The organism is Parafrankia soli, assembly GCF_001854695.1.
Classification (GTDB): Bacteria; Actinomycetota; Actinomycetes; order Frankiales; family Frankiaceae; genus Parafrankia; species Parafrankia soli.
This window is the reverse complement of sequence record NZ_MAXA01000249.1, coordinates 1-50,299: the sequence shown is the minus strand read 5'-3', so window position 1 is coordinate 50,299 and position 50,299 is coordinate 1. Positions and strand designations below refer to the sequence as shown.

The window sequence follows — 50,299 nt, the reverse complement described above, 5'->3', positions numbered from 1 at the left end:
CGCAAGCTCACGCCGCTGGAGACCGAGGAACTGGCCCGGCTGCACCGTGAGATCGCCACGACCGAGGACGAGGCCCGCCGCAGGAGCCTCGACCGGCGGTTCTTCCAGATCATCGCCACCGCCGGAAAGTCACCGCGGCTCGACACGATCCTGGAGTTCCTCGGCGGCGTGCTCCAGGGCAGCTTCTACTACGACTCCCCGGCCTGGGTGGACAACGAGGCCCGGTACCGCGAGCTGTTGCTGGCCGAGATCCGGGCGGGCGACGTCGCGACGGCGGCGCGGACGAGCGAGGAGCACGTGCGCTCCTGCGCCGCCGTGACCATAGAGCACCTGCGGACCCGCGGCTACTGGACGGCCCCCCCGGACGCGCCCTGAAGCCAGGCTGTGTCGTGGCATGACGCGGTACGGCGTGACGTGGCTGTGTGGTGTCCGGTCTTCGGCGCCGGGCGGGGAATGTCAGGGAAGGTGCCAGTCGACGGGTTGGGCGCCTTGTTCGAGGAGGTGGTTGTTGGCGCGGCTGAACGGTCGGGAGCCGAAGAAGCCGCGGTCCGCGGAGCGGGGCGACGGGTGGGCGGACTCGATTGTCGGGGTGGGGGAGAGGAAGGGGCGCAGGCTGCGTGCGTCGGCGCCCCAGAGGATCGCGACCAGCGGGGTGCCGCGGGCGGCCAGGGCGCGGATCGCCTGCTCGGTGACTTCCTCCCAGCCCTTGCCTCGGTGTGCGCCGGGCTGGCGCGGTGCCGTGGTGAGCACCCTGTTCAGCAGCAGTACCCCTTGGCGGGTCCACGGTGTGAGGTCGCCGTTCGTGGGCCTGGGCACGTTGAGATCCGCGCACAGCTCCTGGAAGATGTTCTCCAGGCTGCCCGGGAGCCGGCGTACCTCKGGCGCGACCGCGAAGCTGTACCCGATGGCCATGCCCGGGGTCGGGTAGGGATCCTGGCCGACGATGAGTACGCGGACGTCGTCGAAGGGTTGCTGGAAGGCTCGCAGCACGTGCTGGCCCGCCGGTAGGTAGCTGCGTCCCGCCGCGATCTCCGCGCGCAGGAAGTCACCCATGGCGGCGATGCGATCGGCCATGGGCTCGAGGGCCTTCGCCCAGCCCGGCTCGAGGATGTCCCGCAGGGGTTGTGCCGGCATGGCTGATCACCCTACCGGGGGTTCTGTGAACAGCCGCGGGGCCTGCCGTCGGCCCACAGGGATACGGGGAAGTCCTGACGCTGGTAGCCGGCTGCAGGTCGTCGACGATACGAACGAGCCGATCAACGTGAGCCGAGTCAGACATCAGAGCCCTGCTGGAATGATGTGGACATGCGTCCCAGCTCTGGCTCACGGTGGTCGATCGGCTCGCAGGATTCCGTCCTGTGCCTGTGGTCGCAGGGGTCGGTGCTCTCCATCGGCTCGGTCGGTTCCGTGCTGTCGATCGGGTCGATCGGGTCGGCCGCGTCCATCCTCAGCGTGGGGTCCTTCGCCAGTGTCGGCTCGGCGCTGAGTGCCGCCTCTCGCTGGTCGCTGCTGTCCTGGCGAGCCCGTCGAGCCTCGATGTCCGCCCGCTGACCAGTGGTCGGCACACCGGTAGCGGCCGCCGCGGGGAAGCGACCCCGGTAGGCGAACACTGACCGGTGGGCGACCAGATCCACCTGACGTGATCGACGGGCCGGGCGCGGCCTACGCGCTCGCGAAGCGGGCCAATGTGCTGCGCGTGCAGGCGGCCGCCGGGGCGTGGGGTGAGCGCGGCGGACGGATCAACCCGATCAGCCCTGGTGTCGTCAGGGTGTGGGTGCCCCTGGATGGTTCACGAACCACAGGTTCTCCTCGACGAGCCGCTCGCTTTTCCATCCCTGTGGGGTGCGCACCATGTCGTGGTGGTAGTAGCCGCCGCAGTAGCTCAGCTCGGTCATCCCCGGCAGCAGCATCGGGTTGTAGAACATCGCCCGGACCTTCGCCCTGTCGCCGTCGAGGTCGATCTCCACGTTGCTGATGAAGTGCTGCGTCCACGGCACCTTGCCCAGCCCCGCCTCGAGCCAGGCGGCGACCTCGTCACGCGAGCCGACCGCCGACGTCACCGAGCTGTAGTCGAGGAACGCGTCAGGGGTGAACAGCGTCCGGAAAAGATCCCAGTCCTTCGAGTCGCAGCTTCGGGCGTACCGGGTAAGAACCTCGTTGATCTCGATCTTGTCGGATAACGTCTGCAGGTCCATCAGGGACTTCCTCTCACTGCCGGCTTTCACTGGCGAACTGTTCACGAGACGTGCAGCGACACCCGCACCGCGTCACGGCCGGGGACACGGCGATCCAGCAGCGCGAAGGCGTCTTCGAAGCGATCGAGCGGGAAGGTCTCGCCGGCCAGCGCAGTGGTCGGCACCTGGCCGTCGTTGATGAGAGCGACCGCGCGGGCCGCGTCGAGTCCAGCCCCGGGACCGATGGTGATCCCCCGGAACAGGATCGAGTTGCTGTCCAGACCGTTCACCGGCTCGTCCTTGTCGCCGTGGCACAAGCCCGTCGCCTCCACCCGCAGCACCGCGCCACCCGGCTGAGAATCGGGCACCGGCAGGTCGCGTTCCTCCCAGGTCCGGTCACCGTTGAAAACAATCGCACGACCCATGCCTGCGCTCCCTTGCTCCGGAGCCGAAACTCGCCGGTGTTCTCGGCGGCACGAGGCGTGGGACACCCGGGCCGCCTCCGCCGTGACCTCGCGGTGGCACCAGGACCCTACGCCTGGAACGGCACTCAGTACCACCCTGGACATCAAGCGCCAGCTGCGGTTCGGGGTACCGTGGCAGTGCGGGGTGCCGGGTTCGACTCGATGGCCACGTCCGCGCTCCCGGTGAGCGAGGGGTCGTCATCTGGGGCCGGGCCAGTCAGGATCGGATCACGAGTCGCGTCGCGGCCCGTCCGCCGTCGCCTGAGTCGGAGTTCGCCGGGTTCCGGTTCCCGACTGAGATGATCGTGCCGGCAGCAACGACGGGCTCGCCGTGACGTGCAGATGGCGCGCCGACTCGACCTCGATGTACTCCGCCATGTCCATCCGCTCGGCAGACAGCACGTTGGCCTTCATCATCCGCAGCGGGAACGGATGGTGGCCCGCGAGCTCGTCGGCCAGCGCGAGCACCTCGTCGTGCAGCGTGTCGGCCGGGAACAGTCGGGTGACGAGGCCGAAGGCGAGCGCGTCCTGCGCCGTCACCTTCTCCGGAAAGAACAGCAGCTCGCGAGCACGGGCCGCGCCGACGAGCCGCGCAAGCGACCAGACGAGACCCATGTCCCCGGACACACCGACTTTCAGGAAACCGGTCGCGAACCTGGCGCGTTCGGACGCGAACCGGAAGTCGCACGCGCACGCCCATCCCATCGCCGCGCCCGCGCAGCCACCGTCGATCGCGGCGATCGTCAGCTGCGGCATCGTGTGCAGCAACGTCGACGCGTGGTACACGGCGCCGAGCCGTTCCAGCGTCACCGGTTCCGACGAGTGGCCGCTGGTGAGATCAGCGCCGACCGAGAAGTCGTTGCCCGCGCCACGCAGCACAACGACGCGTGCATCACTGGCGGGCACGGGGGACAGCGCTTCATAGAGCTCTTCGCACATCTGAACGGTCACGCCGTTGCGGCGTTCGGGCCGGTGCAGCGTCACGATCGACACCGCGCCCCGCTGCTCCAGCAGCACGGATGGTTCCACGATGACCGCCTTCGTGTGATCGAGGCTGGATATGCCGTTCCCACCGGTACGTGACGACCTGCGCCGAGTCAGAAGGCTCCGGGGCGGACGGTGCGCATGACGTCGTCGAGGACCTTGTCGAGGGGCGCCTGGCCATCGGTTGCCCTCCAGGCCCTGTTCGCTGCCTCCAGACATGCCAGCGCGGCACCGATGATCGCYTCGGGGCGCGCGTCGATACCGGCCTCGGTGGAAGTGGGGCCAAGACGGTCGGCGATGTGGGGGATGAGGGGGTCGTGCCACCGGCACTGCTTTTCCAGGTTGCGGGCCCGCAGCTCGGGACTACCATCGATCATGAGTCGCAGGCCGAGGGTGCCCTGTGGATCGCCTGCGTGGTAGTCGAGGAGAACGTCGAAGGCCCGGCGCAGTGCCGTCCAGGCATCCTCATCCGCGGGCCGTTTCGCCAGGGCGTCGACGAGTAGTCGGCCGAGGGTGCTCAGGTGGCCGAGTACGACGTCTTCCTTCGAAGTGAAGTAGCGGAAGAAGGTGCTGCGGGACATTCCGGCGGCGGCCGCGATCTCATCGATCGTCGTCGCTTCGTAACCCTTGCGGGCGAACAGATCCATCGCCACGGACATCAGTTCGGCCCGCACGGCCCGCCGGGTGCGTTCGCGGAGCCCCAGCTCTCCAGACGCCTCAGCCATCACTTTTGCACTGTACCCCGCACCATAACTGCTTGGCGATGTCAAAATCGGTACTGAGTGCAGTTTTTGGCGCAGAGTCCGACGGGCGGCCCGGGACATACGCCGAGCCGGCACGCTCGGGTGAGGTGTTCGCCCCTGGCGGTGGCCTGGGCAACCGTTCCGAGCTCGCTCGGCCCGGTCGCCGGCACGGCGGTGAACGGTGGCGGTCAGGCGCCGCGCTGGAGCGAATCGACGATCTTCGTCAGGTCCTGGATGAGCCCGCGGGCGGTCTCGACGTCGATTCCGTAGCGCTGGAAGACCCGCAGAGGAACGTCCGCTGGTGTCGGGATGTCCGCGGCTCGATCGGGCACCGGGCCACGGTGACCGTGCTGGGCGCTTCACTCGCCGCTTCGCGCGCTGATCAGCTCCTCGCCGAGGCGGTTGCGGATGTGTTGACGATGTCCGATCCGCGGGCGAGGCCCGGCTCACCGACGACACCTGTACCGGCGATGTCGTACCCGCCTGCGATGTCCGGCCTGCTGAGGATGTCGTTGCGCAGCCGGGCGAGCGTGCGCGCCATCGCCTTCGGAGTGCTGGTGGTGCGGCCGCTCAGCCGCTCGAACACCATGACGGGCGCCGCGCCGGAGAGCTCGAACGTCTGGCGGAGCCGGGTGCCGGCAGCGGTCGGGGTCAGCTCGAAGCGCCACAGCGTACTGTCCGGCCTGGTGCCGGTACGCACGGTGCGGTAGGCGAAGGCCACGCCGGGCTCGGCGGTGACGATCTCGCACTCCCGGCTCCAGCGGGCGCCCCGGAAACGGTTCCAGCCGCGGAAGCGGGCGCCCGGCAGCGGCGCGGCCGCGCCGTCGAGCCACGCGCAGCGGTAGCACTCCGGGCTGTGGCGCGCCATCCGGATGACGTCCGCGATCGCCTCGTACACCTGCTCCGGGGTGGCCTCGATGACGATCTCGGCCTGTCCTCGTAGGGTGACCGGTCCTGGGCTCGCGGCGGTGACGCCGTAGGCGGCGCGGACACGGCGGTGGTAGCCACGGCGGGTGAGGGCGAGCAGCACTGGGAACACCGGCCCGAGCTGGGCGGCGGTCTCGGCCATCCGGGTCGGGTCGGCCGCGTCGAGCCACGGCAGTGCGAAGCCGAGCCGGATCTTGCTCCCGCGCTGCATCCGCTTCTCCATGGCGGCCAGTTCGTCGTCCGGTACCCGCTCGCGCAGGATCGGCACGACGACGGACTCCTCGACGGCAAGGTGCTCGTCCATCAGGGTGAACAGTGCAGTCGCGGCCGCGGCGAACTCGGCGGCGGCACCGGCCGAGCCCTCAGCCGGGCCCCCAGCTGTGGCCCGGTCGGAGGTGTCGTCCGACGCGCCGGTGGTGGCGGTCGCTGCCAGCCGGGCGAGTGCCGTGCGGACCCGTTCCATCAGCGGGTCCAGTACGTCGTGGTCACCGGCGAGCCCGTCCAGGACGTCGAGCCCGTCCACGCGGTCGAAGGGGTCGGCGAACCGTCGCAGCAGCGGCCACAGGTGCGTGTCCTCGCCGACATGGTGGTGATGGATCACGTTGACGACCTCGTCGAGGTGCGTCCGCAGCGCGGTGAGCTGGGCCGGTCCGGCGTAGCGGCGGCCGGCGGCCAGCTGCGCGGCGAAGTCGGCCAGGCGGCGCGTCTCCGCGCGGATGCCCTCGTGAATCAGCAGGTAGGCGGTGGCGCTGGCCATCGGAGGTGCTCCCTTCCCTATGATCGATGCAGCGTGACAGTATTGGACCCAGTAGGGCTGGAGTTAAATTGGTCGGCAAGGCGACCCGCGCCTACCACTCGCCGCTGCGGGCCGCCCAGGCCCAGGCCACCCGCGCGGCGATCCTGGACGCCGCGGTCGTGCTCTTCGGCGAGCGCGGCTACGCCGGGACCACGATGCGCGCCATCGCGGCTGAGGCCGGCGTCGCGGTCGAGTCGGTCTACGCACTGGCGGGCAAGGCACGCCTGCTGGAGCTGGCGTTGGAACGCGCGGTGACCGGGGGAGGGGACGCCGACCGCGTGGACCTTCCCCTCGCCGAGCAGACCGGCTTCCGGGCGGCGCTGGACGCGCCCGACCAGCGTGAACAACTACGCCTGTTCGGACTGATGAGTATCGGCCCAGCCCGCCGTGTGGCGGCGATCAGCCGGGCGTTCATGCAGGCCAGCGTGGTCGACGAGGCTCTCGGGAAGCGTTGGCGGGAGCAGGAGGAACGGCGCTGCGCCGACATGCGGACGTTCGTCGCCGCGGTGGCGGCCCGGGGGCCGCTGCGGCCCGGGCTGACCGTCGACACCGCCGCCCGCGACGTCTGGTCGACTCTCAACTGGTACACCACCTGGCTCCTGCTGGAGGAACGCCGCCTCGACGACCGTGCCTTCGCCCACTGGGTCGAGCACACCCTCGCGTCGCTGCTCCTGCCCGGCTGACGCGGCCTGCCCGGCCACTTCTCCGACAGCGCCGGGATGACACCGCGGGACTGATCCCGTTTCCGGGGAGGGCTGGTCACCCCACGGCCGCCGGCCGTGGGCCAGCGGCTCGTTGCTTCGCCCATGATTGCGGGCAGGCTAGGGAAGTGAACTGTTTGTGGCGTGGCACGGGGGTGCGGGCATGGTGGCCAGACAGATGACCCCAGGCCGGGATCCTCCGATGGCAGCGGCGTCACAAGTGGTGCTGCACGCGACGGATCAGACCCGGATCAGCCGGCTGGTGCTGCCGAGCGGTTGTGTGATCCGGAAGGAGCCGCTGGGCCCGGACGCGCAGCGCCGGGTGCGCCATGAGGTCGAAATCCTCGAACGGCTGGCGGGAGTCGAGGGCGTCGTGCACCTGGCCGCCGGGGCGGCGCAGCGCGCGGGATCGATCCTGCTGGCCGATGTCGGCGGCACGGCGCTGTCCCGGCGGGAGACCCCGCTGGAGCCGGTCGAGCTGATCGATCTTGCCGTGTCGCTGGCGCACGCGGTCGCGGGGATGCACCACCGGGGGGTGGTGCACCGGGACCTCTGCCCGGCGAACATCGTGGTGAGCGAGGACAGCGGGGCGCCGTACCTGATCGACTTCGCGCTCGCCACGACCTTCTCGGTGGTCCAGCCGGAGTTCGCCCATCACGGGGCCGCGGTCGGGACCGTGCCGTACCTGGCACCGGAGCAGACCGGACGGACCGGTCGTCCGGTCGACCAGCGGGCCGACCTGTACGCGCTGGGAGCCAGCCTGTACGAGCTGGCCACCGGCGCGCCGCCGTTCGGCACGGAGGACCCGATCAGGATGATTCATGATCATCTAGCTCGGGTTCCGGACCCGCCAGGGGCGGTCGAGCCGTCCGTGCCCCCCGCACTGTCCGAGATCATCATGCATCTGCTGGAGAAGGAGCCTGATGATCGCTACCAGACCGCCGAGGGGCTGGCGCATGACCTCGCGCCGGTGCGCCGCGGCGTGGTGGCGGTGCGCCCCGGCGAGCACGATCTCCCGACACAGCCACTGGCGCCCTCCCGGCTGTGCGGGCGGGACCGGGACATCGACCAGCTCGACGCGGCGTTCGCCGAGGCCGTCACCGGGAGAATCCCGCGGGGTCCTCGTCGCGGGCGCGCCGGGTGTGGGCAAGACATCCCTGGTCAACGCGCTGCGGCCGATCGCGGCTGGCGTCGACGGCTGGTTCGTCGCGGGCAAGTTCGACCAGTACCGCCGCGACCGGGAGTATGACGGAGTCCGACAGGGGCTGCGGGCGTTGGGCCGGCTGTTGCTGGCCGAGCCCGAGGACTACCTGGCCGAGGTGCGGGAGCGGATGCTGCAGGGCCTGGGCCCCAACGCCGGCCTGGTGACGGCCACCGTGCCGGAGCTGGCGGCGCTGCTGAAGGTTTCGCCGGAGCCGGGCGATCCGATGACCGCCCAGGCGCGGCTGTCGCGCACACCGGTCGAGGTGCTGCGCGCGGTGGTCTCCCCGGCGCGGCCGGTGGTGTTCTTCGTCGACGATCTGCAGTGGGCCGGGCGCACTCCCCTGGGCTTCGTCGATCTGGTCTTCACCGGCGAGGAGCAGATCGCCGGGCTGTTGCTGGTCGCCGCCTACCGCGAGGGTGACGTCGACGCCGCGCATCCGCTGGCCCCGATGCTGGCCCGCTGGTCTGACCAGACGGACGGCCCGCACCAGCTGCGCCTGGGCAGCCTGTCGCCCGTGGGACAGGCGGCCATGGTCGCCGACATGCTTCATCTGGCTCCGGAGCCCGCCGCCCGGCTGGCGCGGGCGATCACGCCCTCCACCGGCGGCAATCCGTACGACGTCGTGGAGCTGCTCAACTCGCTGCGGCGCGAGGGCGTCCTGACACCGGGCGCGGGAGGCTGGCGATGGGACGGGAAGGTGCTGCGCCGCCGGCTCGACCGGGTGGAGGTGACCGCGCTCCTGGCCGCCCGGATGTCCGCGCTGCCGTCCGAGAGCGCCGAGCTGCTGGCGGTGATGGCGAGCCTGGCGGGCCAGGTAGATCTTGATCTTCTCGCGGCCGCGACAGGCCTGCCGCAGGGCGAGGTCGAGCGGCGGCTCGCGCCCGCCTTCAGCGACGGCCTGCTGGTGCTGCAGTGCGACGGGCGACCCGGTGTCCGGTTCAACCACGACCGGACGCGCGAGACCGTGTTGGAGGGCAGCCCGGCGGGGGAGCAGCGCGCACGCCGGCTGCGGCTGGCGCGGCGGCTGGCCGACCGGCCGGAGTTCTTCGCCGTGGCTGCCGAGCAGTACCTGCACGTCGTGGACATGGTGCGCAGCACCGGCGAACGGCGCAGCGTGGTCGCGCTCTTTCGTCGCGCCACCGAAGAAGCGAGAGTACTGAGTAACTATCCGCTGGTGGAGAGGTTGCTGAGCGCAGCGGTCAGGCTTGTCGACCCGACCGACACCGACATGTTGATCGCCGTCCACACCGACCGGCATGCCGCTCTGTACTGCCTCGGCCGGCTGGACGACGCGGACGACACCTACCGGACCATCGACCGGTTGTGCACCCGGCCGACCCAGCTCACGTCCGCCACGATGGTTCAGGTCAACAGTCTCACCAACCGGGGCCGCGCCGGCGAGGCGATGCGGCTCGGCCTCGGCCAGCTGCGGCGTCTCGGCATGTCGGTTCCGGAGGAGAACGCGCTCGACGAGGAGATCGACCGCGGACTCGACGAACTTCGTCGGTGGATCGACACCACCGGCGAGTCCGATGATCTGCGCAAGCCGGAGATCGCCGACCAGTCCCGCCTGCGCACCATCAGGCTCGTCAACCGGGTCATGGTCGCGGCGTTCTTCTGCGACCACACGGTGATGGCCTGGCTGGCCATCAGAACTCTGCAGATGTGGGGACACTACGGCCCGGATCGTACCCTGGTGGGCCCGGCCAGCCACATCCCGATCGTGACCATCGTGCGCAGGGGTGACTACCACACCGGGCCACGCATCCTGCGACGGATCCTCGCGGTCGCGCGGGCTCGCGACTATGAGCCCGACGTGTGGCAGGCGCTCTTCATCTACGTGATCACCTGTGGCCACTGGTTCACGCCTCTGGAGGACAACCTCCCCGACGGCCGTCGCGCACTGGAGGGCCTTCTACGGGGCGGCGACCTGCAGAACGCGTGCTGGACCCACTACGCACTGGTGTGCGACCTGTTGGACTGCGCTCCGTCGCTCGACGTCTTCGCCACGGCGGTCGAGGAGGCGCTCGCCTTCGCTCTGCGCACCGGAACGGGCACGCCGAAGGAACCTTCCGGTCCTACCGCCGGATGGTGCGGATGCTACGGGAACCCGTCGAGCCGGCCGGTGGCGACGCGGCCGAGCCGAGCCTGCTGCCGGCGGACCCGTTCTCCCTCGCCAACCAGCATGTGGCCCGGGCTCTGGCCGCGACGGTTCTCGACCAACCGGCCGATGCGGCGCGGCATGCCGCGGCCGTGATGCCCTGTGGGGCCGAGATCGGGACGAGCTATCCCATGGCGGTGGCGCGGGTGCTGCTCGCGATGGCGCTGGCGGCACGGGCGCGGGCCGCGGGAGAGGATCAGCGTGACGCGGTGCTGGAGGAGCTCGACGAACTGATCGAGTGGCTGGCCGCGCGCGCGGCGGACGCACCGAGCAACTTCCTGCATCTGCTGCGCCTGGTGGAGGCGGAACGGGCGTGGGCCGTCGGGGACTTCCACGAGGCGGCATACACGTTCGACGTGGCGCTGCGCGAGGCGTCAGCCCGGATGCGCCCATGGCACCGGGCGTTCACGCTGGAACGCGCCGCACGCTTCTACCTGTCACACAGCATGGAGGCGGCCGGCCTCGCGTTCCTGCGGGCCGCCCGGGGCCAGTACCTGGAATGGGGCGCGACGGCGAAGGTCAGCCAACTCGACTGGGCCTACCCGGCGCTGCGGACCGCCGAGATGGCCGCGCCCGCGGGTCCGATCGTCCTCCCGCAGGCGGAGCAGTCCGGGCGCCGCTCGACCGTGGCGACCGGCACTGTCGACCTGCTCGCCGTGGTCGCCGCATCCCAGGCGCTCAGCTCCGAGACCAGCGTGGACGGCCTGCAGGCGAAAGTAGTGGGAATACTCTCCGAGATGACCGGCGCCACCAGCGTCCACCTCCTGCTGCGAGAAAAGGAGCAGGACCGATGGCTGGTACTCACCGGAGCCGGCGGCACCGTATCGCTCCAGGAAGCCGGCCGGCGGCGCCTGCTGCCGGTCTCGGTCATCCGCTACGCCACCCGCACCCACGAACCCGTCGTCGTCGCCAACGCCACCCGGGACGACCGCTTTCACCGCGACCCCTACTTCGCCGGACTCAACCGCTGCTCGCTGCTCGCCGTCCCCGTCATGACCCGGGGCAGCCTGCGGGCGATGCTCCTGCTGGAGAACCGGATGATCCGCGGCGCGTTCTCCACCGAACGCCTCGAAGGCATGATGATCATCGCGGGGCAGCTCGCGGTCTCGCTCGACAACGCCCTGATCTACGCGTCGCTGGAACGCAAGGTCGCCGAGCGAACCAGGCAGCTGGCCGCGACGAACAGGCAGCTGGCCGCGGCGAACCACCAGCTCGAACAGCTTTCGATCACCGACCCGCTCACCGGGCTGGCCAACCGGCGGCGTCTTGAGGAGGTACTGGCCGTCGAGTGGGAACGGGCCCGGCAGCACGCCGGGCCGATTGCGCTCGCCATGGTCGACATCGACCACTTCAAGCTCTACAACGACCATTTCGGGCACGCCGCCGGTGACCGGTGCCTGCAGCGGGTCGCCGCATGCCTCGCGGGGAACATCGGCGGCACCCTGCTCGCCGCCCGCTACGGGGGAGAGGAGTTCACCGTCGTGATGCCCGACACCGACCTGGACACCGGTGCCCAGGTCGCCCGGCATCTGTGCCGTGCCGTCGAGGACCTGGCCGAACCACACCCGCTGACGGCCGAGCGCATCATCACCGTCAGCATCGGCGTCACCGCGACAGTCCCCGCCGCCGCCGCGGCCTCCGACGCGGCGACGGGCGACGGCATGGTCGCCTTTGTCAAGGCCGCGKACACCGCGTTGTACCGGGCGAAACACAGTGGACGTAACCAGGTGGAGACCGCAGTGCGTTGACGCTCGCCGCGGCCGGCGTCGCCGCCCTCCTCGCGAACCACGGCCTCTCGACCTCCCGGGCCGCCCGGACTTCCCGCATCTCGGAGGACACCCGGATCTCTGAGGAGACCTCCGAGGACATCCGGACCTCGGGCGAACTCGAGCCCACCACCAGGTGACCGCCGTCGTATTAACCGGATTTGTGTCCAGCAATGTGGAAATACCGTGGAGGGGCGGGTCCGTCATCGGCTGAGCGCTCACGACGGTCGCGCCGAATCCCTCGCGTTCAGTCCGGACGGCCGGCACCTCGTCACCGGTGGCGACGACCACAAAGTCCGGATCTGGGATGTCGAGAGGGGGTCGCGGACCGAAGCCCACACCCCAGACGAGCACCACCGTAAGGTGACACACGTCGCGTACCGTCCCGACGRCCGCAGGGTGGCAAGCACCAGCCATGACGGGAAGGTACGGATCTGGAACGTCGAGACCGGTCGGTGCCTACGGGTCGTGCGCAACAACCCGACCTACGCGACCGCCGTGGCGTACAGCCCGACCGGGGAGCACCTGGCAGCCGGCTTCGACCGTGGCGTCGACGACCCGGGCGGGATCGCGTCCATGGCCCTGTCGGCGGACGGCCGACGTCTGGCCACCGGCGACATCGAAGGGTTCGTGACGGTACGCGACCTGACGACAGGCGAGATTGTCCAGACGCTCCCGCCACGGGCCGGCTGAATCGGCCGTCCGCGCGCGACACCGGCCCGGCTTCCGTCATCCGGTTCACCGTAGGGTCCGCATATTCTGACCGTGTCGCCTCCAGGAGGAGTGGTCGGATGGCAGACCAGTCCGCGCGCCGCGTGGGGCGCCCGCCGTCCACGGTCGACGGGCGGACGGTGCCCGAGCGGCTGCTCGGCGTTGCGCTCAAGCTGTTCGCCGAAAAGGGCTTCGAAGGGACCTCGGTCCAGGACGTGGTGGCGGCGGCCGGAGTGACCAAGGGCGCGATGTATCACTACTTCGGCTCCAAGGACGACCTGCTCTACGAGATCTACGGGCGGGTACTGCGCATGCAGACAGACCGGCTCGAGAAGGCCGCCGCCCACGAGGGGCCGGTCGAGGAACGTCTTCACGCGGCGGCCGCCGACGTGGTGGTCACGACGATCGAGAACCTCGAAAGCACTACGATCTTCTTCCGTTCGCTGCACCAGCTGAGCGAGGAGAAGCAGAAGGCGGTGCGCCGCGAACGCCGGCGTTACCACCAGACCTTCCGTGCCATGATCGAAGAGGGGCAGGCCTCCGGCGTCTTCCGTGACGACCTGGACGCGGACCTGATCGTCGACTACTTTTTCGGCTCCGTGCACCACCTGCCGATGTGGTGGAAGCCCCACGGCCGGCTCTCCGAGCGCGAGATCGGCCGGTCATTCGCCGACCTCCTGCTGGCCAGCCTGACCTCGCACTGACCTCGCGCTGGCCTCGCGCTAACCACGCGCGCCGGCCTCGCGTCGGCCACGGCCGACCAGGCTCCACGCCATCGGCGATGTAACCGTTGACAGGCCTGGTCGCTCCCGGCATCCTCAATACCGACCAGACGGTATGTACCTCGGGTGGTGACAACCCCGTGGAGGTTCCGCGGCGGAGTGGATCAGGCGGATTTGAACAACGCCTGGTTCGCAGGGAAGGAATCTCGATGCCGGAAGCCGTGATCGTCGCCACCGCCCGCTCGCCGATCGGCCGTGCGGTGAAGGGCTCCCTGAAGGACATGCGTCCGGACGACCTCACCGTCCAGATGGTGCGGGCGGCGCTGGCCAAGGTGCCCGAGCTCGACTCGGCCGAGATCGACGACCTGGTGCTCGGCAGCGGTCAGCCGGCGGGGGAGTCGGGCAACAACCTGGGCCGTGCCGTCGCCGTGATGGCCGGTCTGGACCACGTGCCCGGCACCACCGTGAACCGCTACTGCTCCTCGAGCCTGCAGAGCACCCGGATGGCGATGCACGCGATCAGGGCGGGGGAGGGCGAGGTGTTCCTCTCCGCCGGGGTCGAGACCGTGAGCCGGTACTTCAAGGGCAACGCCGACAACCTGCCCGACACCCGGAACCCGGTGTTCGCCGAAGCGCAGGCCCGTACCGAGAGGTTCGCCGCCGGTGGCCAGACCTGGGCCGACCCCCGCGGCGAGGGCCGGCTGCCTGACCTCTACATCGCGATGGGACAGACCGCTGAGAACGTCGCCCAGCTCAAAGGGGTCACCCGGGCGGATCAGGACGCGTTCGGCGTGCGCAGCCAGAACCTCGCGGAGAAGGCGATCGCGGACGGCTTCTGGGCCCGTGACATCACCCCGGTGACCCTTCCCGACGGCACCCGGGTCACCGGGGACGACGGGCCGCGGGCCGGCGTCACGCTGGAGGCGGTCGCGGCGCTGAAACCGGTGTTCCGCCCCGACGGCACGGTCACGGCCGGCAACTGCTGCCCGCTCAACGACGGCGCCGCCGCGGTGGTGATCATGTCTGACGCGAAGGCGAGGTCGCTGGGCGTCACGCCGCTGGCCCGGATCGTCTCCACCGGCGTCACCGGTCTCTCGCCGGAGATCATGGGGCTCGGCCCGGTCGAGGCCTCGAGGCAGGCGCTGGCCCGGGCCGGTCTCACCATCGACGACATCGACCTGGTCGAGATCAACGAGGCCTTCGCCGCACAGGTGATCGCGTCGGCCCGTGAGCTCGGCATCGACGAGGACAGGCTGAACGTGAACGGCGGCGCGATCGCGGTCGGCCACCCGTTCGGCATGACCGGGGCCCGGATCACCAGCACGCTGATCAACTCTCTGCGGTACCACGACAAGCAGTTCGGGCTGGAGACCATGTGCGTCGGCGGCGGGCAGGGCATGGCGATGGTCATCGAGCGGCTGAGCTGAACGGAAGGGCCAAGTGATGACCACGAGGTTCTCAGGGCAGACCGCGATTGTCACCGGAGCCAGCCGGGGGATCGGCCTGGCCGTCGCCGAGCGGCTGGTCGCCGACGGCGCGAAGGTCGTCGTCACCGCCCGCAGGCAGGAGGCGCTCGACGAGGCCGTCGCCCACCTCGGTGGACGTGAGTACGCGCTCGGCGTGGCCGGCCACGCCGACGACCTCGACCACCAGGCCGAGGTGGTCAAGCGGGCGATCGACACCTTCGGAAGCTCCGACCTGCTGGTCAACAACACCGGCATCAACCCCACCTACGGCCCGATGACCGAGCTGGAGCCAGCCGCCGCGCGGAAGATCGTCGAGGTCAACTGCATCGCCGCGCTGTCCTGGGTGCGGCAGGTGCACCATGCCTGGATGAAGGAACACGGTGGCGCGGTCGTCAACGTCTCCTCGGTCGCCGGTCTCAGGCCCGCGCCCGGGATCGGCTTCTACGGCGCCAGCAAGGCGATGCTCACCCACATCACCCGGCAGCTCGCCGTCGAGCTCGGCCCGGACATCCGGGTCAACGCCGTCGCCCCCGCGGTGGTGAAGACGGCGTTCGCCACCGCGCTTTACGCGGGCCGCGAGGAGGAGGTCGCCGCCGCATACCCGCTGAAACGACTCGGGACGCCCGCGGACGTCGGCGGCGTGGTCGCGTTCCTGCTCTCCGACGACGCCGCGTGGATGACCGGTCAGCTGCTCGTCGTGGACGGCGGCGTCGCCCTCACCAGTGGCTTCTGACATGGCTGCGAGCGACCAGGGCATGGTTGTCACCGGCGCCGGGCACGGCATCGGCCGGGCGATCGCCACCCGGCTGGCCGCCGAGGGCGCGCGTGTCGTGGTCAACGACCTCGACGCAGAGGCGGCCGAGCGGGTAGCCGCTGAGATCGGCGGACACGCCCTCCCAGGGGACGCCGCCACCGAGGACGGGCTCGCGACGCTCATCGACTCCGCCCGCGGACATCTCGGCGAGATCGACATCTGGTTCGCCAACGCCGGCATCGACCGGGGCAAGGGCCTGGCCGCCACCGAGGCGGACTGGACGGCCAGCCTCGAGGTCAACGTGCTCGCGCATGTGCGCGCCGCGCGCCTGCTGCTGCCAGGCTGGGTGGAGCGCGGGGCGGGCAGGTTCGTGGTCACCGCGTCCGCGGCCGGACTGCTCACCATGCTCGGCAGTCCGACGTACTCGGTCAGCAAGCACGCCGCGGTGGCCTTCGCCGAGTGGCTGTCAGCGACCTACCGGCACAGGGGCGTGATCGTCCAGGTGGTCTGCCCCAGGGGGTGAAGACCCGGATGTTCGACGAGGCCGGCGAGCTCCAGGATCTCCTCAGCCTGGACACCGTGCTCGCCACGGAGGACGTGGCCGAGGCGGTGTGGCAGGGCCTGCGGGACGGCCGGTTCCTGGTGCTGCCGCATCCGGGCGTGGGCGACTACTACGCCGCCCGGGCCGCGGACCCGGACCGGTGGCTGACCGGGATGAACAGGCTTCAGCAACGCCTGGAGAGCCGAAGGGCCGTTTGATGATGCCGCGGAGTCTGCCCGGCCTCGACCTGCCCCGGCTCACCGCCTGGTTCACCACCTCGGTGCCCGGAACGGAGGGGAACCTGTCCGCGCGCCTGATCGCCGGCGGCAAATCCAACCTCACCTACGAGGTGACCGACGGGAGGAACACCTGGATCGTCCRCCGCCCGCCGCTTGGGCACGTGCTCGCGACCGCGCACGACATGGCGCGGGAGTTCCGGCTGATGTCGGCGCTGCAGGACACCGGGGTGCCGGTTCCGAGGACATACGCGCTGTGCCGGGCCGAGTCGGTACTGGGTGCGCCGTTCTACGTCATGGAGCGGGTGGCGGGCACACCGTACCGCCACGCCGCCGAACTGGAAGCGCTCGGCCCGGAACGCACCCGGCTGATCTCGGGCAGCCTCGTGGACACCCTTGCCGCGCTGCACGAGGTCGACCCGGCGGCGGTCGGGCTGGCCGACTTCGGCCGCACCGAGGGGTTCCTGGCCCGCCAGGTGGGCCGGTGGAAGAAACAGCTCGACGCGTCGCGCAGCCGCGACCTGCCCGCCGCCGACGAGCTGCACGCCCGCCTCGCGGCTGATGTTCCCTCGGACTCGGCGCCGGGCATCGTGCACGGTGACTATCGGCTTGACAACGTCCTCATCGACGAGTCCGACCGGCTGGTCGCGGTCATCGACTGGGAGATGGCCACGCTGGGAGACACGCTGACCGACCTGGCGTTGCTCGTGTTGTACCAGCGGTTGGGCACGATGCTCGGTGGCACCTTCGTCGACGCCTCCTCAGCCCCCGGTTTTCTCAACGAGGCCGAGATCCTCACCCGGTACACCACCCACAGCGCCCGTGACCTGTCCCGCTTCGGGTTCTACCTCGGGCTCGCGTCCTTCAAGCTGGCCGCGATCCTTGAGGGCATCCACTACCGCGGCCTCCACGGTCAGACCGTCGGCCCGGGTTTCGAGCACATCGGCGAGGCCATCCATCCCCTGCTTGACGCCGGCCTGACCGTACTCAGGGAGCGCACCTGATGGACTTCGCCCTCGACGCGAAGACCGAGGAGCTGCGTGACAGCCTCCTCGACTTCATGGACACCCAGGTGAACCCGGCCGAGCCGGTATTCCATGAACAGCTCGGCCAACTGCGGAACAAGTGGGCCTGGGACTCCGCGCCCGCATTCGCCGGGCTGCGCGCGCAGGCGCGCAGGCGCGGCCTGTGGAACCTCTTCCTCCCGGGCGAACACGGCGGCGGGCTCACCAATCTGCAGTACGCCCCGCTCGCCGAGATCACCGGCCGCATCCCGCACCTCGCACCAGCCGCCCTGAACTGCGCCGCCCCCGACACCGGGAACATGGAGGTGCTCTCGATCTTCGGCACCGCCGAGCAGAAGAAGGAGTGGCTGGAGCCACTCCTCGAGGGCGAGATCCGCTCGTCGTTCGCGATGACCGAGCCCGACGTGGCATCCTCCGACGCCACCAACATCACCACCTCGATCGTGCGGGACGGCGACGAGTACGTCATCAACGGCCGCAAGTGGTGGATCACCGGCGCGATGAACCCCAACGCCCGGATCCTCATCGTGATGGGCAGGACCGACCCCGCCGCGGACCGGCACCGCCAGCAGTCGATGATCCTCGTCCCGCGTGACGCCCCCGGGGTCGAGATCAGGCGCGGCATGGAGGTGTTCGGGTACGACGACCACGAGCACGGCGGCCACGCGGAGATCGTGCTCGCCGACGTCCGGGTTCCGGTGAGCAACCTGATCGGCGAGGAAGGCCAGGGCTTCGAGATCGCGCAGGCCCGGCTCGGCCCCGGCCGGATCCATCACTGCATGCGCTCCATCGGCATGGCCGAGCGGGCCATCGAGCTCATGTGCGAGCGGGCCGGTGACCGGGTCGCGTTCGGCAAGCCGCTAGCCGAGCAGGGAGTGGTCCGGGAGTGGATCGCCGAGTCCCGGGTCCGGGTCGAACAGCTGCGGCTGCTGGTACTCAAGACCGCCTGGCTGATGGACACCGTCGGTAACAAGGGTGCCCACACCGAGATCCAGGCGATCAAGATCGCCACCCCCGCCGCCGTCGAGTGGATCCTCGACAAGGCCATCCAGGTGCACGGTGCCGCCGGCCTCAGCCAGGATCTGCCGCTGGCACGTTGCCAGGCCCAGATCCGCACCCTGCGGTTCGCCGACGGCCCCGACGAGGTGCACAGGAACGCCTTGGCGCGCACCGAGATCCGACGCCAGGCCGAGGCGAGGAAGTCGCCATGACGATCAGCCAGATCCGGCCCTCCCGGGCCGCCCGGCACCGTACGGAGGCCCGATGAACCGTGATCTTCCCGAGGAACTCCACCAGCGCGTGGAACAGTTCCTCGCCGAGCACGACACGGCGACCACGGAGCGCGTGACCTGGCTCCGGGCGCGGTTCGACGCCGGGCTGGCCTGGGTGTCCTTCCCCGAGGGCCTGGGCGGGCTGGGTCTGCCGCAGGCACTGCAGGCCGAGGTGGACCGTCTCCTCGACGAAGCCGGGGCGCCTGACAACAACCGGCAGGCCAATGGCATCGGCCTGGGCATGGCCGCGCCGACGATCCTCAGGTTCGGGACCGACGAGCAGAAGCGGCGTTTCCTGCGGCCGCTGTGGACCGGTGAGGAGATCTGGTGCCAGCTTTTCAGCGAGCCCGGCGCCGGCTCCGACCTTGCCGGTGTCGCCACCCGCGCGGTTCGTGACGGCGACACCTGGCTGGTCAACGGGCAGAAGGTGTGGACCTCGGGCGCCCACCAGGCCCGGTTCGCGATCCTGCTCGCCCGCACGAACCCCGACGTGCCGAAGCACGGTGGGCTGACCTACTTCCTGTGCGACATGACCGACCCCGGCGTCGATGTCCGGCCGCTGCGCCAGATCACCGGCGAAGCGGAGTTCAACGAGGTCCTCCTCACCGACGTGTCGATTCCCGACAGCCAGCGGCTCGGTGCCGAGGGGGAGGGCTGGAAGGTCGCCAACGCCACGTTGAACAACGAGCGGGTGGCGATCGGCGGCAGAGCCGCACCTCGCGAGGGCGGCATGATCGGGGTGGTGGCCGACACCTGGCGAGCCCACCCGGAGCGCCGTACTCCCGGGTTTCATCACCGGCTGCTCGGGCTGTGGGTCGAGGCCGAGGTCGCCCGGCTCACCGGCCAGCGGCTGCGGCAGAAGCTCGCACTCGGTCAACCCGGCCCGGAGGGCGCGGCGATGAAGATCACCTTCGCTCGGCTCACCCAACAGCTCAGTGGGCTGGAACTGGAGCTGCTCGGTGAGGACGGCCTGCGCTACTCCGACTGGACCATGGTCCGGCCTGACAAGGTCGACATGACCGGCCACGACGCCGGCTACCGCTACCTACGCGCCAAGGGCAACTCCATCGAGGGCGGCACCTCGGAGATCCTGCGCAACATCATCGCCGAACGGATCCTCGGCCTGCCCGCCGAGCCGCGTGTCGACAAGGACATCCCCTGGAAGGAGCTGCCCCGGTGAGCGAGCTCGATCTGCTCTACACCGACGTCGAGGACGACCTGCGCTCCTCCGTGCGTGATCTGCTTGCCGACCACTGCGACCCGGCCGCGGTGATCGCGGTCTACGACGGCGACCGGTCCCTCGTGGGCGGGCTGTGGAAGGCCCTGGCCGTCGACCTCGGCCTCGGCCTCGCCGGCCTGCTGGTGCCCGAACACCGCGGCGGTGCGGGTGCGTCGGCCCGTGAGGCCGCCGTAGTGCTGGAGGAGCTCTCCCGTGGCGACCGCGGTGGCGCAGGTCTACTGCGGCGACTTCGCGGTCACCGCCGCCGAGGAGGCGGTGCAACTGCACGGCGGCATTGGGATGACCTGGGAGTACCCGGCGCATCTGTACCTCAAGCGGGCCAAGGCCGACCAGATCGCGTTCGGCGCGCCGGGCGCCCACCGTGTCCGGCTCGCGGGACTCGTCGGACTGGAGACGTGATGATCGAGATCGGGGCGTTCCGCTCGCCGGGTGTTCTGTGTTTCGAGACGTAGGGCTGGCTCAGTACCCGCTGGCGCTCGGTCGACCCTGAGCGCCGTCCACGGCGATGGTGGCTCCGTTCACCCAGCTGGCCCGCTCTGAGAGCAGGAAGGTCACCACGTCCGCGACCTCGTCGACGGTGCCCAGTCGCCGGGCGGGGAAGTCTCGCTGGACGAACTCGTCGAACTCGTTCGGGTGGCGCCGGGAGTACCTCTCCCACCCGCCGCCGGGGAAGAGGACGGACCCCGGGCTCACGGCGTTGACGCGGATGTCGAACCTGCCCCCCCGGTACTGTTCCGCGCCGTATGACCGGTTCCAGGTGGCATCTGGACGCTCGGGAACGACGGGCTCGGCCGGGCCCGGACCGAGCGGACCGCGTGCCAGGCCCGCCCGGGACCACCTCGGTGATGCCCTCACCGCGCGATCGGAGGTAGCACGGCACGACGGTCACCCCGGACTGGTGCTCAGTGAGCCTTGTCGAAAGCCTCGACGATGTTCGACGCGATACGACCCCGGTCGCTCACCGTGTAGCCGTTGCTGCGCGCCCACTCGCGGATGTCGGCGGTGCGGTCGGTTCCCGCGGAACGCGGCGAGGCGGCGCGCGGGCCGCGCCGTCCGCTGCCGGCGCGGCCACCGGACCGGCGTGCCGCCGTCACGAACGAGGCCAGTGACTCCCGCAGTTTTGTGGCGTTCGTCTCTGACAGGTCGATCTCGTAGTGTGCGCCGTCCAGCCCGAACCGGACGGTCTCCTCGGCCGTCTCTCCGCTGAGGTCGTCGATCAGCGAAACGATGGTCTTCTGCGCCATGAGTATTCCTCGTTCATACGTGCGGACCGTGTATCCGCGATGTATTGCATACCGTATCGCGTAATCGCACGGATGGGCCTGTCGCATCCGCCGAAATCGGCTAATCATGACCGGATGGCTTCCGGATGGGAGCATCACATCGGGCTTGTGGAGCACTCTTGGGTGGCTCATGGGCCGGCGGGTCAGGAGCCGCGGGCGGAGTCCCGTGCGCTGACGCGATACCGGCCCGGTGGCTGCGAGCGGGCGCGGGTGAAGGCGCGGTTGAAGGCGTAGACCGAGGTGTACCCGACCGACCTGGCGATGCTTTCCAGCGCGTCGTCGGTGTCCCGCAGCCGGCGGGCCGCGAGGTCCATCCGCCAGCGGGTGAGGTAGGCCCCGGGCGTCTCGCCGACTACCGCGGGGAACCGCCGCGACAGCGTGGCACGGGACACGGAGATCTCACCGGCCAGGGCCTCGGTGGTCCAGGCGCGCGCGGGATCCTCATGGAGCTTCGCGACCGCGGCGCCGACAACCGGATCGTCGAGGACACCCAGCCAGGAGGCCGCGGGCCGGGTCTGGCCGGTCGCGAGCCACACCCGCAGCAGCTGGATGAGGAGGACGTCGACGAGCCTGTCCAGGACGACGGCTGTCCCGAGCCGCGGATGGGCGAGTTCACGCCCGAGCAGCCGAACGGTGTCCTCGAGGCACCCCCCGGCGTTGTCCGCACGGATGTGGACCAGGTCGGGAAGCAGGGTGAGGACCTGGGTCGTGACGGCGGGGTCATGCGAGTAGTGCGCGCACAGGATGTGGGTGCGGACCGGGCCGGAGCCGATCCTCACCGCGCCGGAGTCGGCCCACTCCCAGCTGTCGAAGGCGTGCGCACCGGTTCGAGCCAGGGTGTCGGTGTCGCTCGCCAGGACGTGTTCGGTGCCGCTCGGCAGGAGAACGACGTCACCGGGCATGAGCTGGCGGGCGGACTGGCCCGGGCCCGCCAGCCAGGCTGTTCCCGCGGTGACCGCGTGGAAGGCGGCGCCGCGCGAGGCCGCCGCCCACCAGCCCCAGTTCTCCCCGGCCTCGATCCTCGCCCCGAGGGCGCCGCGAACCCCCGAGACCGCCAGCACGTCGGCGAGGACATCCACGGACGCAGCGTACCGGGAAGCCGCGTGTGGTGAGGCAGACGGATATCAGAATGAGAACCTCAGGCATCCATACGCTCATGGCCGCGCCCTATGGTTCATCCATGGACCTCTCCGGAAGCATCGCCCTCGTCACCGGCGCGAACCGCGGCATCGGCCGCCACTTCGTCGGACAGCTCCACGACCGGGGGGCGTCGAAGATCTACGCCACGGCGCGCAGCCCCCGGTCGGCCGACCTCCCCGGTGTCGAGACGCTGCCGCTCGACATCACCGACCCGGACTCGGTCGCCGCGGCCGCCGTCGCGGCATCCGACGTCACGCTGCTGGTCAACAACGCCGGCGTGTCCACCGCGCAGAATCTCGTCACCGGCGATCTGACGAAGATCCGTCTTGAGATGGACACCCACTTCTACGGAACCCTCGCGATGGTGCGCGCGTTCGCCCCGGTGCTCGCCGGCAACGGCGGCGGCGCGGTCCTCAACGTCCTTTCCAGGCTGTCCTGGCTGTCCTATCTCGGGGCCAACGCCTACAGCGCGGCCAAGGCCGCCGAGTGGAGCCTGACCAACGGAATCCGCCTGGAGCTGCGTGAGCAGGGCACCCTCGTCACGGGTCTGGTCCTGAGCAGCACCGACACCGACATGATGGCCGGCTGGGACATCCCGAAGAACGATCCGGCCGATGTCGTACGTGCGGCGTTGGACGGCCTGGAGGCCGGGCGGTTCGAGATCCTCGCCGACCGGGACAGTGCCGAGGCCAAGGCGGCGCTCAGCACCGACCCGGGTGTCCTGTACGCCCAGACCGGATGACAGCCCGCACGCGCGGAACCTTCCGTTTCCTCAGGACGAGACTCGCCGCCGTCGGCTCCTTGCTGACCGAGTCGGCATCTCTCCGGCGACGCGGTCATCGCCTCAGGAAACCCGGGTCACGATCGCACGAGGAGTCCCTGCTGAAAGGGGTAACGGCAGGGACTCCCTGTGGCAGGTTGATCGTGATTTAACTCGGATGATCTGGGGAGAGCGTGAGTCTCCACGCATTGGCCGCAGCCGAGCCTTGAGCCGACCGTGGTCGGCTTCGATGCGGTTGTTCATCATGCCTTGCCACCGGCACGAGGTCCCGCCACCGCCGGATGCAGCAGAGCCGGGTCAGACGAGGCCGAGCTCGTCGGCGCGCAGGGCTACGGCCCGGCGGGTGGGCAGGTCCAGTTTGGTGAGGATGGCGGAGACGTGATGGTCGGCGGTCTTCACCGAGATGTACAGGCGGGTGGCGATCTCGGCGTTGGTCAGCCCTCGGGCGACCAGCTTGGCGACGTCGAGCTGACGGTTCGTCAGGCCCGCCGGGTTCGCCCGGGTGCTCGTGCGGGGCCGCCTGGGAAGCTGCGTGATGCCGTCGCGACGCAGGGCCGCGCGCTGCCGGTCGTTGGCTCAGCAGCCCGAGCCGGGCCAGCCAGACCGCGAGGTCACCGGCGGCCCAGGCCGTCCCGGCGATCCCCGCCCCGCCGGCCGTGTCGGCAGTACCGGCGCGTGTCCCGGTTTCGGTGATCGCGGCCGCCGCGCGGGTGACCCGGGGGTCGGACACCTCGGTGAGCCACATCCGCTCGGCCAGCGCGGAGAGCACCGCCAGCCGGCGCAGCGGCTCGTCGAGGTGTTCGGCGAGGTCCCAGGCGGTGTCCAGGGCGGCGAGTGAGGCGGCGGCCGGGACGTCCGCGCCCTGGCGCAGCGGGACCAGGGCGGTGACGAGGAGCGGCCACAGCGTCGCGAGCGGCATGCCGCGATCCTCGATCACCTGCTCCGCGTCCTCGACCGCCCGGGCCCCGTCACGGGCCGCGACCGCGTGGTGGGTGAGGACGGCGGGATCGCGCGGCCCGATCTGCTCCAGCGCGGCCAGCAGGCGGGCGTGTAGCCGGGGGGCGCCGCCCGGTGGGATCGTGCTCTCGACCGCCTGGCGCGCGAGCTCGTGCCGGAAGACCAGACCGCCGCGGGCCCGGGTGAGCAGGCCGGTCGTGTCGAGGCGGCGCAACGTGGGCAGGTCGACGCCGAGCGCGGGCAGCACCCGGTCGTCGAGCCGGTCCGGCGCGGTCGCCACCATCTGCAGCACCTCGACGTCGTCCGCCGTGACGTCGGCGGTGCGGGCGAGCACCGCGTCGCGCACCGAGGTCGGCAGCGGGCGGTCGGGCTCCTTGGCGATCTCGGTGACGAAGAACGGGTTGCCGCCGGTCAGCTCGTGCACGCGGCTCGGTTCCAGCCGGGTGCCCCCGATGACGGCGCGGACGGCGCCGAGGGACAGCGGCCGAGCAGGCCGGCCAGCCGGGCGAAGTCGCCGAGCAGCGGGCGAGCCGAGTGACCTGGACCGATCTCGTCGTCCCGGTAGCTCACRAGCAGCGCCAGCGACATCGCGTCGACCCGGCGCGCGAGGAAGCGCAGCACCTCGACCGAGGCGGCGTCGACCCAGTGCAGGTCCTCGACCACCAGGACTGTCGTCTCGTCGCGCAGCGCTTCGTAGATCCGCTCGCAGACGCCGGCGAGCGCCAGCTCCGCGCCGCTGTCGCCGGCCTTCTCACCTTTGACCCTGTCCTCACCGGGCAGCAGCGGTCCCAGGCCGGCGGCCGCGGCGATGTCGCGGAACGGACCGAGCGGCCGGGGCGTCAGAAGCGGGTCGCAGCCGCCGAGGAGGAAACGCGGGCCGGGCGCGGCCGCGCGGGCCGCCGCGAGGAGAGCCGACTTGCCCGCGCCCGACTCCCCGGTGACCGCGACGCCCGACCCCTGCCCGGCCGCCGCCCGGTCGATCGCCGCGCGGACGACGGCGCCCTTGCGGTCCCGTTCGAGGAGATCCACATGGTCAGGGTAGAGGCGGGCGGGCGGGGCGCCGAGGTGAAAGGTTCGAGCGCCCCGCCGGAGCGTCGGCCCCGTCATCGGGGCCGCGGTCACCGCGGGGCCGCGGTCGCGGCGGTCTGCGGGCCGAACTCGTTCGCGACGGCCGAGACGTTGTTGGCCGGGAAGCCACCGCGACGGGCGTGCTCGAGGATGGTCTCCGCGTCCTCCGCCTCGTGCACGCAGTAGATCTTGTCGTCGGTGACGTAGCTGTTCACCCAGGTGTAGGGCACCCCCAGCGACGCGACGGCCTCGTTGGAGGTCTGCGCGATCTCGGCCAGCTCCTCCTGGCTGAGGTTCCCGGCGCCGGGGATCTCGCGCTCGATGACAAAGCGAGGCATGGTCTGCTCCTTTCGATCCGACGGCCCGCTGCCGTCCGGTGTCTCCACTCTCGGCGCGGCAAGGCGTCCCGACATCGGGAGCGACTCCCCATGTTCGCGGTCCGGGTACCCAGGCGCCGACTCCGGAGGACGGGCACGCGGGCGTTAGATGTCCGCCTGATCGGACACTCCTGGATCCGGTCCGCGTGCCCTCCGCGGCCGCGGGAGGAGTCCGCCGGACTATGCCTAGCCGGGCCGCTGGCGGAAACCCTGTGGGTATGCAGCACATCGTTGTCGGGGTCGACACCCGGGAAGCAGCTCCCGCCGCCCTGGTTCGGGCGGCTGACCTCGCGCGGCGGCTGGGCGCGGAACTCGATGTCGTCCACGTCCAACCCTTCAGCCGCGGCGAGATCCGCGTGATGGTCTCCACGGTGCCCGGGCGGCACCTGTCCGAGCGGTTCCTCAGGGCTGACCAGGATGCCCGGACCAGGGAGGTCCGCACGCTGGCGGAACGGACACTGGCGGGCAGCGCCGTGCCCTGGCGGTTGCACGTCCTGGCCGGGGATCCCGCGGCGCGCCTGCTCGCCGTGGCCGACAGCGTCGACGCCTACGCGATCGTCATCGGCACCCGGCACGGCGGCGGGGTCGTCCTGGAGCGGCTGCTGACCGGCTCGGTCTCCCATCGGGTGGTCAACTGGGCGAAGCGACCCGTTCTGGTCGTCCCGACAGACCTGGACGATTAGCACCCGAACGGGCCCGTGCGTCCGGCCGGGGCAGGCGACCTGGACGGCCTGTTGCATCCGGCCGGCGAGACTTCCGTGCTGGTGGAAAGTGCTGTACCGGGCCCACGGCCACGGCTGTTTTCGTGACCTGATCGAGGCCGGGATGCGCGCGGGGTTGTTCGAGATGGCGTCCGCGCGGCTGGCCTCGTACGCCATCCTCGACCTGGGGATGGGCGTCGCGGTCTGGTTCCGCGAGGACGGTGAGCTGACGGAGGATGCCGTCGTCTGGCAGTACAGTGAGCCTTTCCCCGTAACGAGTCGTCACGCTCCGCGCTTGGTTGCTGTGGGTGACGAGCGGGCGGTGCGTCGGGGGTGGTAGACGGCGAAACGCGAGGCCTCGGTAGGAAGTAGTCCTTCCACAGATCAACTTCCGAGAGGCCCCGCGTCGCGATGAGCATCCCATATGTCTCCTACCTGCCCGTCAGCGATCACACGTTCTGGAGTCTGGTCCGTCTCCTGGCGGCGGAACGCGCGCGCATCGGAACGCGGAACGGGACCCGGAAGCTCGGCTGCGCCGAGCAGGCCACGGTCGTGATCCGCTGGTTCTGTGACGGCACGAAGGTCAGAAGGCTCTGCGAGGATCACGGGATCAGTAGAAGCGTGTGCTACCGCGCGATCCACGAGGGTCGCGTGTTGCTGGCCTGGCAGGCGCCTGACCTGCGCAATGCTCTGATCGCCGCGAAGATGGCCGGCTACGACCATGTGATCGTCGACGGCACGCTCGTCGAGACCGACCGCCTGTCCATGCCCGGCCCGACGAAGGGCGTGGATCTGTGGTGGTCGAAGAAGGCCCACAACCACGCGGGCAACATCCAGGTCGTCACCGCCCCGGACGACGGCTTCCCGCTGTGGGTCTCCGACGTCCGGCCAGGCCGGGAGCACGACCTGACCGCGCTGCGTGCCTCAGGCGCGATCGGGGTCCTGCAGGAGTGGACAGGCGACGAGTTCCACCGGGTCCTGTTCGACCTTGGTTACGAAGGGTGCGCGACCCAGGAGGGCCCGCTCGCGATCCCGTTCAAGAAGCCGAAGGGTGGAACCCTCACCGACGAACAGACAGGCCACAACAGGATCAACAACGCGCTGCGCGCTGTCGGCGAACGTGGAAACGCCCTGCTCAAGGGCACCTTCGGTGTCCTGCGCAACGTCACGATCGACCCCTGGCAGATCGGTTCCGTCGTGAAGGCCTGCCTGGTGCTGCTCCACATGGAGCACCAGCGCACCACCTGAAGACCAACCCCCACACACGGAGTTGTCGCTACCGAAAGTGACGGCGGGTTACCGGGAAAGGTTCACTGCGGCCATCGGTCCCTGGGTCAACAACAACCATCCCCTGCCGACTGGTCTGCCGGCCGACGTCACCGCTTTCCTGCAGCAGTCCAACAAGTTACCGTCGTGGGTCGACGTGAGCCAGCTGCGTCGCGCGGCCGACTTCAACCGGCGCAAGGACACCTATCTGTTCATGCTGTATGGACTGGGCAGCGGAATCATGAGCACGGTCATCCCGCGCGAGGCCAGGTCGGTGTACTGGTCGAAGGGTGGCGCCGACATGAAGGACCGTGCGGCGAAGACCTTCACCTTCGGGTACGACCTGAGCCAGTTGAACGCCTTCGAGCCGAACGGGCAGTTCATCGTCACCGCGAACAAGACGCGGATGGTGCACGCCGCGGTCCGTCATCTCCTGCCGCAGTTGCCGCAGTGGAAGTCGGGGGCGACCGAGACGATCCCGATCAGCAACGGCGACATCCTCGTCACCTTCCACAGCCTGGGGACCTTCGTGCATTCCAAGCTGAAGGAATGGAAGATCCCGATGTCGACCGCCGATGAGAACGCCTTCCTCCACAGCTGGCAGGTCGCGATCTCGTTGCTCGGCGTGAAGGACGAGTACATTCCCAAGACATGGGCCGACGCGCACGCCCAGTCGGCCCAGGTGCTCTCACCGATCCTGCTGCCCACCACCGAGGGCAAGGCGCTCGCCGAGGTCCTGCTCGGGCTCGTCTCGCAGGTCGACCTGGGCGTCACGCGCGGCTTCCTCAACGAGTTCACCCGCTACGTGCTCGGCGACACGGTCGCCAACTGGCTCGGGCTGCCACGTGACCTGGCCTCGGCCGCGATCATCAAGGTCGGCTGGCCGGCGTACATCCTGTTCCGTGAGGGACTCCTCCCGCTCATGCCGGCCAACTTCTACCTCTTCGACCAGTTCATCCGAGCGGTGGCCATGGCGTTCCTCAACGGGGGCCCCTCGACCCAGACCACTCCCATCCAGATCCCCGACATCAACCGTCCCGCGGCCTGACGCCGTCGCCCAGCGCACGTCAGATGCCCTGCGACGCCGGGTCCGCACGGCATCTGACGGCGGCCGCGTCGCCACGTGTCGCCCCGCTCGCATAGCTGGCGTCGCGGCGCGTCGGGGCGCGTCCGAACTGATGGGATCAGTCGGTGGGGAATCGCCGGGCGACGGTGATCCGAATGGCGGGACGAGCTGGCCTGAATGTTCACTGACCGCGACAGGTGGGTGCGCCGGATCCTTGAGCTGGATCCGGTGGCCGATCACCACGAGATCTACCGGATCTCCTCGGGGTACGAGTTCCCGTGGGACTACCGCCGGGCGCTCGAGTTCGCCCTGTTCCGGACCTACTGCGTCCCGACGATCTCGGCGCTGCTGGAGGCGACGGGTGAGTTCCGGGAGCGGCCGCAGAAGCGTTACGACGACACCGCCCTGCTGATGGGGGAGCTCACCGCCGTCGGCTACGACTCTCCGCGCGGCCGCGAGGCACTGCGGGTGATCAATCGGATCCACGGACGCTACGCCATCGACAACGATGACACGCGCTACGTGCTCACCACCTTCATCTACGAGCCGATCGACTGGATCAACACCCACGGCTGGCGCCGGCTGACCGATCACGAGACCATCGCCGCGTTCCAGTTCTACCGTGAGGTCGGGCTGCGGATGGGTATCCGCGACATTCCCGCCGACTTCGACGTCTTCCGCACCTTCAAACACGAGTACGAGCAGGAGACCTTCCGGTTCGCCGAGAGCAACCGCAGGATCGGGACGTACACGACCGAGATGTTCGCCGGCTGGTTTCCCGCCCGGCTGCGTCCGGCGGTGCGGGTCGGGGTGCGGTCGCTGCTCGACGAGACCATGCTGAGCGCCTTCGGATTCGACCCGGCGCCGACATGGATGTGCCGGGCCGCGACGGGTTCGCTGCGGGCCCGTTCGGCCGTGATCCGGCGGCTTCCGCCGCGGCGGCGCATCAAGTTCGCCTGGGATCCCAGGACCCGCACCTACCCCGGCTATCCCGAGGGATACCAGCCGCGGGACCTCGGTGCCCCGCCCCCGCCCGAGACCCTCGACGAGAAATGGAGGAACCGACCGCTTTCGACCAGGTAGCGCGGCGGAAGCACACGGATCAGCCGTCCTGGCTCGGGCGGCTCTGGGCGGCCTCGTGTTCGTAGCCGCGCCACCGGCCGAGAATGTCGCGTTGCGCGAGGGCCTCGAGCTTGTCGGCTTCCTCGGGGTTGGCCGTGCCGAGCCGGGTGAAGCGGGACTCGGTCGCGGCGAACTCGCTGAACGGGATCGACGGGGCCCGGGAGTCGAGGGAGAACGGCTGCTCCTCCGCCCGCGGGTCGAAACGGTAGAGGGGCCAGTAGCCGGACCGCACCGCAGCCTTCTGGTGCGCCATGCCGTCGGTCATGTTGATGCCGTGGGCGATGCAGTGGCTGTAGGCGATGATCAGCGACGGGCCGTCCCAGCTGGCCGCCTCGTTGAAGGCCTTCACCGTGTGCGCGTCGTTGGCACCGAGCGCCACCTGCGCGACATACACGTCGCCGTAGGCCGCCGCGACCAGGCCGAGGTCCTTCTTGCGGGTCCGCTTGCCGCCGACCGCGAACTTCGCGACCGCCGCCCGCGGCGTCGACTTCGACGCCTGCCCGCCCGTGTTGGAGTACCCCTCGGTGTCGAGGACGAGCATGTTGACGTCGCGCCCGGAGGCGAGCACGTGGTCGAGGCCGCCGAAGCCGATGTCGTAGGCCCAGCCGTCACCGCCGACGATCCACACGCTTTTCGCGACGAGGTCGTCGAGGAGGGCGTCCAGCCGGGCGGTGGGCCCGTTCCGGGCGGCGTGCTCGCTGCCCGCCAGCCGGCGCCGCAGTTCGGCGACCCGGTCGCGCTGGTCGGCGATGCCGGCCTCGGTCGACTGGTCGGCGTCCAGGATCGCCTCGACGAGCCGGTCGGATACCAGAGCCCCCTCGGCGCGCAGCAGCCGGCGGGCCTCCCGGGCCCGGGCGTCGAGCGCGAGGCGCATGCCCAGCCCGAATTCGGCGTTGTCTTCGAACAGGGAGTTCGCCCAGGCCGGGCCGCGGCCGTCGGCGTTGGCCGTCCACGGCGTGGTGGGCAGGTTCCCGCCGTAGATGGACGAGCAGCCGGTCGCGTTCGCGACCACGATGCGGTCACCGAACAGCTGGGTGAGCAGTTTCAGGTAGGGCGACTCCCCACAGCCGGCACACGCCCCGGAGAACTCGAACAGCGGCTCCCGCAGTTGCGAGCCACGGACGGTGGCCGCCGAGGCGAGCCGCGGCTCGACCGCCGGCAGGGTCTCGTGGAAGGCCCAGCTGGTCCGTTCCTCGGCGAACCGGGAGTCGGCGTCGACCATGTCGAGCGCCCGGTGGTCCGGCATCTCCCGGCTCTTCGCCGGGCACGCCTCGACGCAGACACCGCAGCCGGTGCAGTCGTCCGGCGCGACCTGGATCGTGAGCCGGTACTCCCCGAGCCGGGGGTCCTTCGGGCGGGTGTGCCGGAACGACGGCGGGGCGTCGGCGAGCCGCGCCGGGTCGAACAGTGTCATCCGGATCGCCGCGTGCGGGCAGACGATGGCGCACTTGCCGCAGCTGACGCACAGCTCGGGATCCCAGACCGGGAGCTCGCGGGCGATGCCGCGCTTCTCGTACCGGGCCGTCCCCACCGGGAACGTGCCGTCGACCGGCAGCGCGCTGACGGGGAGCAGGCCCCCCTCACCGGCCATGATCCGCGCTGTGACCTGCCGGACGAACTCGGGTACGTCGCCGACCAGGCGCCGGCGCGCCGGCCCGGTGACGGTGCGGTCGCGCAGGTCGACCTCGCGCAGCGCGCCCAGGGCCGCGTCCACGGCCGCGGTGTTGCGGCGCAGGACTTCCGCTCCGCGCTTGCGCTGGCTGGCGAGGACGCCCTCCTTCACCGCGGCGACCGCCTCGGCCGGCTCGAACAGGCCGGACAGCCGTAGGTAGCAGGTCTGCAGGACGGGGCTGACGATGCCGGGTATGCCGGCCGTCGCCGCCACCCGGTCGGCGTCGACGACGAACAGCCGTGCGCCCCTGGCCAGCAGGTGCCGCTGGGCCTCGGCCGGCAGGTGGTCCCACACCTGATCCGGTGGGTACGAGGTGTTGATCAGGACGGTGGCACCCTGCCCGGCCACGGCGAGGACGTCGACCCGGTCCAGCAGCGACCACTGGTGGCAGCCGACGAACTGGGCGTCCCGGATCAGCCAGGGCGCGTCCACCGGCCGTGGCGCCAGCCGCAGGTGCGACACCGTCATCGAGCCGGACTTCTTGGAGTCGAACACGAAGTAGGCCTGCGCGTGCAGCGGCGTGTGGTCGCCGACGATGCCGGCGGTGGTGCGGGTGGCGCCCACGGTGCCGTCGCTGCCGAGGCCGTAGAACACGGCGCGCCGGACGTCGTCCGGCTCCGGGAACCCGTCCTCGTCCGCGGGCAGGGACAGGTGCGTGACGTCGTCGTCGATGCCGACCGTCACCTCGCGCCGCGGGTTCTCCCGCGCCAACTCCTCGAACACCGCCGCCGCCATCGCGGGCGTGAACTCCTTCGACGCGAGCCCGTAGCGGGCACCGATCACCCGCGGCATGCGCTCGGGCCGCTCCGCGAGCGCCGCCAGGACGTCGAGGCGCAGCGGCTCGCCCGTCGCGCCCGGCTCCTTCGTCCGGTCGAGGACGGCTACCGAACGCACCGTCGGCGGCAGGCAGGCGAGGAACGCCGCACTGTCGAAGGGACGGTACAGGCGGACCTGGACGAACCCGACCCGCTCGCCCCGCGCCATCAGCCGGCTGACCGCGTCGCGCACCGCCGACCGGCCCGACCCCATGATCACCGCGACCCGCTCGGCCTCCGGGTGGCCGTGGTACTCGAAGATGCGGTAGGCCCGGCCCGTCGCCGCGGCCAGCTGGTCCATCGCCCGCTGCACGGCGCCCGGGACGGCGGCGTAGTAGGTGTTGGCCGCCTCGCGGGCCTGGAAGAACGTGTCGGGGTCCTGGGTGGTGMCGCGGATCACCGGGTGGTCCGGGGACAGCGCGCGGCGGCGATGAGCGTCGACGTGGGTTTCGGACAGCAGGCCGGCCAGCGTCGGGTCGTCGAGCAGCGTGACCTCGTTCAGCTCGTGCGAGGTGCGGAAGCCGTCGAAGAAGTGCAGGAACGGCACGCGTGTCTCGAGAGTGGCCGCGTGCGCGACCGCGGCGAGATCGTGCGCCTCCTGCGGAGACGCCGAGGACAGCATGGCGAAGCCGGTCGACCTCGCCGCCATCACGTCGCTGTGGTCACCGAAGATCGACAATGCCTGCGTGGCCAGGGTCCGGGCGGCCACATGGAGAACCATCGGCGTGAGCTCGCCGGCGATCTTGAACATGTTGGGCAGCATCAGCAGGAGTCCCTGCGACGCGGTGAAGGTGGTGGACAGCGCACCCGCCTGCAGGGCGCCGTGGACGGCGCCGGCGGCGCCGCCCTCGCTCTGCAGCTGGACCACCTCGGGCACCCCGCCCCACAGGTTCGGGCGTCCCCCGGCCGCCCACACGTCGGCGAGCTCGCCCATTCCCGAGGCAGGAGTGATCGGGTAGATGGCGATGACCTCGCTTGCCCGGTAGGCCACCGAAGCGGCCGCCTCGTTGCCGTCGATCGTCTTCTGCCCCATGCAGCCAGACTGCATGGTCCGGAGCCGAAGTGGCGAAGGACGTCGTCCCGTACGCCCAGGATGTACAGCACGGCGACCCGACTGCCGAATGTCATCGGCGTCCGGGTGATCTGCGGCAGAATCCGGGGCGATATCGAACCTCATCACCAACTGCCACGACCCGGTCCTGAACGCGGTCGGGCCGGAGAAGCAGGAGGCACCCGCACGTGTCCGGGGACGGTATGTCAACCGCTGCCTCCGGGTTGTGGTTCGGTGCCCTCGGGCCGCTGGAGGTGCGGCTGGACGGCGTGCCCCTGCGGCTGCACGGCCCCCGTGAACGCACCCTGCTCGGCCTGCTGCTGTCCCGGCACAACCGGGTCGTGTCGGTGCCAGGGCTGATCGACGGGCTGTGGGGGGCCACGCCGCCCCCGACGCGGAGAAGACCCTCCAGGGCAACATCTCCCGACTGCGCCGGGTACTGGAGCCCGGCCGGTCCTCGGCCGAATGGCAGGTGCTGGTCACCACCGCGGCCGGGTACAGCCTGCGTGCCGGTCCCACCGCCGTCGACGTCGGGCAGTTCGAATGGCTGGTGGACGGGGCGCGGCGGGCCCGGGACGGCGGCTCTGCCGAGCTTGCGGCAGCCAGACTGCGCCGGGCGCTGCGGTTATGGCGCGGGGACGCCTACGAGGACCTCGGTGAGGCCGCGTTCGCGGTGGCGGAGCGTCGCCGCCTCGACGAGCAGCGGCTCGCGGCGATCGCGGACCGCATCGACCTGGACCTCGCGCTGGGCGAAGCAGCCGCCCTGGTCGGGGAACTGCGGCGGCTGGTGACCAGCCATCCGCTGCGGGAGCGCTTCTGGGGTCAGCTGATGGTCGCCCAGTACGAGTCCGCCGGGCAGGCCGAGGCCCTGGCCGCGTACCACTCGGCACGCCGGCACCTGACCGACGAGCTGGGCGTGGATCCGGGCGCGCGGCTGCAGGCGCTGTACGCCGCCATCCTCGCCGGTGCTGACTGCCCGGTGCCGAGCCCGGTCCGGCCGCGGCCCGTGCCCGCCGCTATTGGTGCGGATCGCAACCCGCTGGCCGGGCGGGAGGCGGACCTGCGCTGGCTCGAACGAGCCTGGGATCGGGTCCTCGACAGCGACAGCGGTGACGTGGTCATCGTCGAAGGCGAAGGGGGGATGGGTGTCAGCCGCCTGGTGGCGGAGTTCGCGCGCCGGGTGGCGGCCCGCGGCGCCGACGTCGTCCTCGGCCTGGAGAACCTGCCGGTCACCTCTGCCGAGGAGCTGGCACGGTCGGCCGCGGAATGCCCGACGCTGGTGATCGTCGATGATCCCGGCGAGCACTCCGCCCGCGACCGCGACCCGTGGGATCGGATCGCCGGCGACGTCGCCGGGCTGCCGGTCCTCGTCGTCACCGCCAGGCCTTCGGGGCGGCTCGGCGCGGGCGGAGCGTGGCGTGCGCTGCGGCTCGGCCCACTGGCCCCCGAGCAGCTCGCCGAGATCGTCGCCAGCTACGTCCACGGCGACGAGCTGCCGGCCGCGCTCGCGGCGGTGGGCGCGTCCAGCGCCGGCGTCCCCCGCAGGATCCACGCCGACAGCGCGGCCTGGGCCGCCGCGCGCGCCGCGCAACGGGTCGGCGAGACCGCGGCGAAGGTGGAGACGGGTCGACGGGAGCTGGACGCCGCCGAGCGCGCGATGATCGCCGAAATCCTGCGCCTGAGACAGGCGCGGATGCGCCGTGCCGAGGGTGAGCAGCTCGAACCTGGCGCGAGTACCGGGGGCGGTGCCAGCGGCTCGGAGGCGATCAGCCCGGGTGGCCTGGACGGCACCAGCGCCGTGGACGGCACCGGCTCCGCTCTGGTGTGCCCGTACAAGGGCCTGGCCCGCTTCGACGAGGAGGACGCCCGCTACTTCTTCGGCCGGGACCGGGTCATCGACCAGCTGGTGACCAGGTGCGCGGCGGCGGCCCTGCTGGCCGTCGTCGGCCCGTCCGGCTCCGGGAAGTCGTCGGTGGTGCGGGCCGGGCTGGTCCCCGCGCTGCGGGCCGGCGTCCTCCCGGGAAGCGACTGCTGGGACATCCGCGTCGTGCGAACGGGCGCGATCGGCGTGGCCGACCTGGCGATGTTCGACACCGATCGGGCCGACGGCCCTGGCGCCACCGACGCGGGCGTGGCCGACGTGACGGCTGTCGGCCCGCAGGCCGGGGGAGTCGGGGCGGGCGCCGGGCCGGCGTCCGCCGTCCGCCTGCTGGTGTTGGACCAGTTCGAGGAGGCGTTCACCGCCTGGCGGGACGGCGACCGGGAGCTGTTGATCGACAAGCTGGTCCGCGCGCTGCGGCGGGAGGACGGGCGGCTGCGCGTCGTCCTCACCGTGCGCGCCGACTACTACGGGCGTTTCGCGCGTTACCCGGAGCTTGCCCGCCTCGTCGACAACAGTGTGCTGGTCGGCCCGATGACACCCGACGAGCTGCGGCAGGCCGTCGAGCGGCCCGCCCGGGTGGCCGGCCTCGAGACCGAGCCGGAGTTCATCGACACCGTGCTGGCCGACGCGCACCACGAACCCGGCGTGCTGCCGTTGCTGTCCACCGCCCTGCTGGCCACCTGGGAACGTCGTGACGGGCGGGTCCTGTCCGCGGCCGCCTACCGGGACGCGGGCGGGGTGGCCGGCGCGCTGACCAGGCTGGCCGACAGCGTCTACGAGGCGTTCGACACCGACGGCCGGGCGGCAAGCACGCCGATGTCTTCGCGCTGTGGGGCGAGCCGCTGGCCGAGACCGCCCAGCAGATCGCCTCCGTCAACGCCGCCGCGGCCGCGGCCGGCCGGACCACCCCGCCGCGCATCAGCGTGTCGTTCCGTCCGATCCTCGGTGCCACCGAGGAGCTGGCCTGGGAACGGGCGCACCGGATCCTGGCGTCGACCAGGGAGAACGTGAGCAAGGCCGCCGAGTACTTCAAGGAGTTCCGCGGCTTCAGCGGCAACCGCGACGCGCCGCAGAACGTCGGCTCGCAGCGGTTGCTGGCCGCCGCGGCCAAGGACGAGCTGCACGACCGTGCGCTGTGGACGCCGCTCGCGGCGGCGATCGGCGGCGGCGGGAACTCCACGGCGCTGGTCGGCACACCGGAGACGGTGGCGGCGGCGTTGCTCGACTACGTCGACATCGGCGTCACGACGTTGTTGATCCGGGGCTACGACCCCTATGACGACGCGATCGACTACGGCCGGCACCTGATCCCGCTGGTGCGCGAGGAGATCGCCCGGCGCGACCGCGGCGAGGCGGCCCGGCGCGACGACATCGCACCGGTGCCGGCGGCGCTGGCCGCGGCGCCCCGTGCCGGCGACCGCTCGCCGCAGGCCGCCGACGCGGCTGTGGGCGGTGCCGCGCGATGACCATCGAGATCATCGGCATGGTCGGCACCAAGGACATGTCCGAGACCCGGGGGACCTTCGACGGGCCGGTGGTCGACACCGACTACCTGACCCGCTTCGCCCAGGCGCATGACGAGGCCGGGTTCGACCGCGTCCTGATCGGCTACGGCGCCACCGGTCCGGACGGCTGGGCGATCGCCTCGCACGTGCTGTACTCGACGCAACGGCTCGGCGTGCTGATCGCGCACCGGCCCGGCTTCGTGGCGCCCACCCTGGTCGCCCGCAAGCTCGCCACGCTGGACGCGCTGACCGGTGGCCGCGGCCGGGTCGCGATCCACCACATCACCGGTGGCAGTGACACCGACCAGCGCCGCGACGGCGACTTCGCCGACCACGACACCCGCTATGAGCGGACCGCCGAGTTCATGAGCGTGCTGCGGCGCGCCCTGACCTCGGAGGTGCCGTTCGACCACGAGGGGCCGTTCTACCGGTTCGAAGGCGCCTTCAGCTCGGTCCGGCCGACGAGCCCCGGCGGCGTCCCGCTGTTCTTCGGCGGCCAGTCGGCGGGCGCGGTCGCCGCCGGCTCCGCGCACGCCGACGTCTACATGCTGTTCGGTGAGCCGCTCGAGCAGACCGCCGAGCGGATCGCCCTGCTGCGGGCGGAGGCCGCCAAGCACGGCCGGACGCTGCGGTTCAGCCTGTCGACCCGACCGATCGTCGCCGACACCGAGGAGGCGGCGTGGGAGCGCGCCGAGGCGATCCGGGCGGAGACCGCCCGGCGGATCGGTGCCGGCAACGGCCTGCTCGCCGCGAAGTACTTCGGCGAGCAGAAGAGCATCGCCTCCGACCGCATGCAGGACGCGGCCTCCCGGGCTGAGGTTCACGACGAGCGGCTGTGGTTCGCCATCACCGCGCTGACCGGTCCGGGCGGGAACTCGTCCGGGCACGTCGGTACGCCCGAGCAGGTGGCCGAGGCACTGTTGAAGTACTACGACCTCGGCATCGACCGGTTCCTGATCCGTGGCTTCGATCCGCTCGACGACGTCCGGCTGTGGGGAGGAGGGCTGGTACCGGCGCTGCGGGCCGGAGTGGCGGCCCGTGACGCCGGGCGGGGCACGCCGGTCGCCGTCCCGGCGTGACGCGGCACGCGCCAGCCGAGCGGAGACGGTACGGCGGCTGGCCGGTCCTTCCCCCGGGCTCGTCCCGGCACCCGTCCCGCCCTCCGTCTCCCGCCTGCCGGCCGCGGCGGCCGGCCCCACCGCGGCACTCCCGGTGAGGGGCGGACCGGGACTGGCCCTGGTGACGGCGGCGGTGGGGCGCCACCGGCGGCTGATGGCCGCCGGGATCGGCGCCGGCCTGCTCTGGACGGCGACGAAGCTCGCCGCGCCGCTGCTCGTCGCGCACACGGTCGACGCCGGGGTGCTCGGCGACGACTCCGGCCAGCTGTGGCTCGGGGTCGCGCTCTTCGCCGGGCTGGCGGTGGTCGGCGCCGGGTTCGCCGGGCTACGTCGTTACTACGGGCAGTGCCTCGCCTACGTGGTGGAGGCGGACCTGCGGGACCGGCTGCTGGCGCGGGTGGTGCGGTTGCCGGCGGCGTTCCACGACCGGCACCCCAGCGGCGTCCTGGTCGCCCGGGCCACGACCGACCTGCAACAGGCCCAGCAGCCCGTGATCAACATCCCGATCATGGTCTCCAACCTGGTGATGCTGGTCGGGACGGCGATCCTGCTGGCCCGGATCGACCCGGTGCTGACGATGGTCGCGATGGCACCGGCCGTGGCGGTGTTCGCGGTCGCCGTCCGGTTGACCCGGCGGCTGGGGCCACGGGCGTTGGACCTGCAGTCCGAGCTCGGCGTGCTGGCCAGCACCGTGGAGGAGTCGATCGCCGGGGTGCGCACCACCAAGGGCCTCGGTACCGAGGACGACGAGCGGCGCCGCGTCCGCGACCAGGCCGGTCAGGTGCAGCGGGCGGCGCTGCGGCTGAACTCGGTCCGCGCGACCTATCTGCCGCTGGCCGAACTGCTTCCGGCGTTCGGCCTGGTCGGTGTGCTGTGGATCGGCGGGCTGCGGGTCGCCGACGGGGCTTTGACGGTCGGCGAGCTGGTCCAGTTCAGCTACTTCGGGCTGTTGATCGTCGGCCCGCTGCGGATCGCCGGCATGACCGCGTCCCAGCTGAAGCGCGCGGTGGTGTCGGCCGGGCTGGTCGCCGCGATCCTCGACGAGGAGCAGGAACCGATCGCGGCGCGGGCCGCGGCCGGAACCAGGGCCGGAAGCACGGCCGACCCCGGAGCCGAGACCACGGCCGGAGGCACAGCCGGCACCACGGCCGGCGCCTCCGGAAGCACGGCCGGAACCGCGGCCCGAACCGCCACGACGGGCACGACGGGCACGGCCCGGGCGGCAGCCCGGAGGACCGTCCCGGCAACGGCGCCTGTCTCGGCGACCGCCGGGCCCGGCGGCGGGCTTGAGGTGCGGTTCGAGGGGGTGACGTTCGGCTACGCGCCGGGTCGTCAGGTGCTCCGGGAGCTTGACCTGGTGGTGCCGGCCGGCGAGTGCGTCGCCGTGGTCGGTGCGACCGGCAGCGGCAAGTCCACCCTCGGCGCGCTGGTGCCCCGCTTCTACGACGTCGGCGCCGGCCGGGTCTGCGTCGGCGGCCGCGACGTCCGGGACTGGTCGCTCGCCGACCTGCGCGCCCAGCTGGGCGTCGGGTTCGAGGACGCGTTCCTGTTCAGCGGGACGGTCCGCGACAATCTCCGGTTCGGCGCGCCGGAGGCCGATGACGAACAGCTCCGGGCGGCGGTCCGGCTCGCCGGGGCGCAGGACGTGGTGGCGGGCCGGCCGGGCGGCTACGACGCGCTGGTCGGCGAGCGTGGCCTCGGCCTGTCCGGCGGCCAGCGACAGCGGCTGGCGCTGGCCCGCACCCTGGTCGCGGACCCACCGGTGCTGCTGCTGGACTCGCCGACCAGCGCGGTGGACCCGGCGAAGGAGGCCGAGATCGTCGCCTCGCTGGCGACCGTGGTCAGGGGACGGACGACGATCCTTGTCGCGCACCGGCCCGCCGTCATCGGCCTCGCCGACCGGGTCGTGCTGCTCGAGGGCGGCCGGGTCGCTGCCACCGGCACCCATGAGGACCTGCTCGAGAGCTCGCCACGCTATCGGCAGGTGCTGGTCGCCCACTCCGGCGACCTGGACGACCCCGACGCCGACCCCGACCCTGGCCCTGGGGCGCCGGCGGGCCGTGGCGCCCTGGCAATGTCATGACGTCCCGACCGGTGTGACTCCGACCGGCGCGACCCGGACCGGGACCACCCCCGCCGGCGGCCCGCCGGCAGGCAGGCCGTCGCCGCCGGGCCGTGGCAGCCTGCTGGCGCGGACGCTGACGCTGCTGCGGCCGCGCTGGCCGGCGGTCGCGCTGGCGGCGCTGCTGCTTGTCACGACCACGGCGACGGCGTTGGCCGGGCCCTGGATCCTGCGTTACGCCATCGACGAAGGTCTGGTCGGGGACCGGCCCGACACCGGCGTGATCACTCGCGCCGGCATGCTCTACCTGGGCCTGGCCGTGGCTGGCCTGGTGCTCGCCCGGCTGCAGGTCGAGCTGGTGGGGCGGATCGGCGAGTGGTTCGTGCGCGAGCTGCGCAGCCGCACCGTCGACCACGTCATGTCAATGTCGGTGCGCTCCTTCGACCGCACCCCGGCGGGGACCCTGGTGCCCCGGATGACCGCGGACGTCGACGCGCTGCAGGACGCCGTCCAGCTCGGAGTCGTGCCGTTCGCGCAGGCGGTGCTCACCCTCGCCTTCCTGGTCACCGTGCTGGTCGCGTTGTCGTGGCAGCTCGCGCTGGTCTGCCTGCTGCCGGCGGCGGCGCTGGTCGCGGCGACGGTGTGGTTCCGCCGCGCCTCCCGCTCGGCGTTCGCCCGGGTGCGTGACCGCGTCGCGGACACCGTGACCGAGCTGACCGAGCGGCTCGCCGGGCTTCGGGTGGTCCGGGCGTTCCGCCAGGAGCCCGCGGCGACCGCGTCGTTGCTGGGGCGCAGCGGCCGGCAGCTCGACGCCAACGTCACGGCGGTGCGGATCCAGTCGGTCTACCTCACCGCCATGGAGTTCGCGACCGTCGGGAGCATCGCGGCGGTACTGGCCGCCGGAGGCGCCCTCGCCGCACGGGACGCGGTGACCGTGGGCACCCTCAGCGCCTTCGTGCTCTACCTGCTGCTCGCCTTCGAGCCGGTGCAGTCGCTGAGCTTCCTGGTCACGGTGCTCGAATCGGCGGCCGCGGCGTTGCGTAAGATCTACGGCCTGCTCGACGAGCCGGTGGACCTCCTGGAGGGCACCCGGGAGCTGCCGGACGTCGGTCCGCTCCACGCCGAGGACGTCGGTTTCCGGTATGCCGACGGTCAGCCTGAGGTCCTGCGCGGGGTGCGCCTGACGATCAGGCCCGGCGAGCGGGTTGCACTGGTCGGGCCGACCGGCGCAGGCAAGTCAACGCTCGCCAAGCTGATGGCACGGCTGTTCGACCCCACCGCCGGCCGGGTCGGCTACGCCGGCGTGGACCTGCGGGACGTGACCCGGCGGGCGCTGCGGTCGCGGGTCGTGATGGTCGCCCAGGACGGTCAGCTGACCAACGGCACGCTGGCGCACAACCTGCTGGCGGTGCGGCCCGGCGCCACCCGCGAGGAGCTGGCCGGTGCGCTGGCGTCGGTCGGCGCCGGCGGCTGGCTCGACAGCCTGCCCGACGGCCTCGCCACCCAGGTCGGCGAGGGCGGGGCGCTGCTGTCGGCGGGCGAGCGGCAGCTCGTCGCGCTCGCCCGCGTGTGCCTGCTCGACGCGGACGTCGTCGTGCTCGACGAGGCCACCTCCGGGCTGGACCCCGGAACGGAGAAGCTCGTGGAGGCCGCGGTGGCCGCGGCGACGGCCGGCCGGGCCGTGCTCATCGTCGCCCACCGGATGTCGACGATCCGTGGCGCGGACCGGGTCGTCCTCGTCACCACCGACGGCGTCACCGAGCTCGGCTCTCACGACGAGCTACCAGTGCCGTCGTAGCCGTCTCCAAGCCCACAGGGCGCCGGCGGCCGGGTGCGGGCACCAGCGAGATCCAGCGCAACATCATCGCTCAGCATGCCTGTCGCCTGCCCCGGGGCCGGGAAGACTTTCTTCCGCTTACGCCGTGCGCAAGCGGAGGGTATCCTTCCGTTTGGTGGCCGTCATCACTCGGCGGCGGGTTGCCGGGCAGGGAGGTCCTGAGGCGTGACAGCGGGATCGCCGGAGCGGTTACGTGCGGATGCGCGCCGTAACCGCCGCAAGATCCTGGCAACAGCCGCACTCGCGTTCGTCGAGGACGGCCCGTACGTGCCCATGGAGGAGATCGCCCGCCGTGCCGGTGTCGGCGTCGGCACGCTCTACCGGCACTTCCCGGACCGGGATGCGCTGATCATGGCGGTCGTGCGGGACAACCTGGCCGCCACGCTGGTCAGGGCACGCCAGGCCGCGGCGGAGGAGGAACAGGCGTGGGACGCGCTGGTACGGAGCATGAGCGCGTCCGACGAGACCCGGCTCGTGCTGCGCCTGCCCACTCTCTTCTCGCCGGCGATCGTGGCGGCGATCCAGGCCGACCCTGAGATCCGGCGGATCCGCCGCGAGCTCGTCGCGGTGATCGACAGCCTCGTCCGCAGGGCACAGAACGAGGGGTCGCTGCGTGCCGATGTGGGCACCGGCGACCTCATCCATCTCTTCTCGTTGCTGCTGCGCGGTGTCCGGAGGACACCCGACGACACGGCGGACGTCGCCCTTGAACGCGCGCAGGCGGTCATCCTCGACGGCCTGCGTGCCCATTCAGGAGACCTGTTGCCCGGCCGGCCGCTCAGCGCGACCGACCTGGAGGCGGAATGACCGGCCGGCGCGGCGCCATGGCGGGAACGGTCGATCAGCCGGGGACGGCTGAACCGGGAGGGGGATGTGCATGGTGCGAGGGTCGATCTTCAGGCCGAGGAGGTAGTGCAGGGGCGCCCGGTGCGGTGCGGGTGGACCACCCGCACCGCACCGGGCGCATCGCTTCAGGCAGGACGCCCGGGCCGACTTTCGGCACCCGGAGGACCCGTCCAACCTGACAGCTCAGAGCCCGTCAGCTGGTAGCAACGGCAGAGCTCTGATCGACTTCCGTGTCGTGAATGCCGAGGTAGGCGTTCTCCAGGAGCTCGGGGGCGGCGGCCAGCTCCTTCGCCGGCCCGCGCAGGACGATGTTGCCGCGGTTGAGGACGGCCGCGGCGTCGGCTACCTCGAGGGCGAGGTTGACGTGCTGTTCGACCAGGACCACCGCGCACTTGTGATCGGTGGCGATGCGACTGACGGTGGCGAACAGACCCTCGACGATCAGGGGTGCCAGGCCCATGCTGAGCTCGTCGATCAGCAGCACCCGGGGCTGCTGGATCAGGGCTCGAGCCATGACCAGCATCTGCTGCTCGCCGCCGGAGAGCGCCCCTGCCGGCAGGGTCCACCGCTTCTCGAGAGCTGGGAAGGACTCGAGAAGCTCTTTCGGCTTGGGGCTGTTGCGCTTGGCCGCCACCCGGATGTTCTCCTCGACGGAAAGGGTGGTGAACAGGCAGCGGTTGTCGGGGACGAGCACCACGCCGGCCGCGTTCGCCGCGGTGGGTCGGCCGCTGCGCAGCCGCGCGCCGTCGACGCTGACGGTTCCCCCCTGAGCGGGCAGCAGCCCGGACAGGGTCAGCAGCAGCGTGGTCTTGCCGGCGCCGTTCGGACCGAGCAGGGCCAGCACCGACCCGGCCTCGACCGCGAGATCGACGTTCCGGAATGCGGTGGTGCTGCCTCTGCCGCCGGTGAGGTCGGCGCACTCCAGGCGGATGGTCATCGGGTCACCGCCGAGGATGTGGTCGCTGCCGAGGGTGCCGTCAACGGTGGAGTGGTTTCCGCCGCCGGTGGGGTGGTCTCTGGCGCTGGGGTTGGGGTGGTTTCCGTGGCCGGCGGTGAGGTGGTCTCCGTGGCTGGTGCCGGGGTTGGGGTGGTCTTTGCCGCCGGCGGTGAGGCGGTCTCCACGGCTGGTGCTGGGATCGGGGTGGTCTTTGCCGCCGCCGGTGAAGTGGTCTCCGGTGCCGGTGCCGGGGTGGTCTCCGCCGCTGGCGGTGGAGTGGTCTCCGTGGCTGGTGCCGGGGTCGGGGTGGTTTCCGCGGCTGGCGGCGAGGGGGTCTCCACAGCTGACGGGGAGGCGGTCTCCGGCGGTGCTGCGGCTTCCGTCTCTACCTCCTCTATCTCCTCTACCTCCTCTATCTCCTCTATCTCCGCCTCGACCTCTGCTGAGGCGTCGTGGACGGAGCCGAGGTAGGCGTCGGCGACGGCGCGGTCCGCGCGGATCGTCGCGGGGGTTCCCTCCGCGATGACCTTGCCGAAGTCGAGGACGTAGATGTAGTCGCACACGGACAGCACGAGGGAGACGTCGTGATCGACGAGGACCACGCCGACCCCGGTGTGGCTGATCGAGCGAATGCGCTCACCGAGCCAGGCGGTCTCGGTGGTGTCGAGTCCGGCGGCGGGTTCGTCGAGGAGCAGGGCCCGCGGGCTGGTGGCGCAGGCCCGCGCGATCGAGACCAGCTGCCGTTCGCCCTGGCTCAGTTCGTCGGCGTGCCGGTCGGCCCGGTCGGCGATGCCGACCAGGTCGAGTGCGGCCGCCAGGGCGCGGTGACGTTCGTCCCCCCGCGCGCCGAACAGCGCCGCGCTGACGTTCTCCTCGACGGTGAGGTCGTCGTAGAGCTCCAGGGACTGGAATGTGCGGGCGAGGCCACGCCGCACCCGCGCGTGTGTGGGCAGGCCCTCGATGGGCTCTCCGCCGAGCTGGATGGTGCCCGAGGCCTGGGCGAATCCGGTCGTCGCGTCGATCACGCTCGTCTTGCCGGCGCCGTTCGGCCCGATGAGGCCGACGATCTGGCCGGCGTGGACGCGCAGCGAGACCTCGGAGACAGCTGTCACACCACCGTAACGAACAGTGAGTCCGCTGATGTCGAGCACCGTGGCCGCCGGCTGCGCCGGTTCGGTTGGTTCCGCCGCCTGGTCGGCGCCTGCCGGCTGTGTCGGCACGGTCGGTTCTGCTTTGGCGGTACTCACCGGTTTGGCGATACTCACCGGTTCCGTCTGGTCGGTGCTTGCCGGTGCGGGGACGCTGGTCTTCGTCGTGAGGTCGGCCTCGGCGGCTGTGGGCTGCTGGGGTGTCAGCCTCTTGGCCTGTTCCGTGGCGGTTGGTGTGCGCTTGCGGTGGCGTAGTCGGTCCAGTCGGTCGGCGAGCTCGTGGCCGCCGGTGGCGAGGCCTTCGGGGTGACCGATGAGGGCGACGAGGAGCCCGATGCCGGTGATGACCGGGAACCAGTCGCCCAGGTGGACCCAGCGGTCCATGGCCACGAAGGTGATGCCGGACGCCGCCATGATGCCGGCGAGGATGCCGCCGTAGACCGAGGTGACGCCGGCCAGGTACGCGGTCGAGAGCAGGGCGAGCCCGCCGATCGCGGTGAACGAGTCGAAGGTGACGACACCACGCCGGTAGGCCAGGAGGCTGCCACCCAGGCCGGCGATGAACGACGCGATCGCGAAGCTGGCGACCTTGATCGCCACGACGTTGATCCCGATGCCGGCGGCGGAGTGCTCGTTGGCGCGGACCGCGAGCATGGCCGAACCCAGTGCGCTGGTCCGCAGCCGGGCGACGCCCCAGGCCACGGCCACCAGGACCGCCAGGCACAGGAGGCCGAAGGGAATGCGGGGGAAGGCGTGGCCGGTGCCGATGCTGAGGTCGAGGCCGAACAGCTTGGGCTGGGTCACCGCGGCGCCCTCGCTGCTGACGATCTGAGTGTTGCGGAACCAGACGGCCTCGATGGCGTAGGCCAGGGCGAGGGTGACGATGCCCAGGGTCAGCCCCCGCAATCGCAGGGCGGGCAGCCCGATCACCACGCCCAGCACGGTGGCCGCGAGCGCGGCCAGCAGGGGCGCGAACGGGAACGGGACGTGCCAGCTCTGGGTCAGGCCGCTCAGCGTGAACGCGGCGCTGCCGGCCAGCGCGAGCTGGGCCAGCGACACCTGGCCGGCGTAGCCGGTCACGACGACGAGCGACAGGCCGATGATCGCGGCGATGAAGGTGCCGATGACCGCGCTTCGCCAGGTTCCGGTGGTGGCCAGCAGGGCGATCACGCCCACGGCGGTACCGAAGACCGTGGGCAGTGTCAGGGAGCGCGGCCGGGGTGCCCGACCCAGCGGTTGCCGAACCAGACCGCCCCGGACCGTCAGGCCCCGTCCGGTGGCCAGCAGCGCCAGCAGGATCACCACCAGCGGGACGAGTTCCGACGCGCCTGTCCTCGGCAGCCACCACACCTTGTCGGCGGCGAGTGAGAGCGCCTCGGACTGGACCATGCCGATGGCGATGCCGGCGGCCACGGTCGGCACGAGGTTGGTGAAGCCACCGACGACGGCGGCGGCGAGGGCCGGGACGACGAAGAGCGTGTAGGTGGTCGGGGAGAGCGGGCTCAACGGCGCGATGAGAATGCCGGCGGCACCGGCGGTCACGCCGCTGATCATCCAGTTGAACAAAGCGATTCGGTCCGGGGACACGCCGCTGACGTAGGCGCCGGTCTGGGATTCCGCCACCGCCCTCGTCAGCAGCCCGAATCGGGTGAAGCGGTACACCGCGGTCAGCGCCAGCGTCAGGACCACCACGGCGACGACGAGATAGAGGCGGTCGGACAGCACCTTCGCGCCGCCGAACTCCCACCGTTCCGCCGGGAAGATCGCCTCGACGCTGACGGGCGCCGTACCGAGCCGGATCGCCATCACCGACTGGATGACCACCAGAACACCTAGCGACGCCACTGCCCGGGCCAGCGGAGGCGCCTCGCGCAGGGGCCTGAACACCGCCAGGTACAGCAGTGCGCCGAGCAGTGCCCCGAACAGGAGGGAGAGCGCTGCCGCCGGTGCCAGCCCCCATTCTCCGCCAAGGTCAACCGAGACAGGCAGTCCGGGAAAGAGGACTAACAGCTCGCCGTCGCGTAAGTAGGCATAGGAGTAGGCGACGTAGAGCGCTACCGCCCCGGTCGCGAAGTTGATGACTCCCGAGCTCCGGTAGGTGAGCACGAGCGCGAGACCCAGCGCCGCGAACACCCCTCCGTTTCCCAGGCCCAGAAGTAGCGAACCTATATGTTCCATCACGATCTCCTGGCATCTTTCAGTTCAGTCCTGCAAAACGCGGGCCGGTTCGGCCCCCCACTCGGGCAGACGCCGAGTGGGGGGCCGAACCGGCTATCGAGAAATACGTCGATGAGTGGGTAGTGGGTACGCGGCCGTCAGTCCGGGATCGGAGAGGTGCCGAGAACCTTGTACTCCGTAGGCTGGCCATCGCTGTCGAGAGTCGTGGACAACCCGCCGCGCACGCAGGCCGCCGGCGAGTCCGGGTAGGCCTTGCCGTTGCAGCGGAACTGCAACCCGGAGGCGCCCGGAAGCTCCTTCTCGGGAGCCGCCTTGATAGCGGCGGTGACGGTCGCCGGCGTGATTTCACCCTTGATGTCCTCGAGCGACGCCGCGAGACCGGCGAACGTCACGAACATGCCCCGGCCCGCGGACGAGCCGGTGTCGACGTCCTTCCCGTAGGTGTCGATCACGGCGTTGTAGAGGACGCTGGACGGGTCGTCCCCACCGACGGGAACAGAGGCGCCGATGACCATCCCTTCCAGGTCGTCCCCGGGCACGGCCTTACGGGTGGCGTCGGTGATGCACTGCGAGATGGCGCTGACCGTGCCTTCGAACCCGACCGCCCGCAGGCCGTTGATCGCGCTGATGCAGAACGAGTCGTTGCCGATGATGAACACGACGCTGGACTTGTCACCCGCGACGCCCTGCAGCTGCGGCGTCATGTCGGCCGTGCCCGGAGCGATCCGGATGAGCTCGTACTCGAGACCCGCCTTCTCCATCAGCGGCGGTGCGAGGTCCTGCGCGTTGTGGAGCGCGGCCGGCACGTCGATGACGACCTCGGTGACCTTCTTGAGGCCCTTGTCCTTCGCGAGGCTGATCGGCAGCTGCAACGTCGCGAACGTCGGATCGCCTATGGTGAAGCTGTTGGGGTCGGACAGAATCGACGGGCTGCCCGCGCCGAAGAACATCACGGGTATGTCCGCGTCGGCCAGCGGCTTCCATACGCCCTCGGCCACCGCCGACTCGCCGACCGCGACCGCGACGACGTCCTTCTCGATCATCTGGTTCCCGCAGTCGGTACCCCTGGCCGGGTCTGCCTGCGTCTCACACGTCACCAGCTCGACGGGTCGGCCGCCGATGCCCCCGCGATGCTCGTTCAGGTACTTGGCGGTGGCCTCCGCGACGGCGAACTGGACGGAGTTGTCGATGGCGGCAGACCGGCCGTCCGAGACGATCCCGATTTTGACGGGCTCGCCGGCGGCCTTGTCGACCGGCCCGAGCGCGTTGGCGGCCGCGGCCGTCTCCGTCGGAGTGGTGGTGGCATCCTCGTCGTCCGAGCTACACGCGGCGACGAACAGGAGCGAGGCCAGGGGCAGGGCTAAGAGCGCCCGCGCCGACCGCCGACGCGACCACCTTGTTCGGTCGCGTGGCACCGTGTTCTGCATATGCCTTCCACCTCTGAGTCATCGAAGTTGTCTGCATCGCGGCACCATCAGCCACGAAAAACAGCCCTGCCGGGAGCAGGTGGCTCTCACAAGGCCGTGTTTAGTTGGCTGGCCATTGTCCGGCGGACGAGTGAGCACATGCTCCCAACTTTCGACGTCAGCGTCAACGACTTAGGTTGCCCTCAGGTGATCTTGCTGGGTGGTGTGGCCAAAACGAGATCATGATCAAGGTGTTGGCGGCTCCGCCGTGGAAGTAGTAGCCGTGTTTGGCGTAGCGGGAGGCGAGCGGGCGAGGCCTGCCCCGGGGCCGGCGGCCGGCCGTCAGGGGGGCGGGGCCGTTTGAGCTGACGCGGCGGCCGGAGCGGCGCCGCGAGTCCACGGTGGTCAGCCCGGTGCAACCGGCGACGCCCGCACCGCGGGCTCCGCCTCCCACCGGCCTGGCACGACCACCCCCGGCCGCCGCCGCGACGGCCGGATCAAGCGCTGGTCCGTCCTGGGCGTCCTAATCAACGAATACGGATGGGCCGCCTTATGATCGGGACACATCAATACGGTGGCCGAGTTCTGGCACTCGGAAGATCGAGAACATTCAGTCGCGGTCGCTACTGCGACCGAAGCGGTCCTTCGATGCCGGTCCTTATTTGCGTCCGGTGGCCGCATTCGCCGAACTCGCCCGCGTCGTCCGGCACCCATCCGCACTCTGTGAACACCTTGAGCGCCAGGATCACCGTGCGTGGCTGCCGAGCAGGTCCAGGGTGCCGAGGTCGCGGATGGCGGCGCACGCGTTTTTGATCATGGAGAGGAGCATCCGGTCGGAGTTCTCGGTGGGTTCGTTGGTCGCGTAGGCGGAGCCGAGCACGGTGAGTAGTGGTGCCTGCGGGGTTCCGAGGCGGTAGTCGTGGAAGCAGTCGTCGAGTGGGTAGTCGTCGACGCCCATCTGGGTGAGTTGTTCGTGGTAGGCGCGGACCAGGTTCTTTTCCTGGGCGCGTCGGAGGGTGGGTGGCAGGGCGGTGGCGAGGAAGTAGGCGACGTCGCGGCCGGGGAAGCCGATCTCGAGGGACTGCCAGTCGATGGCTGTCACCTCGTGGGATTCGGTGAACAGGAGGTTGTCGAGGCGGTAGTCGCCGTGGATGAGGGTGTGGCGGCCGCAGACCTGCCGGCCCCACTGGGCGAAGTGGTCGGCGGTGCGGTGCAGTGTGTCTGTGTCGGTGGGGGAGAGGCGGTCCTGGAACCGGTCGAGGAACGGCTCGGTGGCCGCGGTGAGGATTTCGCCGAGGAAGCTGAGACCGGCTTCGTCGGTTTGGCGTAGCCAGTCGGCGCCGTTGGTGAGGCCCGGCTTGTTCCAGAACGGGCCGTGCAGGCCGGCGAGGTTGCGTAGCGCGGCTTCGGCCTGGGGGTGTCGCAGCCGTCGGCCTGGACGCCGGGCTGTGCTGGGTGTGCGTCCTCGAGTACCAGGGTGAAGCTGCGGCCGTCGGTGTTGATGGCGGCGCTCCAGCAGTGTGGTACCCGGATCTGGGCGTGGGGGGCGAATCTGGTGTAGTAGCCGACCTCGCTGCGGTAGCCGGGGGCGATCTGGCCGCGGCCTTCGGGGGTGCCGGCGGCCAGTTTGAGGACCACCGAGGAGGGTGCCGGGTCGGTGCTGTCGGGATGGGCGTCGAGGTGGAAGCGGTGGCTGGAGCTGAGTTGGCCGCCCCCGACGGGTTCGTGGCGTAGCCCGACGATCTTGGTGTTGGTGCCGCCTCGGCGCAGCGCGGCGGTCATCCACTCAGGGGTGACCATGCTGGGGTTGTCGACGATCCACCCTGGTTGTCCACCTGCCGGTTCGGTCATCCTGGCCTCCGAGGGTGCTCGGGTCGGTGTCCGTGGCGGTGGGCTAGGTGATCGTGTAGCGGATGGGGAGGTGTTTGGGTCCGCCGACGAACAGGGTCTGCATGTATTCGGGTGTGCCGGCCAGCTCGATCTCGTGTAGCCGGGGGACCAGTTCGGTGTAGGGCGCGTCCCTCTAGGCCGTGTCCGGTCGATGATGGTTGGAGGCGGTTTCGCGTACGGGCCCGCTCGTGTCCCAGCCGACGTACGGCGCCGGTTGACACCAGTGTTCCGCTGCTCCGTGGACCGCCATGATCCCCGTGCCCGTGCCCGTGCCCGTGCCCGTGCCCGTGCCCGTGCCCGTGCCC

At 70.9% G+C, this 50,299-nt stretch carries 42 protein-coding genes and 5 pseudogenes; 28 read left to right on the top strand and 19 right to left on the bottom strand.

Annotated elements, in window-relative coordinates:
- A partial coding sequence (locus tag BBK14_RS28250) for an FCD domain-containing protein (RefSeq protein ID WP_116430165.1) occupies nucleotides 1–375 on the top strand: 375 nt, incomplete at its 5' end.
- A gap of 81 nt (nucleotides 376–456) precedes the next feature.
- On the opposite strand, the gene BBK14_RS28245 is transcribed toward BBK14_RS28250, so the two are convergent.
- Complete coding sequence (locus BBK14_RS28245) at nucleotides 457–1,134, bottom strand: uracil-DNA glycosylase (RefSeq protein WP_071066245.1); 678 nt, start codon at nucleotides 1,132–1,134, stop codon at nucleotides 457–459.
- Nucleotides 1,135–1,305: 171 nt separating this feature from the next.
- Here BBK14_RS28245 and BBK14_RS36035 point away from each other — a divergent pair, with 171 nt between their 5' ends.
- Nucleotides 1,306–1,551, top strand: a complete 246-nt coding sequence (locus BBK14_RS36035; RefSeq protein WP_020462096.1) for a hypothetical protein — start codon at nucleotides 1,306–1,308, stop codon at nucleotides 1,549–1,551.
- 212 nt (nucleotides 1,552–1,763) lie between these two features.
- On the opposite strand, the gene BBK14_RS28235 is transcribed toward BBK14_RS36035, so the two are convergent.
- From BBK14_RS28235 to BBK14_RS28215, 6 genes are all read right to left on the bottom strand, one after another.
- Nucleotides 1,764–2,195: a nuclear transport factor 2 family protein gene (locus BBK14_RS28235; protein WP_071066243.1), complete on the bottom strand. Its 432-nt coding sequence runs from the start codon at nucleotides 2,193–2,195 to the stop codon at nucleotides 1,764–1,766.
- 41 nt (nucleotides 2,196–2,236) lie between these two features.
- On the bottom strand, nucleotides 2,237–2,599 hold the full coding sequence (locus tag BBK14_RS28230) for a hypothetical protein (RefSeq protein WP_071066242.1): 363 nt from the start codon (nucleotides 2,597–2,599) through the stop codon (nucleotides 2,237–2,239).
- A 267-nt stretch (nucleotides 2,600–2,866) separates the two neighbouring features.
- Nucleotides 2,867–3,667 carry an enoyl-CoA hydratase/isomerase family protein gene (locus BBK14_RS28225; RefSeq protein WP_071066241.1) on the bottom strand — a complete coding sequence of 267 codons (801 nt, stop codon included), beginning with the start codon at nucleotides 3,665–3,667 and terminating at the stop codon, nucleotides 2,867–2,869.
- A 68-nt stretch (nucleotides 3,668–3,735) separates the two neighbouring features.
- Nucleotides 3,736–4,347, bottom strand: coding sequence for a TetR family transcriptional regulator (locus tag BBK14_RS28220; RefSeq protein WP_071066240.1), 612 nt, complete (start codon nucleotides 4,345–4,347; stop codon nucleotides 3,736–3,738).
- Nucleotides 4,348–4,553: 206 nt separating this feature from the next.
- Nucleotides 4,554–4,697: a hypothetical protein gene (locus BBK14_RS37410; RefSeq protein ID WP_241831901.1), complete on the bottom strand. Its 144-nt coding sequence runs from the start codon at nucleotides 4,695–4,697 to the stop codon at nucleotides 4,554–4,556.
- A 50-nt stretch (nucleotides 4,698–4,747) separates the two neighbouring features.
- Nucleotides 4,748–6,049, bottom strand: coding sequence for an SRPBCC family protein (locus tag BBK14_RS28215; RefSeq protein WP_071066239.1), 1,302 nt, complete (start codon nucleotides 6,047–6,049; stop codon nucleotides 4,748–4,750).
- A gap of 68 nt (nucleotides 6,050–6,117) precedes the next feature.
- Between BBK14_RS28215 and BBK14_RS41475 the strand changes: the two genes are divergently transcribed.
- The 14 genes and pseudogenes from BBK14_RS41475 (at nucleotide 6,118) to BBK14_RS40735 (ending at nucleotide 20,285) form a co-directional block, all read left to right on the top strand.
- A complete protein-coding gene (locus BBK14_RS41475; protein WP_071066238.1) occupies nucleotides 6,118–6,771 on the top strand; it encodes a TetR/AcrR family transcriptional regulator in 654 nt (217 codons plus the stop codon).
- Between the two features lie 181 nt (nucleotides 6,772–6,952).
- A pseudogene (locus tag BBK14_RS28205) lies at nucleotides 6,953–11,902 on the top strand (diguanylate cyclase).
- The gene (locus BBK14_RS38565; RefSeq protein ID WP_157904352.1) at nucleotides 11,899–12,060 is read left to right on the top strand and encodes a hypothetical protein; all 162 of its coding nucleotides are present in this window, start codon (nucleotides 11,899–11,901) and stop codon (nucleotides 12,058–12,060) included. The pseudogene BBK14_RS28205 and the gene BBK14_RS38565 overlap by 4 nt, the downstream one beginning before the upstream one ends.
- Before the next feature lie 46 nt (nucleotides 12,061–12,106).
- Nucleotides 12,107–12,613 (top strand): WD40 repeat domain-containing protein, encoded by a 507-nt coding sequence (locus BBK14_RS41470; RefSeq protein ID WP_071066237.1) that lies wholly within the window; start codon nucleotides 12,107–12,109, stop codon nucleotides 12,611–12,613.
- Between the two features lie 158 nt (nucleotides 12,614–12,771).
- Complete coding sequence (locus BBK14_RS28195) at nucleotides 12,772–13,335, top strand: TetR/AcrR family transcriptional regulator (RefSeq protein WP_071066247.1); 564 nt, start codon at nucleotides 12,772–12,774, stop codon at nucleotides 13,333–13,335.
- Between the two features lie 227 nt (nucleotides 13,336–13,562).
- Nucleotides 13,563–14,780, top strand: a complete 1,218-nt coding sequence (locus BBK14_RS28190) for an acetyl-CoA C-acetyltransferase (RefSeq protein ID WP_071066236.1) — start codon at nucleotides 13,563–13,565, stop codon at nucleotides 14,778–14,780.
- A 16-nt stretch (nucleotides 14,781–14,796) separates the two neighbouring features.
- The gene (locus BBK14_RS28185; protein WP_071066235.1) at nucleotides 14,797–15,552 is read left to right on the top strand and encodes an SDR family oxidoreductase; all 756 of its coding nucleotides are present in this window, start codon (nucleotides 14,797–14,799) and stop codon (nucleotides 15,550–15,552) included.
- Between the two features lies 1 nt (nucleotide 15,553).
- Nucleotides 15,554–16,096, top strand: a complete 543-nt coding sequence (locus BBK14_RS28180) for an SDR family oxidoreductase (protein ID WP_241831899.1) — start codon at nucleotides 15,554–15,556, stop codon at nucleotides 16,094–16,096.
- A gap of 8 nt (nucleotides 16,097–16,104) precedes the next feature.
- Complete coding sequence (locus BBK14_RS43020) at nucleotides 16,105–16,332, top strand: hypothetical protein (RefSeq protein ID WP_241831898.1); 228 nt, start codon at nucleotides 16,105–16,107, stop codon at nucleotides 16,330–16,332.
- Nucleotides 16,332–17,354 carry a phosphotransferase family protein gene (locus BBK14_RS28175; RefSeq protein ID WP_071066234.1) on the top strand — a complete coding sequence of 341 codons (1,023 nt, stop codon included), beginning with the start codon at nucleotides 16,332–16,334 and terminating at the stop codon, nucleotides 17,352–17,354. Before BBK14_RS43020 ends, BBK14_RS28175 begins: the two co-directional genes overlap by 1 nt.
- A complete protein-coding gene (locus tag BBK14_RS28170; protein ID WP_071066233.1) occupies nucleotides 17,354–18,586 on the top strand; it encodes an acyl-CoA dehydrogenase family protein in 1,233 nt (410 codons plus the stop codon). The genes BBK14_RS28175 and BBK14_RS28170 overlap by 1 nt, the downstream gene beginning before the upstream one ends.
- A gap of 52 nt (nucleotides 18,587–18,638) precedes the next feature.
- The gene (locus BBK14_RS28165; protein WP_071066232.1) at nucleotides 18,639–19,826 is read left to right on the top strand and encodes an acyl-CoA dehydrogenase family protein; all 1,188 of its coding nucleotides are present in this window, start codon (nucleotides 18,639–18,641) and stop codon (nucleotides 19,824–19,826) included.
- A pseudogene (locus BBK14_RS40740) lies at nucleotides 19,823–20,038 on the top strand (acyl-CoA dehydrogenase family protein); the annotation flags it as partial. The gene BBK14_RS28165 and the pseudogene BBK14_RS40740, both read left to right, overlap by 4 nt.
- A 40-nt stretch (nucleotides 20,039–20,078) precedes the next feature.
- Nucleotides 20,079–20,285 (top strand): acyl-CoA dehydrogenase family protein, encoded by a 207-nt coding sequence (locus tag BBK14_RS40735; RefSeq protein ID WP_071066231.1) that lies wholly within the window; start codon nucleotides 20,079–20,081, stop codon nucleotides 20,283–20,285.
- A gap of 60 nt (nucleotides 20,286–20,345) precedes the next feature.
- Here the strand turns inward: BBK14_RS40735 and BBK14_RS41465 are convergent, their stop codons facing one another.
- The 3 genes from BBK14_RS41465 to BBK14_RS28145 form a co-directional block, all read right to left on the bottom strand.
- On the bottom strand, nucleotides 20,346–20,741 hold the full coding sequence (locus tag BBK14_RS41465; protein ID WP_275078521.1) for an SDR family oxidoreductase: 396 nt from the start codon (nucleotides 20,739–20,741) through the stop codon (nucleotides 20,346–20,348).
- Nucleotides 20,742–20,788: 47 nt separating this feature from the next.
- Nucleotides 20,789–21,130, bottom strand: a complete 342-nt coding sequence (locus BBK14_RS28150; protein ID WP_020462046.1) for a histone-like nucleoid-structuring protein Lsr2 — start codon at nucleotides 21,128–21,130, stop codon at nucleotides 20,789–20,791.
- A 182-nt stretch (nucleotides 21,131–21,312) separates the two neighbouring features.
- Nucleotides 21,313–22,248 carry an AraC family transcriptional regulator gene (locus BBK14_RS28145; protein WP_071066230.1) on the bottom strand — a complete coding sequence of 312 codons (936 nt, stop codon included), beginning with the start codon at nucleotides 22,246–22,248 and terminating at the stop codon, nucleotides 21,313–21,315.
- Nucleotides 22,249–22,349: 101 nt separating this feature from the next.
- On the opposite strand from BBK14_RS28145, the gene BBK14_RS28140 reads away from it, so the two are divergent.
- Nucleotides 22,350–23,051, top strand: a complete 702-nt coding sequence (locus BBK14_RS28140) for an SDR family oxidoreductase (protein ID WP_071066229.1) — start codon at nucleotides 22,350–22,352, stop codon at nucleotides 23,049–23,051.
- 210 nt (nucleotides 23,052–23,261) lie between these two features.
- On the opposite strand, the pseudogene BBK14_RS42440 reads toward BBK14_RS28140, so the two are convergent.
- The 3 genes and pseudogenes from BBK14_RS42440 to BBK14_RS28130 form a co-directional block, all read right to left on the bottom strand.
- Nucleotides 23,262–23,330, bottom strand: a pseudogene (locus tag BBK14_RS42440) (IS6 family transposase); the annotation flags it as partial.
- 1,128 nt (nucleotides 23,331–24,458) lie between these two features.
- Nucleotides 24,459–25,154: an AAA family ATPase gene (locus tag BBK14_RS39175; RefSeq protein WP_198541457.1), complete on the bottom strand. Its 696-nt coding sequence runs from the start codon at nucleotides 25,152–25,154 to the stop codon at nucleotides 24,459–24,461.
- 11 nt (nucleotides 25,155–25,165) lie between these two features.
- Entirely contained in the window at nucleotides 25,166–25,453 is a 288-nt protein-coding gene (locus BBK14_RS28130) for a DUF4242 domain-containing protein (protein ID WP_071066228.1), read from the bottom strand.
- A gap of 257 nt (nucleotides 25,454–25,710) precedes the next feature.
- On the opposite strand from BBK14_RS28130, the gene BBK14_RS28125 reads away from it, so the two are divergent.
- The 5 genes from BBK14_RS28125 to BBK14_RS28105 all read left to right on the top strand — a co-directional run bounded on the left by BBK14_RS28125 (nucleotide 25,711) and on the right by BBK14_RS28105 (nucleotide 29,608).
- Nucleotides 25,711–26,175 (top strand): universal stress protein, encoded by a 465-nt coding sequence (locus BBK14_RS28125; RefSeq protein ID WP_071066227.1) that lies wholly within the window; start codon nucleotides 25,711–25,713, stop codon nucleotides 26,173–26,175.
- Between the two features lie 88 nt (nucleotides 26,176–26,263).
- Nucleotides 26,264–26,533 (top strand): TetR-type transcription factor C-terminal domain-containing protein, encoded by a 270-nt coding sequence (locus tag BBK14_RS40725; RefSeq protein WP_071066226.1) that lies wholly within the window; start codon nucleotides 26,264–26,266, stop codon nucleotides 26,531–26,533.
- A gap of 71 nt (nucleotides 26,534–26,604) precedes the next feature.
- Nucleotides 26,605–27,441 (top strand): transposase family protein, encoded by an 837-nt coding sequence (locus tag BBK14_RS28115; RefSeq protein WP_071066225.1) that lies wholly within the window; start codon nucleotides 26,605–26,607, stop codon nucleotides 27,439–27,441.
- Between the two features lie 175 nt (nucleotides 27,442–27,616).
- A complete protein-coding gene (locus BBK14_RS28110; protein ID WP_241831896.1) occupies nucleotides 27,617–28,507 on the top strand; it encodes an oxygenase MpaB family protein in 891 nt (296 codons plus the stop codon).
- 195 nt (nucleotides 28,508–28,702) lie between these two features.
- Nucleotides 28,703–29,608, top strand: a complete 906-nt coding sequence (locus tag BBK14_RS28105; protein WP_071066223.1) for an oxygenase MpaB family protein — start codon at nucleotides 28,703–28,705, stop codon at nucleotides 29,606–29,608.
- Between the two features lie 19 nt (nucleotides 29,609–29,627).
- Here the strand turns inward: BBK14_RS28105 and nifJ are convergent, their stop codons facing one another.
- Nucleotides 29,628–33,167, bottom strand: a complete 3,540-nt coding sequence (gene nifJ, locus BBK14_RS28100; protein ID WP_071066222.1) for a pyruvate:ferredoxin (flavodoxin) oxidoreductase — start codon at nucleotides 33,165–33,167, stop codon at nucleotides 29,628–29,630.
- A gap of 388 nt (nucleotides 33,168–33,555) precedes the next feature.
- Here nifJ and BBK14_RS41795 point away from each other — a divergent pair.
- From BBK14_RS41795 to BBK14_RS28075, 6 genes and pseudogenes are all read left to right on the top strand, one after another.
- Nucleotides 33,556–35,814 (top strand): annotated as a pseudogene (locus tag BBK14_RS41795) (nSTAND1 domain-containing NTPase); the annotation flags it as partial.
- A gap of 80 nt (nucleotides 35,815–35,894) precedes the next feature.
- Nucleotides 35,895–36,533, top strand: a complete 639-nt coding sequence (locus BBK14_RS28095; RefSeq protein WP_338045508.1) for an LLM class flavin-dependent oxidoreductase — start codon at nucleotides 35,895–35,897, stop codon at nucleotides 36,531–36,533.
- Nucleotides 36,530–37,651, top strand: coding sequence for an LLM class flavin-dependent oxidoreductase (locus BBK14_RS28090; protein ID WP_071066221.1), 1,122 nt, complete (start codon nucleotides 36,530–36,532; stop codon nucleotides 37,649–37,651). Before BBK14_RS28095 ends, BBK14_RS28090 begins: the two co-directional genes overlap by 4 nt.
- Before the next feature lie 160 nt (nucleotides 37,652–37,811).
- A complete protein-coding gene (locus BBK14_RS36015) occupies nucleotides 37,812–39,773 on the top strand; it encodes an ABC transporter ATP-binding protein (RefSeq protein WP_241831895.1) in 1,962 nt (653 codons plus the stop codon).
- A 13-nt stretch (nucleotides 39,774–39,786) separates the two neighbouring features.
- Nucleotides 39,787–41,550, top strand: a complete 1,764-nt coding sequence (locus BBK14_RS28080; RefSeq protein WP_241831894.1) for an ABC transporter ATP-binding protein — start codon at nucleotides 39,787–39,789, stop codon at nucleotides 41,548–41,550.
- Nucleotides 41,551–41,754: 204 nt separating this feature from the next.
- Entirely contained in the window at nucleotides 41,755–42,396 is a 642-nt protein-coding gene (locus tag BBK14_RS28075; protein WP_071066220.1) for a TetR/AcrR family transcriptional regulator, read from the top strand.
- Between the two features lie 232 nt (nucleotides 42,397–42,628).
- Here the strand turns inward: BBK14_RS28075 and BBK14_RS28070 are convergent, their stop codons facing one another.
- The 5 genes and pseudogenes from BBK14_RS28070 to BBK14_RS43015 form a co-directional block, all read right to left on the bottom strand.
- The gene (locus BBK14_RS28070; protein ID WP_071066219.1) at nucleotides 42,629–43,372 is read right to left on the bottom strand and encodes an ABC transporter ATP-binding protein; all 744 of its coding nucleotides are present in this window, start codon (nucleotides 43,370–43,372) and stop codon (nucleotides 42,629–42,631) included.
- A complete protein-coding gene (locus BBK14_RS28065) occupies nucleotides 43,369–46,698 on the bottom strand; it encodes a branched-chain amino acid ABC transporter permease/ATP-binding protein (protein ID WP_071066218.1) in 3,330 nt (1,109 codons plus the stop codon). Before BBK14_RS28065 ends, BBK14_RS28070 begins: the two co-directional genes overlap by 4 nt.
- Nucleotides 46,699–46,835: 137 nt before the next feature.
- Nucleotides 46,836–48,125, bottom strand: coding sequence for an ABC transporter substrate-binding protein (locus BBK14_RS28060; RefSeq protein WP_071066217.1), 1,290 nt, complete (start codon nucleotides 48,123–48,125; stop codon nucleotides 46,836–46,838).
- A gap of 724 nt (nucleotides 48,126–48,849) precedes the next feature.
- Nucleotides 48,850–49,890, bottom strand: a complete 1,041-nt coding sequence (locus tag BBK14_RS28055) for a phosphotransferase (RefSeq protein ID WP_241831893.1) — start codon at nucleotides 49,888–49,890, stop codon at nucleotides 48,850–48,852.
- A 108-nt stretch (nucleotides 49,891–49,998) separates the two neighbouring features.
- Nucleotides 49,999–50,121, bottom strand: a pseudogene (locus BBK14_RS43015) (cytochrome P450); the annotation flags it as partial.
- Between the last annotated feature and the right edge of the window lie 178 nt (nucleotides 50,122–50,299).

Coding starts and splice junctions, on each gene's coding strand:
- BBK14_RS36035 (WP_020462096.1), top strand. CDS start 1,306: ATGCGTCCCAGCTCTGGCTCACGGTGGTCGATCGGCTCGCAGGATTCC.
- BBK14_RS28235 (WP_071066243.1), bottom strand. CDS start 2,195: ATGGACCTGCAGACGTTATCCGACAAGATCGAGATCAACGAGGTTCTT.
- BBK14_RS28230 (WP_071066242.1), bottom strand. CDS start 2,599: ATGGGTCGTGCGATTGTTTTCAACGGTGACCGGACCTGGGAGGAACGC.
- BBK14_RS28215 (WP_071066239.1), bottom strand. CDS start 6,049: ATGGCCAGCGCCACCGCCTACCTGCTGATTCACGAGGGCATCCGCGCG.
- BBK14_RS28190 (WP_071066236.1), top strand. CDS start 13,563: ATGCCGGAAGCCGTGATCGTCGCCACCGCCCGCTCGCCGATCGGCCGT.
- BBK14_RS28185 (WP_071066235.1), top strand. CDS start 14,797: ATGACCACGAGGTTCTCAGGGCAGACCGCGATTGTCACCGGAGCCAGC.
- BBK14_RS28180 (WP_241831899.1), top strand. CDS start 15,554: ATGGCTGCGAGCGACCAGGGCATGGTTGTCACCGGCGCCGGGCACGGC.
- BBK14_RS43020 (WP_241831898.1), top strand. CDS start 16,105: ATGTTCGACGAGGCCGGCGAGCTCCAGGATCTCCTCAGCCTGGACACC.
- BBK14_RS28170 (WP_071066233.1), top strand. CDS start 17,354: ATGGACTTCGCCCTCGACGCGAAGACCGAGGAGCTGCGTGACAGCCTC.
- BBK14_RS28165 (WP_071066232.1), top strand. CDS start 18,639: ATGAACCGTGATCTTCCCGAGGAACTCCACCAGCGCGTGGAACAGTTC.
- BBK14_RS28150 (WP_020462046.1), bottom strand. CDS start 21,130: ATGGCGCAGAAGACCATCGTTTCGCTGATCGACGACCTCAGCGGAGAG.
- BBK14_RS28140 (WP_071066229.1), top strand. CDS start 22,350: ATGGACCTCTCCGGAAGCATCGCCCTCGTCACCGGCGCGAACCGCGGC.
- BBK14_RS28130 (WP_071066228.1), bottom strand. CDS start 25,453: ATGCCTCGCTTTGTCATCGAGCGCGAGATCCCCGGCGCCGGGAACCTC.
- BBK14_RS28125 (WP_071066227.1), top strand. CDS start 25,711: ATGCAGCACATCGTTGTCGGGGTCGACACCCGGGAAGCAGCTCCCGCC.
- BBK14_RS28115 (WP_071066225.1), top strand. CDS start 26,605: ATGAGCATCCCATATGTCTCCTACCTGCCCGTCAGCGATCACACGTTC.
- BBK14_RS28105 (WP_071066223.1), top strand. CDS start 28,703: ATGTTCACTGACCGCGACAGGTGGGTGCGCCGGATCCTTGAGCTGGAT.
- BBK14_RS28090 (WP_071066221.1), top strand. CDS start 36,530: ATGACCATCGAGATCATCGGCATGGTCGGCACCAAGGACATGTCCGAG.
- BBK14_RS28070 (WP_071066219.1), bottom strand. CDS start 43,372: ATGACCATCCGCCTGGAGTGCGCCGACCTCACCGGCGGCAGAGGCAGC.
- BBK14_RS28065 (WP_071066218.1), bottom strand. CDS start 46,698: ATGGAACATATAGGTTCGCTACTTCTGGGCCTGGGAAACGGAGGGGTG.
- BBK14_RS28060 (WP_071066217.1), bottom strand. CDS start 48,125: ATGCAGAACACGGTGCCACGCGACCGAACAAGGTGGTCGCGTCGGCGG.